Genomic DNA, 48,650 nt, shown 5'->3' with positions numbered 1-48,650 from the left:
ATCGACAGTGTACTTCTTTCGGCTCATTCCTAGAGATACGTGCCCAGAGGATATAACCTAGCTGTCCACGGTTGGGAGGGTACTAGGGGAGACAGGCGACTCGAATCACGTTCGGTTGCCTAAACCGACGTGCGCAGTATGATCAACACGTGACGCGTCACGTCACCGTCGCCAGCGTCGGGGACTCTCTCTCTACACGGCGATAAACGGAAGATTGGCGGGGAACCGGTCTCAGTCTGTGAGTCCACCATGATATCGGGACGACGACGCAATCGGGGCGCAGCCGAGTACACCGCTGGAACCGGGTGCCCGGGAGGTCACGGATCGGTGGCGACAGCGGTCGTCTGTGTGCAATCGTCGCTCAAACGACGTGGCCGCCTCGAGTGATGGTGTCCTTCCAAATAAATCAAATAATGCTATATCGATAATGTGTCTGTACTCTTCATTCGGCGGGAGTGATTCAGGGCTCGTTCCGAACGCGGTCGAAAGCGCACCCATTCGGGGCACCGGCTCTCGATACTGCCGAACAGAGATCGATCGGTAAGCGACCGTCCTCAGGTACACCGCCGTGACCGAACGCCTGAACGTCGAACTGGACGCCGAACGTCGAGACGGGACTTCGTAGAATCAATCGAGCGGAGAGAACAGAATCGATCAGTGCGTGGCCGTCCGAACGTCGTCTACGTGATACAGATCCTCCTTGAGTCCTTCGCCCTCGCAGTCTTCGTTCGGGCAGTCGTAGTGCCACCCGTCCTGGGTCGCATCCCGCTCGCGGAATCTGTCACCGCAGAGCTGACAGAATAGTTCTCCGTTCTTACAGGTGTCCCGGTGTAACTCGAGGGCCAGCTCGGTCTGAAACGACTGGTTGCAGTTACGACAGGTGTGCATATGTCGTCTGACGCCAGCATCCCCCAAAACTGCTTGGGTTTGTTTATTCCGCCGTGAACGTCGGTGATCTGGCCCTGCTACGGCGATTCGGGTATCGCCGAACGAGAATCTCCCAGCAGGTTCTCGGACTCGAGTCGACGGTTCGTTGCGTGTCAGGTTCGGTCGAACTGACCCCGCGGCGTATCCGGTGACACGCTATGGCAGAATACAAACAGTATGCTGACAGTCCCAGGCTACTCGTCGCGGCCGAGGATTCCGCGCTCGGTCATCTTCGCGGGGTCGAGCACCTCGTCGGCCTCCTCGGCGTCGAGATAATCCTTCTCGAGGGCGACTTCGCGGACCGTCTTGTCCTCTTTGATCGCGGTCTTCGCGACCTCACTGGCTTTGTCGTAGCCGATGTGGACGTTCAGCGAGGTGGCCATCGCCATCGACTGTTCGACGCGCTCTGTGCAGTACTCCTCGTTAGCCTCGAGCGGGTCGACGAAGCGGTCGGCGAAGACGGTACTCGCGTTCGAGATGAGTTCTGCGGACTCGAGGAAGTTGTGCGCGAGGACGGGCTTGTAGAGGTTGAGGTCGATCTGACCCTCGGCGGCACCAGCCGAAACCGCAGCGTCGTTGCCGACGACCTGCTTGTGGACCTGATTGACGGCTTCGGCGACGACGGGGTTGATCTTGCCGGGCATGATCGACGAACCCGGCTGGTTCTCGGGTTGTTCGATCTCGCCGAGGCCGTTTCGCGGACCGGACGCGAGCAGTCGGAGGTCGTTGGCGATCTTGTTCAGCGAGCCCGCAACCACCCGGAGGGCCCCGTGGGCTTCCGACATCGCGTCGTGGGCCGCCTGGGCCTCGAAGTGGTTGTCGGCCTCGCGAAACTGGACGCCAGTCTCTTTGGTGATGTACTCTGCGGCGCGGCCGGGGAACTCCTCGTGGGTGTTGAGTCCGGTGCCGGTCGCGGTGCCGCCGAGGGCGAGTTCTGCGAGGTGTTCGCGGACCTTGTCGACGCGGGCCAGCCCCTTCTCGACCTGCGTGCGGTAACCCGAGAACTCTTGACCGAGCGTGACCGGCGTCGCGTCCTGGAGGTGCGTGCGGCCGGTTTTGACGACGTCGTCGAACTCACCCTCTTTCTGCTCGAGCGACTCGCGGAGGGTATCCAGCGCGGGAATGACGTCCTTCTCGACGGCCTCGAGGGAGGCGACGTGCATCGCGGTCGGGATGACGTCGTTCGACGACTGGCCGTAGTTGACGTGGTCGTTCGGGTGGACGACGCGGTCGCCGATATCCGCGCCCATGATCTCGGCAGCGCGGTTGGCGATGACTTCGTTCGCGTTCATGTTCGAGGACGTCCCGGAGCCGGTCTGGAAGACGTCGACCGGGAACTGGTCGTCGTGTTCGCCGGCGATGACCTCGTCGGCCGCTTCGATGATCGCCTCGGCGACGTCGTCGTCGATCAGCCCGAGATCGCGGTTCGCCTGTGCCGCCGCCTTCTTTACGACGCCGAGTGCACGGACGAACCGTCGCCCGAAGGAGATTCCCGAGATGGGGAAGTTCTCGATGGCACGTTGCGTCTGTGCCCCCCAGTAGGCGTCCGTCGGAACGCGCATCTCGCCGAGACTGTCCGCTTCGATTCGATAATCGTCTTCGTCACTCATAGTCGGAGGCTCACGGTGGGTGGGGTAAAATCCACCGAAACGACCACGTCAGGTGTCGACGTTCACACGGGTTTGACGCGTCTCGTACGGACTACTGGACCGGTCGCCGGTGGGTCTGCAAAACGGGACGCGTGCCCACCGGCACCGACGGACGACAGACCGTCTCAGGTGAAATCGACGGAGAGTCCGACGTCGTCAGACTGCGCCCGTTCCCGAAGCGCCGACTGCAGACGCGTTCGACCGACCCCGTTAGCCTCTCGTGCGTCCTCGAGGTCGATATCGTAGATCGTCGGCGTCGCCCAGTAGAACGTGCGCGAACTGGCAGTGTCGATCACGAGCGAGGCGAGACCGAGGCGACGCTGAAAGATCGATCGGCGCGTCGAGACCGTCTGGATCCGGTAGTACGGGATCACGGTGGTCCGTCGTCGCCAGAACCCGCGTCGAACGACGAGGTGGTCCTCGCCGACGTAATACCCCAGGTTCACGTACCGCAAGTGAGCGGCAGGCGGAACGACGAGGAAGACGACCGCGGCGAGATACCACCGCTCGAGGGGTGTCGCCCAGGCGGTTCCGAACGCGACTGCGACGATGGCCGCCGCGATCAGCGAGTAGCGGACGAGATACCTGCGCCGAGCGATGGAGGGTGGGGTGTGGAATCTCGGTCGTTCGACGCCGGTGAGATTTTCGGTAAAGGCGTACACTCGTCTTCGATCGGCCAGCGGAACGGCCGACTGGCTCCCGGATCCGCTGTCGGGCCCGTATCCCGCGGTTTCGACCCAGAGACCCGCGTATTCGATGAGCCGCTGAACCGGGTTGGCGGTGACCGTCACGGACTGGACCTTCTCGACGGGGATCGATCCGCTGTAGCGCTGGAGGAGTCCCCGTTCGTAGACGAAGTCCTCGTCGATCCGTCCGAGTTGGAAGTCGTAGTACGTCGCGAACGTGTACGCGACACTCAACAGGTACGTGATCACGAGCCCGTTGACCATCGAGACGATCGTGAGCACGCCGTAGCTGCCCGTCGTCCCGTTTTCGAGATCCTCGGGGCCGCCGACGGGTTGGGCGATCGTAACGAGAACGTCGAGGATCGTGTCCGTCGCGAGAAAGAAGACGAACAGCACTGCGGCGACCGCTGCGGGTCGAAAAGACGTAAACGAGTACAGCAGCAGTTCCCTCGCCTCGAGGTCGAACAGCCGTCGACGGCGGGATTCGTACGTCCGCGAGTCGGATTCGGATATCTGGGGACCGGATTCGGCCGTCGCTGTCCCGTCGGCGCGTTCGAAGTCCGGATCCGAAGCCGACTCTTCGCCGGGCGTTCCGGCCACGGAATCGTCGGGAAGCGGTGACTCGCCGGATTCGACCGCATCGGAGTCGGTGTCGGCTCGCCGGCGACGGCGTTCCGTCGCCTCGGCGGTTCGTCGTCGGATCTGGTGTTGCAGGCGATTCGCTTCGCTTTCGCTGACGAACCGAAGAGTCGCCTCGGTGTTTCCGCCGCCTGCGGTTTCGATCGAGACGACGGCGAGTCCCAGCAACCGCTGGACGACGCCACGGGCGATGTCGACGTTCTGAATTCGACCGTAGGGAATCTCCCGGGACCGACGGGAGAAGACGCCCGAACGGACGTCGAACGTGTCGGGCGTGATCCCGTACTCGAAGCGGTAGTAGTACACGAGAGCGTAGGTGGTGCCCAGGAGCAATCCGAGCGGCACGAGCACGAACACCCAGGAGTACTCGACGACGTCGACGATTCCAGAGAGAAAGACGACGAGGAAGAACGGAATCGTCACCCACGTGATCGCCTGCTGGATCACCATCGTCACTGCACTGAGTGGGTGGAGTCGATTCATGTTAGACGGCGTCGTCGGCTTCGCTCTCGACGGCGAGTTCGCGGAGCGTATCCTGTAAATCCCGCGCACGATCCGGCGTGAGCCCAGGGATCCGAACGTCTGCGTTTCGGGAACCGGCAGTGTAGACGACCACACTCGAGAGACCGAGTAGACGCTCGATGGGGCCAAACTGCGTGTCGACGTGCTGGACGCGAACGAACGGCACCGCAGTCTCGACGAACGTGATCACGCCGCGCTCGAGGTAGAGTGCGTCGGACTGAAGTTCGAATCGCCAGGCCTGGTAGAGACGAATCGCGTAACCGGCCGCGATCGCGATTCCGGCGACGACGATCACCCCGAGAGCGACGGAGGGGACGTCGACGAATAGCCGGCTCACGACGGCGATGATCGCGCCGAGGACGACCACCGCGATCGCCCACTGTGCGATCCAGAGCAGCCGGATCCGCGGATGAAGCGATTCCATACGAGTATCGTATCAGGAGCGAAGAATAAACCTGCGGTTCCGTTCAGCCCGTGAGACGCCTCGAACTCCGGTTCGAACCGTCGTTTCGTATCGGGGAATCGAAACGTCTCGCGAACGAGCCACTGGCTACGTTCCCTCCTCGTACTCCTCGGGCGTGTACGTCGAAAGCTCGAGCGCGTGGATATCCGTCGTCATGTGGCCGTCGAGGGCGTCGTACACCGTCTGATGTTGTTGGACCAGCGGGAGTCCCTCGAACGCGGGCGAGACGACCGTCGCCGCGAGGTGGTCGTCGTCGTGCTCGTCGCGGGCGTGCGTGACTGTCGCATCGGCGTCCTCGAGTTCCGACTCGATGAGCGCTTCGACGTCGTCGAGGTTCATACCGGATCGAACGTGCGCTCGCGGCAAAAACGCCGCGGTCTGTCTGCGTCGACCACATCCGTGCGATATCACGCTTCGTCTCCCCTGCTCGAGAGACGGGCGTTGCGTTTATGATGTCGTAGCCCCCGCTGATGAGCATGTCACTGGCAGCAGCAACTCGACGCGCCGTCGACGAGCATCCGTTTCTCGTCGCGGCGCTTCGCGCCGACGTCGTCAACTACACCGCCGCTGCCCGGTTTCTCGCGGTCGACGGCGAGACGGACGCGGTCGCGACGGCCCTCCGACGATACGCATCGGAACTCCCGGCGTACGAGACGTCGCCACGAGAGGCTCGCGTTCGGATGGAAAGTGGCGTCGGGCCCGTCGATCCAGAAACCGACGACGCACTCGTCTCCGTCGGCGGTGTCTCCCTCGGGGCAGACGGCGGGGATCGGACGGCGATCGTCGCCACTGGCGAGGTCGACGCGGCGGCGCTCGGAGACGCGCTCAAGCGTCTCACACTCGAGGGGATCGATCCGGGAACGGCGGCCGTCGGTGACGGGACGATGATCGTCGTCGTCGAGCGTCTCGAGGGCGCAAACGCCGTTCGCGCGGTCGAACGAGCGCTCGAGAACTCGATTCGAGAGAGTCCACAGTGAGTTTATTTGCGTCGAAACCGATCGTTCATTCGAGATGTCATCGTCGACTCACGATCTCGAACCGCCGGAGGCGACTGTAGACGATTTTTTCGTTCTCGACGATCCGAACTTCCATCCCGAAACGGTCGCCGTCGTGACCGGGGCGGCCTCGGGGATCGGCCAGTCGCTGTCGACCGCGCTCGCGCTGAACGGGCTGACCGTCGTCGGTGCCGACGTCGACGAGGAGGGCCTCGAGGAAACCGCGGCCATCGTCGACTCGTTCGATCGCGATGGCCAGTATCGCTCCGTCCCGACGGACCTGACCGACGGCGACGACGTGGCAACACTCGTCACGGCCGCGGCCGAGGAGGGGGACCTCTCGTTCGTCGCCAACGTCGCCGGCATCCAACACATCGATCCACTCGAGTCGTATCCGATCGAACAGTACGATCTGCTGCAGTCGGTGATGGTCAGAGCACCGTTCTTGCTCGCCAAGCATGCAATATCACACATCCGGGAGTGTGGTGACGGAACTGGCGCGATCGCGAACATGTCCTCGGTTCACGGACACGACGCGACGACCGATAAGGCGGCGTACATCACGGCCAAACATGCGATCAACGGGTTGACGAAGTCGATCGCCGCGGAGGGCAACGGCGACGTCCGGAGCTTCAGCGTCAGCGTCGGCTACGTGCTGACGTCCCTGATGGCAGACCAGATTGCGGATACGGCCGAGAAACGCGGGATCTCCGAGCAGGCGGTGCTCGAGGACGTGATGCTCGGGCCGGCCCAGACGAAAGAGATGATGACGCCGGCGGAGGTGGCGAACCTGTTCGTCTTCGGCTTCTCCAGGCACGCAAACCATCTGAACGGGGGAGACCTCCTGTTCGATGGGGGCTACACGACGACCTACGAGTGAGAATCGATGACCGGACGACTGAACGAAGACGGGACGAACGAACGATGACGGGACGAACGGGCGAACGATGACAGAACAGGCGAACGAACGAAGACGGGACGAACGAGCAAACGATGACAGAACAGGCGAACGAAGACGAGACGAACGAGCAAACGATGACGGACGACGATCGGACGCAGGTGGCGATCGCGTGTCAGGGCGGTGGCAGTCACACGGCTTTCACCGCCGGCGTCCTCCGAACGCTGCTGTCGGAACTCGACTGGACCGAGGAGTTCGAACTGGTCGGCATTAGCGGCACCTCCGGCGGTGCGTTCAACGCCCTCGCCGTCTGGTACGGACTCGTCACCGACGACGAGGCCGCCGCAATCGACGCCCTCGATGGGGTCTGGGAGGACCTCGCCGCGCGAGGTTATCCCGACCGGATGATCAACCAGTGGGTGTCACTGTACTCGCGATTCCAGAGCGAAGGCCTGGCCGTTCCCCACGTCAGCCCCTACTGCTCGCCGGCCGCAGACTGGGGCCAAGAGCGCATCGTGGAGGTCCTCGAGCGACACGTTCGGTTCGACGAGATTCCGGAACTCTGTGCGTACGAGGAGCCGGAACTCGTCGTCGGTGCGGTCAACGTCAACGACGGCACCTTCGAGACGTTTACCAACGAGGACGTCACTCCCGACGCAGTGCTCGCCTCCGCGGCGATTCCGACGCTCTTTGAAGCGGTCGAGATCGACGGTCGGGGCTACTGGGATGGACTGTTCTCGCAGAACCCGCCGGTCAAGGATCTCATGTCGGTTCCCGGCGAACGGACGCCGGAGGAACTCTGGGTCGTACAGATCAACCCACAGCACAGAGAGCGAACGCCGACGAAACTGTCGGCGATCAGCGACAGACGAAACGAACTCGGCGGGAACATCTCGCTGAATCAGGAACTCCGGATGATCGAGCGGATCAACGAGTGGATCGAGGACGGCTACTTCGACCATCCCGAGTACACGACGACGAACGTGCGTCGAATCCAACTCGAGGGGTATCACTACGCGAGCAAGACGAATCGGGACGCCGACTTCATCGCGGAACTGATCGAACGGGGTCAGTCGGCGGCGGCGGCGTTTCTCGACGGCCGCGAACCTGACGCGATCGACGACGCCGGGTCGTGACCGATACGGCTGATTCGCGGTCGATGAGACTGGGCCGTGGTCGATACGACTGGGTCGTGGTCGATATGACTGGGCCGTGGTCGATATGACTGGGTCGTGATCGATCTGTCGCCGACTCGAGGAACCCCGGTTCGTTCGAGCAACGTGCCGTGTCTGATATTGATAGCGTTTAACTACAGTCCGGGGGTAAGATGGCGTAATGACCCTACACGTGACGAACACGTTGACGGGCGAGACGGAGCCGTTCGAGCCACAGGATCCCGATAACGTCCTCCTGTACTACTGTGGCCTGACGGTCTCCGATCCGCCCCACCTGGGCCACGCCCGCTCGTGGGTCCACGTCGACGTCATGCACCGGTGGCTCGAGTACACAGGCTACGACGTTCGTCACGTCGAGAATTTTACGGATATCAACGAGAAGATCGTCGCCCGCGTCGGCGAGGACGACCTCGGCGAGGACGAACGCGAAGTCGCACGGACGTACATCGAGCGCACACTCTCGGATATGCGCTCGCTGAACCTCCTGCGCGCGGAGGTCTATCCGCGCGTCTCCGAACACGTTCCCGAGATCGTCGATCTCGTCGAGACGCTCGTCGAGAAGGGCTACGCCTACGAATCCAACGGATCCGTCTACTTCGACGTGACGAGTTTCGACGACTACGGCAAGCTCTCGAATCAGGAACTCGAGGAGATCGAATCCCAGGGCGATCCGGACGAACGAACGGAGAAACGCAATCCGGCGGACTTCGCGCTCTGGAAGGCTGGCGGGGTCGACGAGAAGGCAGTCCTCGAGCACCGACACGACGGCGTCAATTTCGAGTGTGCCCACACGACGGCTCAGACGTGGGACTCGCCGTGGGGCGAGGGCCGACCGGGCTGGCACATCGAGTGCTCGGCGATGAGTATGACTCACCTCGGCGAGACGCTCGATCTCCACGTCGGCGGGCGGGACCTCGTCTTCCCCCACCACGAAAACGAGATTGCCCAGTCCGAGGCCGCGACCGGCGAGGTGTTCGCGAACTACTGGCTCCACTGCGAGTTATTCCAGATGGACGACGAGAAGATGTCCTCGAGTCTGGGGAACTTCGTCACGGTCGCGGATGCAGTCGAACAGTGGGGAACGAACGTCCTCCGGACGTTCCTGACAGCGGGGTCGTACAACAGCAAACAGCTCTACTCCGACGAAACGATCGCCGAAGCCGAGGAACGGTGGGAACGCCTCGAGCGGGCCTACGACTCGGCCGTCGAGAGACTGGACGCGCCGGCGGCGCGGACCAAACTCGAGGACGAGGAGCTTCGAACGGCGGTCGCGGACGCTCGCGAGACGTTCACGGCCGCGATGAACGACGACTTTAACACGCGCGAGGCACAGTCGGCGTTGCTCTCGATCGCGACGGCGATCAACCGCCACGTAGAGGAGCCAGCGGACGCTGCGGGAGACGACGGCAGGGCCGAGGGCGGCTACGACTACCGGGGGCTTCGGCGCGCGGTCGAGAGCCTCGAGGAACTCGGCGACGTGCTCGGACTCTCGTTCGTCGGCGAGACGACCGGGACGGCGGATCTGGCGGGAGACGTCGTCGAACTCGTCCTCGACGTCCGCGAACGCGAGCGCGGGGACGGCAACTACGAACGTGCCGACGAGTTGCGAGACGAACTCGAGGCGATGGGAATCGAGATCCAGGACACCGACGAGGGGCCGAGCTACCGGCTTCCCTCGGAGGAGTAACGAGTCGAAGAAAGGCGGTAAGCAGCCCGTATACTCACGGGAGCCGGTGATTACCATTCGTCGGCGGGTGAATGTGTGGTCGGTACTTATGCGCCGATCTGTGGTCGGCGGCGTATGGACCGGCGGCTGTTCGTTGCGACGATCGCGACGTGTTGTGTCGGCGCGACGGCGGGGTGTCTCGAGGAGACCCTCGAGGAGGTCACCACGTTTTCGGCCTCGCCAGCCGTCGTCTCTCAACAGTCGACGGCCGAAACCGGATACGAGTACCAGGGGACCCGAGAAGTCGTCCGCGAACACGACGTCGCCCGTGGGCTCGTCGAGACGAGAAACTACGCCAGCACCTATCGGCGAACGGTCGAGGTTCCGCTCGATATCTTCGACGAGGACGAGACGGAGGCGGGCGTCTTCGGCGTTCTCACGACGCCACAGGTTTCGATCGGCGACGAACAGTTCAACCCGATCGGTGAGCTGACTCCCGAGCAGATCGTCGGACGCGTCCAGAGCCAGTACGAGGAACTCGAGATCGACAGCGAGCCGACGGCGCGTCGGTCGGTCGAGATGCTGGGGGAGACGATCACGGTCGAGACGTTCGAGGGCGAGGCGACGTTCCAGGGAACCGACGACGTCGACGTGTTCGTCGATATCTCACAGCCCGACCGCGACGGGGACCACTTCGTGATCACCGCCGCGTTCCCGGACGTCCCGATACTCGACGCGGACGCCGAAATCGATCGAATCGATGCGATGATCGGAGCGATCGAACACGGCGACGACGTCGACGCGGAGATCATCGACGCATAAGGAGACCATCCGACCGACCAGGATCGCTTCCCCGGCGAGTTCGGCGGTTACAGCCCGAGCGCGGTGACCACCGAGAGGCCGCTCGCGGTCGCCCCGATCAGGTAGCCGCCGATTGCACCGCCGTTCAGAAGCGGCAATCCGGCGTGTGGACGTCCCTTGACGACCATGTACATGAGCACGAGCAGGCCCGCGAGCGTCCCGACCAGCGCGCCGAGTGCAGCCATGTTGAGCGCGATCCACGGCACCTCGAGGGTGCCGACGTCGATGAAGTACGCGGCGCTGACGACGAGGATCGACGGGATGACCGCGTCACCCAGCCCGATGTAGAACGCGTCGCGGTCGACGCCGTCGTCCGCATCCGACTCCGAGTCGGACTCGGCGTGGTGTGAGTCGGACCCGCTCGAGTCGGCGTCACCGGGTTCCGGGACCATCTCGTCGTCAGCTCCCCCCTCAGTGGGCGCTGTGGCAGAATCCTGGCTCTCTTCGGAGTCGCCCTCGACGACGTCGTCGGTCGTTCCCGCCGCGAGATAGGAGTACGAAAGCGACATCGGCACGATGAGGATAACCGGGATCTTGAGGTCCATCACCCCTTCGGCGAGGTCGAGCATGTGCTCGGTGCCGTAGACGCTGATGGCGTCGTAGACCGCGAGGACGGACAGAAGGAGGATCGCGGGGAGCAGTCCGAAGCTGATGCCGAACAGCGCGGCTGCACCGGCGCCCATCAACACCCCCGAGGCGTCGATGACGTACCACTCTGGGTAGACGAGCAGCGCGATCCCCACCCCGAGGGCCGCGAGGACGGCGAGGACGTTGGCCGGTCCGGCGGTGACGACCGGCGGGATCAACTCCGTGAAGACGAACCAGGCGAGCATCACGCTGACGCCGACGATCAGCGCGCGGATCATCCACTGAAGGTCGTACTTGAACGCTGCGAGCATCAGAACGGTCGCGACCAGAATAATTCCGAAGTAGAGAAAACTGTTCGTCGGATCCTCGGGGTTGTCGACGGCGTGGCGTTCGGACTCGTGGAACGGCTCGATCAACGCGAGCGCGCCGAGTTGGACGCCGAGAAAGAGCACCAGCGTCACCCCGATGGCCGCGAGAATCCGCGTCCGGTGGTTCATGGACCCGCGTTTGCACCCCGTTCCTATGGGTGTTTTCTTCTCGAGTTCCCGGGTCGGGAGAGGGAGGCCACCGACGCTTACCTCGCGTACAGCGTCGATCCGACCAGCGCGGGAAGGTGAACGTCGTCGTCGGGCGTCATCGCCAGGTACGGTCGGGAAACGGGGCCGAAGACGTCGACGACGCGGCCGACCTCCTCGAGCGAGTCGTCGAGGACCATCGTACCGATCGTGTCCCGATAGTCGCCGCCATCGTCGGCGTTCGTCGGGTCGTCCGTGTCGTCGACACGGAGAACGGCGAGTCCCTGGGCCGTCCGGACGACGGTGCCAACCCGGCGCATCACTCTCGCATCGCGACGACGTACGCCGCGACGGCCTGGACGAGGTCGTTCTTCGAGGAGTCGTCCGAACCCCGGACGACGACGCGACCGCGGTCGGCCCACGGCTCCCTCGAGTAGGCTTTGTCGCGTTCGATCGTGGCGTCGTATCCGATCTGTTGGACGGCCTTGGCGATCTCGTCGACCGTCGGTTCGTCGACCGCGAGATCCTCCGATACGCGTCGTCCCTCGGTCCGCGAGCGCTCCGCATCGAGATAGGCGGGCCAGATGACGTTCTCGACCATGTGTTCATCTCGACAGGCCGACGAGTAAACCCTTTTCAAAACGGGACGCTCGAGTTCCTCCCCTCCGCGGGGCCGAAATGGGTCGGTCACGAACCGTACAGCGATCGGTCACGAACCGGATGGTGGTCGATACCGGACCTGATAGTGGTCGATCGCCGTCGAGCGATCAGTCCGATCGGGTCCGCACGGCGACGAACGCGAGGAGTGCGATTACCGCGGCGGCGGCGCCGAATCCGGGGATCGCGAACGCCCCGTCGCCGTCGGTCTCGCCGTCGTCGTTCGAGTCGACTTCGTCGATCGACTCGAGATCACTCTCGATCTCGGCGTAGACGTCGGGGTGGACGGTCTCGACGAGGTGGACGATCACGTCGACGATCCCCGGGGCGGGCTGGCTCATCGCGTCGTCGTCGACGGCGACGACGTTCCCCTCCTGGTAAGCGGTCGTCTCCTCGATACTCTCTGCGATCGGCGGCTCGTCGGTCCAGTCGGGGTAGACGATCCACGCCGGATCCTCGTCGACGACGACCTCGGCGCTGATCTCCTGCCAGCCCTCGATGTCGGCCCGTTCGGCGACGTTCTCGAGTCCGGCGGTCGTCAGCACCTCGTGTTGGAACGTCTCCGTTCCGGGCGTCGTTCCCTGATCGTCGCTGACGTAGTAGGCGAGCGGTTCCTCCTCGTCTGCGAGCGCGTCTTCGATCACGGCGAGGCGGTCGTCCATCCGATCGAGGGCCTCCTCGGCACCGTCGCACTCGCCGGTCAGTTCGCCGGTCGTCTCGACGTTCTCGCGAACGTCGTCGATCGACGTGGCGGTGTCGAGAACGTACACCGGAATCCCGGCGTCTTCCAGCTGGTCGACCAGTTCCTCGTCCGCGAGGGCGACGTTCGCCGCGAGCACGACGTCCGGATCGAGTGCGACGATCTCTTCGGCGACGGGCGTCACCCCATCGTCGCCGGTGATGTCGGTCCGGTCGCCTCCCTCGAGGTCGTCGGTGTAGGGACCGATCGGCATCCCGACGACGCGGTCTTCGGCACCGATCTGGTAGGCGAGCTGTGCGTCGCCCGGGTAGAGGGCGACGACCGCCTCGGGCTCGTCAGCGAGTTCGATCGTCTCTCCGCGGGCGTCGGTTCGCTCGAGGGGGTACTCGCAATCGGCGTCGATCGCCTGCGTCGCGACGCCCGTCGATGCGGTCGGTTCGGTAGCGATCGCACCGACCTCGCCGGCCGCGGCCACACCACCCGTCGCGAACGCGATCGTTCCGACGACGAGCAGCGCGGTGAGCAGCGTTGTGCGTAGGTTGCCCATCACACGTACGACCACGTACTTCAACAAATATTTGGCTACTGCAACCGGGGTTGTGTGTATGCTCTCGCCGACCCGCACGATCACGTGGACGGTCGGCTTGCTCGTCGTCCTCCTCGGTATGATGGTCGTTAGCGCTGCACTCGGTCCGGTCAGAATCGAGCCGGTGACCGTCGTCAAGGCGATGCTCAACGCGCTCGTGATTCCGACCGACGTCATCACACAGAGTGCGACGACGGTCCCCGTCGTCGGCTGGCAGGTTCCGGTTCCGGGACTCGAGTACGTCCCCGTGTTTTCGTTCGACGTGCCCGACACCCACCAGACGATCGTTGCCAGCATCCGCCTGCCGCGGATCGTCCTCGCGGCGATCGTCGGCTGTGCACTCGCCGCCGCGGGAACGGTGATGCAGGGATTCTTCCGGAACCCGCTCGCGGATCCGTCGATCATCGGCGTCTCCTCCGGCGCGGCGGCGGGTGCGGTGGCCGCGATCGCGTTTCCGGCGCTCGTTCCGTTCGGGAGCCTCCACCTGTCGGCGTTCGTCGGCGCGCTCGCGACCGCGTTTCTCGTCTACGCGATCGCGACCGACGGCGGTCGAACGCCGGTCGCAACGCTCTTACTCGCCGGCGTCGCCGTCCAGGCCTTTCTCGGTGCGATGATCTCGTACATGTTGGTCCACAGCGGCGACGACCTCCGACAGGCCGTGATCTGGATGATGGGTCACCTCCACAACAGCACGTGGGGCGACGTCCAATTCGCTCTCCCGTTTACCATCGTCGGCGTCCTCATCTTGCTCTCGTACGCCCGTGATCTGAACGTCCTCTTACTCGGCGAGGAGGACGCCCACCACCTCGGCGTCGACGTCGAACGGACCAAGCTCCTCTTGCTTGCGCTCTCGAGTCTCGTCACCGCCGCGGGGGTCGCGGTCGCTGGCGTCATCGGCTTCGTCGGCCTCGTCGTCCCCCACATCATGCGCCTGATCGTCGGACCGGATCACCGCATCCTGCTCCCGACGAGTGCGCTCGCCGGCGCGTCGTTTCTGGTCGCGACCGACACGATCGCTCGCGCAGGACCCGCCGAGGTGCCGGTCGGGATCGTCACGGCCGCACTCGGCGCACCGTTCTTCCTCTTCTTGCTCGTCCGACGGGAGGTGCACGCGATATGACGTCGCCACCCAACAGCGGGCAGGATACTCGCCCCGGGCCCGAGCCGGCCGCGATCACCGTCCAGACCGTCTCGCTTTCCTTCGACGAGCTCCGGGTGCTCGAGGACGTCTCCCTCTCCGTCTCACCCGGCGAGTTCGTCGGCTTCGTCGGCCCGAACGGCGCGGGGAAGACGACGCTGTTGCGCGCGATTAGCGGTGCGCTCGAGCCGACAACGGGGACGATCGAGATCGGCGGAACGGACGTTCACGACGTCTCCTCACGGGAGTCGAGTCGGCTCGTCGCCGCGGTCCCCCAGGACACCTCGCTTTCGTTTTCGTTTCCCGTTCGCGACGTCGTCGAGATGGGCCGACACCCCCACCGCTCGCGGTTCTCGCCGCCGACGGCCGACGATCGCCTCGCGGTCGAAGACGCCCTCGAGCGAACCCGAACCGCGGAACTCGCGGATCGACCGATCGACGAGATCAGCGGCGGCCAGCGCCAGCGGGTCGTCCTCGCGCGTGCCGTCGCACAGGAGACGCCCGTCCTGTTGCTGGACGAGCCGACGGCGAGTCTGGACATCAACCACCAGATCGAAACCCTCGAGTTGGTCCGTGAACTCGTCGACGACGGCCGGACGGTCGTCGCGGCGATCCACGATCTGGACCTGGCGGCCCGATACTGTGATCGGCTCGTGATGTTGGCCGGCGGGACCCTCCATGCCGACGGCTCACCGTCCGACGTCCTGACGAGCGAGACTCTCGCGGCGGCGTTCCACGCGAACGCAACGGTCACACCGAATCCGATCACGGGGACGCCGACCGTTACCGCGCTACCCGATCGACAAGCCACGGACGTCGACGCTGGTAGCGGGCGAACCGACGGTGGCGACGGATCGACGACCCCCACGGTTCACGTAGTGGGCACGGGGACGACGGCCGCAGGCGTTCTCGCTCGCCTCGACGTCGACGATCTCTCCGTCTCGATCGGACCGGTTCCCGCGGACGGGATCACAGCCGAAGCCGCGCGGAATCTCGGAGTCGAGTCTCTCGAGGTCGATCCGTTCTCGCCGCCGCCCCCGGCGGTTCGCTCGCGACTCGAGGAGCGAGTCAGCGCCGCCGACGTGACCGTGGCCGCCGACGTCGTGATCGGATCCGACGCGGGACGCCGTCACGTACTCGAGACGATAGAAGACGCGGATCCGCTCGTCGTCGTACACCGACGAGCGGCTGACGACCGGATCGTCGGGGACGAGAGAAGCGACGCGTGGCGTCGGCGATACGAAACGTGTCGCGAACGCGGGCGGGAAGCGACGGTAGAGTCCACGCTCGAGGCGGTTCGTGCCGCACTCGAACGGCGCCAGGAGAGCGATGGACTCGACCGCCGTGTTGACCCCGACTCGGAGGCTGGGGAGTAACCGAAATCGACCTCGAGCGGTCGAAACCGGAGTGGACGTCACGACCGGACGGTTCCAGAACGCCCTCCAGACCGTAACCAACCGCTCACTCGACCGTACGCTCGTCCGAACACAGCCAACCGCTGAACATGGTCAACCGCTGAACATGGTCAACCGCTGAACATGGTCAACCGCTGAACATGGCCAACCGCTGAACACAGCCAACCGCTCGCCGCCCGACCGCAACTGGACGGTTTTTTACCCCTCCGCCCCCGAGTCCTCGCCAATGACCGAGACCGAGTACGACTACGATGCGCTCGGACTCGTCGCCGGACTCGAGATCCACCAGCAACTCGACACGGCGACGAAGCTGTTCTGTCAGTGTCCGACCGAACTCCGAGAACCCGAGGAGGCGACGCGGACGTTCACCCGATATCTCCACCCCACCCGGAGCGAACTGGGCGAACTCGACGCCGCCGCCGTCGAGGAGAGCAAAGTCGACCGGGAGTTCGAGTATCTCGGGTACGACTCCACCTGTCTCGTCGAGGAAGACGACGAACCGCCCCACGAACTCGACGAGGAGGCCCTCGAGACCACCCTCGAGATCGCCCAGCTCCTGGAGATGCGTCCCGTCGACCAGGCACAGGTTATGCGAAAGATCGTCGTCGACGGCTCGAACACGACCGGCTTCCAGCGCTCGAGTCTCATCGCGACGGACGGCGAAATCGAGACCAGCGACGGCGCAGTTGGCATCGAGGATCTCCTGCTCGAGGAGGAAAGCGCCCAGCGCGTCGCGGAGACGGAGTCGGGGGTGCGCTACAGCCTCGACCGACTCGGCATTCCGCTTGTCGAGATCGGCACGAGTCCGGACATACGCTCGCCAGAACAGGCCCTCGAAGCGGCCGAGCGAATTGGGATGCTACTGCGCTCGACGGGGAAGGTCAAACGCGGCCTGGGGACGATCCGCCAGGACGTCAACGTCTCGATCGAGGAGGGCGCACGCGTCGAGATCAAGGGCGTCCAGAGTCTCGACGACATCGACGATATCGTCCGTAACGAGGTCGCGAGACAGGTCGAGCTCGTCGCGATCCGCGACGAACTCGGTGAGCAGGAAGCCACAGTTGGCGAACCCGAGGACGTCACTGACGTCTTCGTGGACACCGACAGCGGCGTCATTCAAGGTGCCCTCAACTCGGGCGGCTCCGTGATGGCCGTCCCGCTGTACGGCTTCGACGGACAGGTTGGCCGGGAGATCGCACCCGACCGTCGCCTCGGAACCGAGTTCTCCGATCACGCGAAACGCCACGGCGCGGGTGGTATCTTCCACACCGACGAGTTGCCGGCCTACGGCGTCACCGACGAGGAGGTCGCGGACCTGCGGGAAGCCGTCGGTGCGGATCCCGAGGACGCCGTCGCCATCGTCGCCGACGAGACCCCCGTCGCGGAGGCCGCCATCGAAGCCGTCGTCGAGCGCGCCGAGACCGCACTCGAGGGCGTCCCCGAGGAAACCCGCGGTGCGAACGACGACGGGACGACCCGCTACCTGCGTCCACTCCCCGGCGCGGCGCGGATGTACCCCGAGACGGACGTGCCGCCGGTCGAACCCGATCCGAGCGAGGTACCCGAACCGGAACTGCTCACCGAGAAGGTCGAACGCTACCAAGACGAGTACGATCTCGGTGCGGGACTGGCCGAACAGGTCGCCTACGGCACGTACATGCCGCTGTTCGAAGAGTGCGTCGCCGACGGTATCGATCCGACCCTCGCGGCGTCGACCCTCGAGTCCACGCTGACGGAACTCCGTCGGGACGACGTTCCGGTCGCGAACCTGACCGACCGACACCTGAACGGGGTGCTCCGGATGGTCGAAGATGGCGACCTGCCCAACGAGGGCGTCGGCGATCTGCTCGCGGCACTCGCCGACGACCCCGATCGTACGCCAGCGGAGGCGGCCGACGAAGCGGGGCTCGGCGGGGCCGACGAGGATGCCGTGCGAGAGACGGTCGTCGAGGTCGTCGAGCGCAACGAGAGCCAGGTCCAAGCCGAGGGAATGCAGGCGTTCTCCGGTCTCATGGGTGAGTGTATGGGGGCACTTCGCGGGAAAGCCGACGGCGACCTCGTGAGTGAGTTGCTCCGCGAGGAGATCCAGAACCGAGCCTGATCGATCGGTTTCGCCGTCGTTTCTCTTCGGTTCCAACGTCGATTCTCCTCAGTTCCGACGTCCATTCTTTTCGGTTCCGACGACGGTCCGGCCGGTCTGGGAGCTGCAATCATTACGATCGGCAATATGTTTATTACAGTAGACGTTGGCCACCTGGACGGTGAAACGATGAGCGATAGGGAACGAAACCACGTGACCGCGGTGTGCCACGTTCGCGCGCCGCTGCTTCTCGAGCCGGTCGACAGACAGGTCGAGACCCTCCAGGCCTGCGAGTCGGAGAGGGCGATCGACGAGCTGTTGCTCCGTAGCTGGCCCAAGGAGGTGAAACGGTCGACCGAGAGCCCACACGCCGAGGTTCTCGAGACGTTCGACCGGTTCGAGCGGTGGGCCAAGCGCCGGGGCGTAAGCGTCCGGCCACCGTTTCGAGAACGAACCAGCACGTCACAGATTACCGGCGAGACGACGGAACTGCTCGTCACGCCGCTGCTCTGTCTCGAGGTCTACGTCGACGAGGAGCTCGTCGGGGTGTTCCCCCACTCGGACGGCGAGGAGACGTACACGACCGACGAGGCGATCGCGGCGTTGCGAACCGGCGAGCAGCCGACGCCGCTCGGGACGGAATCCGTGTATCGAGCACACGCAAGCGAGGACACGTGTCCCGACTGCGGTGGCGAATTGATCGACGGGCAGGGGCTGTTCGCGTGTTCGGACTGTGGATGGGTCGGCGCGACGACGCAATCGGGCGAGTACGTCGCCAGCCCAGTTCCGTCGGGCGGCTCCGGGGACGACGAGCGGGCCAGGAACGCCCTGATCGACCGTTCCCGGTAACTCGTATCGGCCAGGTAAACGACGACTCGGTCCACCGGCCAGGTAAACGACGACTCGGTCCACCGTCCACGTAAACGGCGACTCGACCCGTCGCCCGATCGAGCGACCATCCGGTTTGCTACGATTTCCTGCTCGGTTGATACGGATTCCTGTAACGATGTACCGGCGCAACCGCCGCCCGGGTCGCGGTTGCGCCGGAACTGACGTACAGTAAACCGTATGAGAGATCGTGATCGCTCCCGGCAGATCCGGTTACCGATGGTATCACAGACCACCCAGTAAATATTATAGCGAGACAGGCGTATCAGTTCCCCCCGATCCCGTTTCGTGGCTCTCTGCCGGCGTTGGAACCCAAACAGTTATGTAAACGAACACATGTCTTTCTGTGTGTACCCTTCACGAGATGTGGTGTGTACGACGGGACGAGGAGTGTTCGTCGTCGACCCATCGGGGTGGAGTCTCCGGCCTGCCGGCCGATGATCGATCGAATGTCAGAGGAAGATCCGACGTTTCTGTACGAACTCGCACGTAACTCGGAGGAGCTGAAGCTACTCGAGTATCTGACTGGCTCCGAGAAGCCGATCATCCGATATCGGGCAGCCGAAATTCTCGGCGGCCTGGCCTCGAGCACGAACGACGACGATCGCGATCGTGTCCTGCGCGCTCTCCTCCGGACGGCCAGACACGACGAGAACGATTCGGTGCGTGCCTCCGCCATCGACGCGATCTACCTCCGAGACGAGGACAGCCTCGAGCAACTCGTCGCGGATCTCGCGGGAGAGAGCATCGACGACACTCCCGAGTGGGCGGAGATCGATCGAACGACGGACTGGCTCGAGGCGGAGCATCCGGAGTTCCGAATGCTGGCAGCCGCAGCACTCGGCCGAATCGACGACGACAACGCGATACCCGATCTCCTCGAGGCCTGTACGGACTCGGACCTTCGGGTTCGAACGCGTGCGATCCGAGCGTGCGGAACGATCGGCGATCCGCGCTCCGTCGACGTACTCGCGGATCGACTCGCGGATCGGAGCGAACAGGTCAGGCGCGCGGCGGCCGCTGCGCTCGCCGAGATCGGAACTCGGGATGCCCTCGAGGCACTGATCCCGGCGACCCGCTCGTCCACTGAATCGGTTCGGGTGATCGCGGTCGGTGAACTCGGTCGGTTCGGAAACTTGGTGCCGGTGTCCGCCCTCGTGGACTCGTTCGAGGACCGAAGCGACCTCGTCAGGCGGACGGCCGCGCGGTCGTTACTGGAGTTGCTCGCGAACGCACCGTCGGACAGAAGCCACGAAATCCGGGAGGCTGTCTCCGACGAACTCACGACGGGCGATACAGCGTCGCTCGTCGAACAACTGGTTACGTTACTGAGCGGGAACCCACCGCAGTACGTTCGGCGAAACGGGACGTGGTTGCTGGGCCGCATCGCCGGCGACGAACACCGAGCGGACGTCCAGGAGTGTCTGCTCCGCGCGCTCGACGATTCCGACGAAATTACGGCGAAGTTCGCGATGACAGCTCTCGTCCAGCTTGGCGATCCGTCGCTCGAGTCGCGACTGCGCCGGTTGATCCGTGACGAACCGGACACGTCCGCGACGAAGCGGCGAGCCGAGTTCGTCCTCGAGCGGGTCAAGTCTAGCCCGTCTCGCGAGGCCGTCACGAACTCCGTCGAGTTCACGTACGTAACCGATCCGGCCGATTATACGCGGAAAAAGCGCGAGCAGTCCTCCGACAAACGGGACGAGTAGCCCACTGAACCGTGGATCTGGCGTCGAGACCGCACTGAGTTCGTCTACCTTCACCCCTGGATGGTCCGAGCTCGGTACGACGCATCGACCGACGTGTGACGCCCATAATATATATCGGCGTGAACGAACGAGTGGAACTCGAGTCGCATGGTGTACAACTGGCGGTGTCGACGCTGTGAGTTTGTCGTCTGGTCTCGAAACGGGAACGAGATCCGTTCTGCGATCCAGGATCATCTCGTCGATCATCATCGCCAGCGTCTCTCGAAGGATGGGTTCCAGGTGCACTGGAGGTGTCCGTACTGCGACGATAGTGGGCTCGACCACGACGAATCGGCGGCCGTCAGGGCGTTCAGGGATCATCTGTTTGGACACGCAAAGCAACTCCTACAGACTGGCGCCCACGTTACGGACGAAGTCGGTGGCACCGGTAACGTGTTGGTGCTCGCTCCGCCGGAAAGTGACGGTGCGAACAACGCCCGAGTCCATTTTACCGCACCCAACGACGTTGCGATACTGGTGACGATGAACGTCGCCGACCGTCTGGAGTTGCTCGGCCGTCGCCTCGAGGAGTGGCCCGCGAAGACGATCGTCGTGACGACGAAAACCGATCCGTTGGCCGGCGTTGAGGACGTAGATATCGCGTCCGTCCCGCTCGAGATCGTTCAACTGGACAAGGGTCTCGGAATCGCAGGGCTCGGTGAGACCATCTCGCGTGTGATCGCCGAACACGAGACGACGGACGGAGATATTGCCGTCCAGTTCGACGTCCTCTCGGAGATCATCGACACGTACGAACTCGAGAAGGTGTTTCGGTTCATTCACCTGCTCAACTCGCGGATCGAAAGCGTCGACGCGCTCTCACACTACTACTGTAACTCTCAGGCCCGTTCGAAGCCCACGATAAACCTCATCGGCGAGCTGTTCGACCTCAGGATATCCGCGACGGGCGAGCGATTCGTTCTCGAGCAGTGATCGATGCCGGCGACCGTCACTCGAGGTCGGGACGTTCGGTCGCTCGACGGAGGAGCCCGATGAACGTGTTCGCTTCCCGCTCGGTCAGGTCTGCCCGCCCGTAGACGCGACGTATCATCCGCATGGTCTTCTCGCGTTTCTCCTCGGGGTGGTTGAGTTCCTCGAGGAGTGACGACCACTGTTCGTAGAGTCGATCCTCGGTCGGCGGTGTGGCCCGTACGCGTTCCACGTCCGGCAGTTGTGTGTCCTCGTCGCCCAGTGTGAGCGTTCTGAGTTCGTACAGCGTTACTGTGGCCGCCTGGCCGAGATTGAGGACGGGGTAGGCCGCGTTCGCCGGGATCGCACAGATCTCGTCGAGACGAGCCAGTTCGTCGTTAGTGAGACCGACACGCTCTCGACCGAAGACGACGGCGGTTCGGGTTTCGACCGACGCGAGTCGATCGGCGAGGCCTGCCGGCGTCGAGAACGGAAACCGAACGTGACTGCGGTCGTCCTCGTTGGTAACTGCCGTACATCCGACGGTGTGATAGTTCTCGACGAGGGTGTCGAACGTGATCTCGGTCGCGTTCGGAAGGACGTCCTCTCGAGCGTGGCCCGCGAAGCCGTACGCTTCGCCGTCGGGATCGAGTTCTGGCGGGTCGACCAGCAGAAGGTCCTCGAAGCCGAAGTTCTTCATCGCTCGAGCGATCGTTCCGACGTTGCCTGGCGACTGGGCGTCGACGACCGCCACTGTAGGAGCCGTCGACCGAGTCGATGGGTCGTCGGCTGACGGCTGCTCGGTCATTCGGTTTACCCTCGGGACGGCCAGTCTGTTACCGTTTCGATTTGTCGGTCCGTAGCGGTTTGTGATCGGTTCGGTGTTCATTAGTTGTTGGTTACGTCTCGAGTTATTGTTTATAATTTATCTAATCTAGTTACTAATCTAGAACTAGTGATAACTAGACTAGAGGGTTGTGTCACTGTTGATCACGCCACTGTCGGCCTCCGAGTATCGATAGATAGTAGATGGAGACTGCGAGTAGATGGTCGATCGATGCCAGTACGGGACACACACCCCCGTCGCGTTTGTAACGCCGATTGCGTGTGAAGGTTTTCGTCGAGAACACACCACTGTCGCGGATGAAAAACGACCCGGAAATTTCGTGAACCGATCGATTTTGTCGAGTTTCTCGACCACCCACTGGCCGTTTCCGTTACATCCGCGACGGGGGTGTGGGTGTCGTGATCGCACGGCCCCGTTTCTGGCTCTCGAGACGATCGACGCTCGCAGGCGGATTCGTGCGAAACCGAACGCCACTGGGCTCGCCTCGTTGGCCTCGAGCGACGCTTGACATTCGAGTGTCGGTGGAGACGGGGTATCCGGCGACAGTTGGTGACCGACAGCCCCCCATCGGTAGCTATCGGATGGGAGACGAAATCGGTCCGTCAACCGGATGAGCGATGTGATCGAGTCGGTCTCCGCCGAATCCGCCGGTCTCTCCCCAGTTACATCCGCGACGGGGGTGTCGGTGTCGACCGCCCGTCGATCGATCCTCGAGACCGGCCGCCGTTAGAAGCGCGATGTGGGTCTTCTGGCCCTATTTCAATGAGTGGCCGAAATCAGCGTTTCCAGCCGTTACAGTGCACATTTTACATCCGCGATAGATCCCTATACATTTATATCAATCCGGGGGAAAGACACGGTTCACTGCAATGTCCGCTAACGACGATCGTGATCCGCTGTTTCGGTACGACGATCCGGTTTTTGCCGACGAGCGGTTGCTCGAGATCACGCACCTGCCCGGCCCGGACCGGATCGTCGGCCGCGACGAGCAGATGCAACGGGTTGCGGATGCCCTGAACCCGGCTATCTTCGGGAGCGAACCCAACCATCTGTTCATCTTCGGCAAGACTGGTACCGGTAAATCACTCATCTCTCGGTCGGTCACCAAACGAGTGATCTCGGAGGCCCGACGCGACGACGTCACGGTCAAGTACGCCTTCATCGACTGCGGGGAACAGAACACCGAGGCGTCGATCATCAAGACGATCGCCCAACTCGTCAACGAACCCGCCGAGAGCGGCGTCTCCGTTCCGGATCGGGGGCTCGGAACCGGCGACTACTACAAACGCCTCTGGCAGGCCGTCGACCGCTGTACCGACGTCACGATCGTGATCTTAGACGAGATCGATATGCTCGAAGACGACGAAGTGCTCCGAAAACTCTCGCGGGCGGGCGAGAACCGCCGTATCTCGAACTCGAGTATCGGTATCATCGGCATCTCGAACAAGATCGACTTCCCGGATCACCTCTCGGAGCGGGTCAAATCCAGCCTCTCTCGGGACGAACTCGTCTTCTCACCCTACGATGCGAACCAGTTGGTCGAAATCCTCGAGAAACGGCGGGACGCCTTCCACGACGGAGTCCTCGCGGACGACGTCATTCCGCTTACGGCTGCACTCGCTGCCCAGGAACACGGTGACGCCCGAAAGGCGATCGACATCCTTCGAAACGCGGGTCGAATCGCGAAAAAGCAGACGGATACCCGAGTCACGGCAGAACACGTTCGCGACGCGAAAGAGAAGACCGAAGCCGACCGATTCAACGAACTGATCGAAGGCTCCCCCCAGCAAGCGAAGGCGATCCTCTACTCGCTGACGATTTTGACCGAAAACAGCTCGCAAAAGGAGTTTCCGACGAAGATCATCTACAACCAGTACAAGGAGATCGCTCGCCGACTCGACTTCGACGTGCTCTCGGAACGCCGGGTCCAGGAGATTCTCCAGGAGCAAAACTTCCTCAACGTCATCCAGTCCGAACGCGAGGGTCGTGGGCGTGGTCGCGGTGCTCACGCCAAACACCGCCTGCTCGAGAACCCGTCGATCGTCAAGAAGGTGCTGTTACGCGACTCGCGTCTCGCCGTTCTCGAGAACGGAGACGACGACGAGTGATCGACAGCGGTCCTCGGTAGCGACCGTCCGGTTGCTGTTGGGACGCTCCTATAATCGATTATATTTCCTGGTAGAAAACCGACGATTAAGTTCTACTTAGTGAGAGGGCTTAACAAACACGACCGCTGATCGCAACCAGATGACGAACTTCGTACGATCGATTCGGGATACGGTAATGCGAAACCAGCGTGCCGTCGCCATCGGCGGTTCGGAGCCAATGACGTTCTCAGAGCTCTGGTCGGCGACTGACGCGTTCGCTGGTGGACTCCGTCGGCGGGATCTTTCTGCCGGTGACGCGGTCGGAATCCATCTCTCGTCGCCACGGACGTTCGCCATCGCGTTCTACGGTGTCCTTCGAAACGGCTGCGTTCCTGTGACCATTCCGTCGAATTTCGACGACGAGGACATTACTGCGGCGCTGACCGAGACGAACTGTACCGCGCTCGTCGTCGACAAGCGCCGAATAATGGGAATCTTGGCCGACGTAGACGAGTTGCGCGTCGCCATCACTGTCGACTCCGATGGCGGGCTTGGGATCGACTGGTCGGCGTTTCTCGATAACGAGGGGATGAACGGATCGGGGTCACGGACCGGGATCGACGTCGTCGGTCGCGGGAGCACGGAACTCGGCCTGATCGCGTACGAACGACGGGACGAACGGGGACCGGTCGGAATCGCTCACACCCACTCGAGTTTGCACGCTGGTGCGTCGGTCGGATCGTCGATAACGTTTTCCGGTGAGTCGCGAACCCATCTCGGATCCCTTCGTCCGACGGATCCGACCGAACTCGCGTACGGATTGAACGGGACGATTCGTTCGGGCGGGCAATACCTACCAGTAAACCGTCGGGACGCCGAGACTATCTCCACGGCGCTCGAGTCTTCTGACGTCGATCGGACGTTCGTGACGCCCTCCCAGTACGGCGATCTCATGTCACTCGGGGCCGTCGACGAGGGCGTCGTCCCGATCCGGTCACCACGGGCAACGACGGGGGATTCGGCGGAGTCTTCAACGGATGCAAACGAGGACGTCGTCCATCTCTACGCGTTACCCGAGACGGGAATCACACACGGGAGGACGACTGCCCACCGCAAGTCGGGACTGCTCGGAACGACCCTCCCCGACGTCGAGACACGGCTCCTCGAGTTCGGCGGGGATGGGGACGAAAGCGGGTTGGGTGGCGATGCTGCCATGGTCGGAGACACAGCGGGTGAACCCGACGGCGGTGTCGGGGAGGTTGCGTTCGCCGGACCGTCGACGATGAGCGGGTACGTCGAACGCCCGGAACTGACGGAACGGACCGTTGCCGTCGTCGACGACCGGTTCTGGATCCGAACGGGGCTCACCGGGTGCTACCGTGACGGGGCGATTTACGTTACTGGTACGGAGGAAATTCGATCCACACCCGGCGTGTCGGGATGAGCAGTCAGTTCGAAGCGGAGCGGTCGCCCTGAGACGATCGGTTCCGATGGCGGCGATGGCCGCAATCGAGGCCCCTTTCCGTCTGCTCTCCTCACTCGAGGTATGAACAGCGTCGATGCGGCCGGGCTCGGTATCGGAGACGAGTATCCGCCCCGGATCATGGGCGTGTTGAACGTCAGCGAGGAGTCGCCGTACGATCCGAGCGTCTACGACGATCCCGGTGAGGCGGCCCGATACGTCGACGAGGAGCTGATCGACGAAGGAGCTGACATCGTCGACGTCGGCCTCGAGTCGGCCAACAAACGGTTCGGCGTCCTCTCTGCCGAGGAGGAACTCGACCGCCTTCACGTAGCCCTCGAGACCATCGAGAGCGTCTCCGGCGACGCGGTGTTCTCGATCGAAACCCGCTATGCGGACGTGGCAGACGAGGCACTTTCACGGGGGTTCGACATGGTCAACGACATCTGCGGGTTCGCCGATCCCGAGATGCCGACGGTCTGTACCGAACACGACGCCGCCGTCGTGAAGATGGCCAGCCCACCCGACCTCGAGCGCCCAGGTGCTGTTCGGGAGACCGACTGGGCGGCGCGAAAATCCCCGGGGTGGGCCGACCGTGCGGACTACGTCGATCAGGTCTTCGAGGCATTGAAACAGAACGGGTTCACGGAGAAGACGATCGTCGACCCCGCGTTCGGGGGGTGGAGCGAGGCACAGACCCTGGCGGACGATCGGGAAACGTTTCGCCGTCTTGGAGAGTTTAGATCGCTCGAGCGGCCGATACTCGTCTCGATCAACCGAAAGAACTTCCTTGGCGACGTCGTCGACCGGGAAACGGACGAGCGCCTCCCCGCGAGTCTGGCGGCGACGCCGCTCGCCGTCGAACGCGGCGTCCACGTCATACGGACGCATGACGTCGCCGAGACACGCGATGCCGCGTTGATCGGATCGGCCTTCGGCGATCGCCCAACCAGGTGACCGCGGAGACGCCGTCTCGAGGGGAAATAGCCGTTTCGAAGGCTCCCACTCGACGAACTCGACAATGTACTGCAGTAAGAGAAAGCTTATGACGGAGGCTTCGAAATGGGGGAGTGGACGCCGGGCGGCCTCCCGGGTAGGGGTACTTTGGAGGCGATTCCCGGCCCACAACACGGAATTATTGTGGAGTTACGTCGATTAGTGGCTACGCCCCCCGACGGTTCCGATCAACCGCTCACTTTCGCTCGTGGTCCCGACCGTCGGCCTGGGCCGAACGTCCGTCATCCCAGGGGAGACTTGTCCCTTTCTCACCTCCGATGGAAACACACTCACCGCTCGAGCCCGAACGCTGACGCCATGGAGTTCGAGGAGTGGGAACCGATCTACGAGGCCATCGTCGACGATTTCGGGTACGATCGAGGGGCGGACGAGCGAGCACGCGATGTCCTCGCGTCGATGACCGACTCGTTCGACCTCGAGAAGCTCTCGGCGGCTCGAGGGGCAACCGTCGCCGTCGTCGGCGCGGCACCGTCGCTCGAGACGGCCGCGGAACTCGAGCGAGCACGCGAGGCTGACGTCGTCTTCGCGGCGTCGACCGCCGCCGACGTTCTCGACCGACGAGGAATCGAAGTCGACTGCATGGTCACGGATCTCGATAAAAACCCCCAATCGGTTCGTCGGTTCACCGAACGCAGGATCCCGGTCGCGGTTCACGCTCACGGCGACAACGTTCCGGCCGTTCGACGGGTCGTTCCGGACTGTGACGACGAGTACGTTCTTCCGACGACCCAGGCGAAACCGCGTGGCCCGGTCCGAAACGTCGGTGGGTTCACCGACGGCGACAGGGCGGCGTTTCTCGCCGACTATCTTGGTGCCGATCGACTCGTGTTCGCGGGATGGGAATTCGACGATCCCGACGTCGGACCGGTCAAGGCGCGCAAACTCGAGTGGGCTGGCCGGTTACTCTCTTGGCTCGAGCGACGACGCGACGACCGATTCGAGCTACTCGAGGGGACAGGCGACGAGTTCGTCACTGAATTCGGTACGTGACGATATCGTCACAGCCACAGACCGGGCAATCCGCCGTCGCGTTTTCGATCGTCTTTCCACACCGACGACACTCCTCGACCGTCGTTTCCCCGTCCGTTCGGAGAAGAACCGATTTGACTGCTCGACGCATCGCCGACTGCGTGGTTCGATTGGTTCGTCGTTTGCCGCTCATGACCCAACGCTTACCGATATCGTAGTTCGTTATTGTCGGGCTACCGTGATTGACATTACAGCTGAACAGTCTTTACAAACTGAATGTTCTCTCCATCGATGGAAAGCTCTCGTTTCTTGAGTGTCACTCGAGGGTGAACGTCGTCCCAACAGTACTGGCGGATATCGGTCCCGCTACTTGCGGTGGTCTCGGTGGGCAGCTATCGACGTTCTCGACCGTTCGAAGAAGGGGAAAATCGTTTTCGAGGAGGGTTACGGACTCGGCTGTCGACTGCGTCAACGGGAGCGATCGGAAAACCTTCGTCAGCGACGGGGGTGCCGAACCGACCGGTGGTGGTTCAAAACAGAGCGTCGAGCTCGCCGCCGGTATCGACTAGCGAGGTGAGGTCCTCTTCGGCTCTCGCCTGGACCATCTCGGTGGTGTCCTGTGCTTCGATCGCGACCTGCTGGAGTTGGTCGATTCGCGGGACGTCCGTCACGCCCGACAGGAGGACGATCGCTCCGACTTCGTCCTGGTTCGGCCGTGGGTAGTCGCCGCCGCGAATCTCCATGCTCCCGGTTTCGTCCTCGAGCCACTGACGTCCCCGCTCGACCCCCTTGCGATTTAGGTGCTCCGGCGGGCCGGTCGAGACGACCAGTCCCCGGTCGGCACTTGCGACGTCACACGGGAGGGTGAGTCGTCCGAGCGTCGCCTTTCGGACGAGACTCGTCATCCGGTTCGTCGCGGTTCCTTCGTCGAACGTCTCGGTCTCCCGAAACGTCGAGAGGAGTCCATCGTCCGCGTTGTCGACGGTTTCGCGTGCGTACCCGATCGTCGACACCCCTCCCTCGAGCGTGTTGATGATCTCGGAGGAGTCGACGACGCTCTCGGCGACGTGGTCGTCGTGGTGGACCTCTCCGGCCGCGAACAACAGCCCGAACCGCTCGACGATTTCCTTGTTGATCCGGTCGTATCCGCCGGCGACCGTCTCTCCGGCGTCGCGCCAGACCTCGTTATCGAAGACGAGCAGGTTGTCGACCTCGCGAACGAACGTCTGGAACGATCGTGCCGCGTTGAGGGTGTAGATCCCACCCTCGTCGGTTGCGGGCAAAACCCCGAGTCCGAACACCGGTTGCGTGTAGATCCGTTTGAGATGTGTCGCGAGGACCGGAGCACCGCCGGAGCCGGTTCCGCCACCCATCCCGGCGACGATGAGGAACGCGTCGATCTCGTGAATCGGGATGCGATCGATCGCGCCCTGTACTTCGCTGATGTCCTCCTCGGTAACTTCGGCGCCGAGTTCGTTGTCGGCGCCGACACCGTGGCCCTTGACGCGTGCCTGACCGATCAGGACTCTGTTCCGTTTCGGAATTCGCTCGAGTCCGTGGAGATCCGTCGTTGCCGAGTTGACCGCGATCGCCGTTTCGACGAATCCGCCATCGATCGCCTCGTCGTACGCGAGGAATTCGTCGACGATCTTCCCGCCTGCCTGACCGAAGCCGATTAGTGCGAGTTTCATGGTTGTCTCTCGTGGCCGTTTCCGGTGGCGACCACACCGAAGTGACCGCCAAACCGCGGAAACGGATGCCACGTCCCGGTGGATTCCACTGACTACCATTGTTATGGTCCGCATAGATCTGCCGGGTCGACAGCCATCTCGGAGGCCTATTCGCTCGGTTCTCGCGGACCGCCCCGAGCATCTCAGGCGGCTCAAACGACAGTTCCTGAGCCGTTCGAGCTGGTTACACGTCAGTATAGTCGTCGATTAACGACTCTCACTCGATGGCGACTGTCGACGAATCGAATCGGTAGACGACGAATACCGCGTCCGTACGTCCTCGACGCGGTCGGAGAATCTACCGAGATAATTCGGTGTTGAACTAAGGCTGACACAGTAAAAATCCGACCTGTGACCGAATCACTGCCGGAACAACCTCGAGAGTAAGCCCTATACACGCCGATGGCTTATTTCAGGCCGGATGACAGAGGGCACGTCGACCGGGCGGCGAGAACTGCTTGCAGGGGCAAGCGGGATCGCCGCGAGCGCCCTCGCGGGATGTTCCGAACGATTCTGGTCTCACGCGGAGAACACGGCTCCCGAGCAGATCGAGTTAACGATCAAGACGGTTCCGGCCGACGACGATGCGGTCGCCGCCAAGATCATGAGCCACCTTCGGGAGAACTTCCAGGCGGCGGGTATCGACGCGCTTCACGAACCGATCGCGGAGGCAGAGTTGTACCGTGACGTCCTCCTCGAGGGTGATTACGACGTGTTCGTCGTTCGCCATCCGGGGTTCGACGACACCGATGCGCTGTACGGAATGCTTCACTCGCAGTTCGTAAGCGACGTTGGCTGGCAGAACCCGTTTCACCTCTCGGACGTAACCGTCGACGATCTCCTCGAGAGTCAGCGAACGATGACAGACGGCCGCGACGAGGTGATCGTCGATCTCCTCGAGTATCTCGAGGAGACTGCCCCGTATACGGTCGTCGCCTTTCCACACAGCCTCGGTGCCATCAGACGGGAGCTACCGGCGTCGATTATCCCCCAACGCTCGTTCGAGTACGTCCAGGTCATGTCGTTGGAACCGTCGGACGGCCCGCGGGAGACGCCCCTCGAGGTCGGTGTCTACGGTGAAGGACTGACGGATCGATTGAACCCGTTGATCGTCGACCGAAGCCGAATCGAGGGGTTGACTGAACTGGTGTACGATCCGTTGTTCCGTCGACTGGACGACGAGTACGTTCCGTGGCTGGCGACCGACATTAGTTGGGAAGAATCCGCTCGGACGGAAGCGACGATCACCCTGCGCGACGGAGTGACCTGGCACGATGGCACCGAATTCGACGCCGACGACGTTGTTTTCACTCACCGGTTTCTCGCGGACACGTCACTCGGCGAGATCGAAGGTGGGTTGCCAGCGCCACGATATCGGGGCCGACAGGCCATCGTCGAAACCGTCGACCGCATCGACGCGCGCACGGTCAGATTTTCGTTCGGTAACACCGCTCGTCGAGCGGCTGCCCGTTCGCTGACGATCCCGCTGTTTCCCGAACACATCTGGGAACCGAGATCGGAAGTCGTCGCCGACCGTCAGACCGAGGCGCTCGTGGTCGAAGACGAGGACCTCGTTGGCTCCGGACTGTTCGAGTTCGTCGAGGTCTCGCCCGGATCGATCTCCCTCGATCCGTACGACGCTCACGTCTTTCGTACCGACGACGGGAGTCGACCAACGGTTCTCGAGGGGTTCTCCCAGTTTTCCGGGATTCGGTTCACCGTTGACCCGAACCCCGGTGCGATGATCGAATCGCTCCAGGAGGATACGACCGATATCACGGCGACGACCATCCCACCGAGCGTAGTCGAGACGGTCCAGGAGTCCGAGTCGGTTCGACTGGTGAGCTCCGCGACGGATTCGTTTTACATGATCGGGTACAACATCCACCATCCGGAACTCGGCAACCCACACTTCCGGCGAATCCTCTCCCGGTTGATCGACCGGGAGTATACAGTTACCGAACTGATCGACGGCTACGCCGAACCAGCGGAATCGTTCAGTTCGCTGGTCGGCATCCGCGACGACGAGTGGGACCATCGTTCCGAGCCAGTTATCCCTCGATTTCCCGGTACGGACGGCGAGATAGACGTCGACCGGGTTCGATCGCTCTTCGAGGATGCCGGCTACCAGTACGAAAACGGTGTTCTCCTCGAGTGATACGGTCTGGGACGACTGATACGGTCTGGGACGACTGATACGGTCTGGGACGACTGATACGGTCTGGGACGACTGATACGGTCTGGGACGACTGATACGGTCTGGGACGACTGGTTGCCGGTCGATCCCTCACCGACCTGCGATCGACCGGAACAGCTCATAGCGGTTCGTACAAACTGACTCGGTGAACGACGCGAGGGAGGTGATCGGTTTCGCAGCCACCCTTGTTGTGGTCGTGTCCTCGACCCGTGGTGCGTGACCGATCGCTATTAATGTCCCGAGGACCGTAGTTGGGATCGGATCCAATGTCGCTTCTCGGCGTGGTGATCGAACTCGCTTTCGTTGTTGTCGCGATGCTTGCGACTGCAACACTCGTCTTCGTCGGCCCGAGACGGCTATCTGCTGCGATTCGTGACTTTCGGTGGCGGTTCAGGGTGTGTTTGCTTTCCGTCGTCGCGCTCGTTACGGTGTTGGCGATTCGGTGGTCGACCGTCGACGTCGTTATGCGTCTAGAGCGGCGCGTTCTTGGAACGAACATCACTCCGATCCTCTTCGAGATCGAGCAGGCGGTCTTTCCGGAGAACCCCGTTATCGTGCTCCAGTCGTTTCAGTCACCGGAGCTGACTAGTTTCTTCGTCTTCGTCTACATCTACGGATACGCCTTTCTGTTGTTGTTCCCGTTCATCGCTTACTTCGCCCTGGAGGATGCCGAGGAGCTCCGGACGTTGATCCTCGCGTTCACGGCGAACTATGCGATCGGATTGGTTTGTTACGTTTTCTTTATCGCCTACGGGCCGCGAAACTTCGATCCACTCCTGTTCGAGGGGCTGTTGTACGATGCGTTTCCGCAATCGCGGATGCTCACGAATCAGGTCAATCAGAGCACGAACGTCTTTCCCTCGTTGCACACGTCGCTTTCGATGACCGTCTTCTTCCTCGCGGTGTTGACCCGTCGAAAGTATCCGGTATGGGTTCCGATTTCGGGCGTTCTCGCGATTAGCGTCGTCGTCTCAACGATGTATCTCGGGATCCACTGGTTTTCGGACGTGGTTGCTGGAACGATTCTCGCAGTCGTCAGCGTGTACGTCGGTCGCAACTACACCGTACAGGAGATCGCCGGATCGGTACGACAGTATCTCGGTACCGGGTTCAACCGGACCGGACGAGCAGACGGCGATTGAGACGGGCTCCTATCACTGTTTACGGAAACACTTACAGATTACACTCGGAGTGGCTTCCGTGAGCGCTCTACTCTCGTACGCCGGTGGTTCGTCCGTGGGACCGCCCTCACGAGCGCCGTAGCCGGCTCGTAGACGACGCGATCCGTCGGCGCTTTTTCCGCGACGATCTTCCAGAAACCGGGGGAGCGAACCGTGATCTCACACCGTCCGCGAGCGTTCGTCCGAACCCGTCTGGTTCCGAGGTCGACGATCGCCCCCTCGACCGGTCTGTTGGCCCGGTCCCGGACGCAAACGGTGATCGGTGTGTCGACCGGCACTTCACGGGGAACGCCTTCGAGTACCAGTGATCGTTCGATCCGCATACCAATCGCTACGGGTCCGGGATGCAAAAAACGCCACACCCGTCAGTGTCACTGCATTTCGACCGTCGATCACTCCTCGAGCGAGATCGTTCGGCCGGCCCCGCTCGATCGGTACACCGCGTCGATGATCTCCTGGACGGCAAGAGCCTGTGCGATGCTGTCGTCGTCGCTGCGTCCCTCGACGATCTCGTCGAAAAACGCCCGCAGTTCGTCGGTGTGCGTATCGTTCTGGTGGGTCTCGACGACCGTATCTTCGAGGTGATCCGGCCCGATCGAACTCGCCGAGTGGAAACTGAGCGTTCCCTCGAGTAGATCGAACGTGGCTGCGGCGTCCGTGCCACGAACGACGAACTCGTGGTTCGCCGGCCGATTCGTCGCCCAGGCGACCTCGAGGCTAATGGTCTCGTCGCCCGCACACCGAACGAACGCGCTCGCCGAGTCATCGACGTCGAATCCTCCGGGCCCGGAGTCGTCGGCCCACATCTCGAGGTAGGCGTACTCTTCGCGCGATCCGAACTCGCTTCGTGTGACGCCGTTTACCTCCTTGGTGTCCGGATAGTCGAGCAGATACATCGCGAGGTCGACCGCGTGGACACCGAGATCGATGAGTGCACCACCGCCCGCGATCTGTCGTCTGGTAAACCACGATCCCCGGCCGGGGATTCCTCGTCGCCGGACGTAGTTTGCTTCGATGTGCGTCACCTTGCCGAGGTCCCCACGATCGATCCGATTTTTCACGATCTGTACCGTGTTCGCAAATCGGTTGTTGAAGCCGACTGCACAGTGGGTATCGGACGATGACGCCGCATCGGCGATTCGCCGTGCGCTGTCGATCGAGTGTGCGAGTGGCTTCTCGAGGAGGACGTGGAGATCGCGCTCGAAGGCGTCGACTGCGTACTCTTCGTGGAATCTGTTTGGGGTCGTGATGATGACGGCGTCGATGGTGTCGTACAGTTTCTGGTGGTCGTCGTAGACGTCGACGTCGTAGCGACGCGCGAAGCGGTTTCTCGCCTCGGCGGCAACGTCCATTCCGCCGACGAGCTCGACGCCGAGCTCTCTGAGACGTTCGGCGTGGAACTGTCCGATGTTGCCGAGGCCGACGATTCCGGTTCGAGTGTCGTATTTATTCGGTGTCATCGGAGGAGTACTCCGTCCGTGTTCCCACACGTATAGCCAATATCGCTATGTAGAACGTATGTACTCACCCCTCTTCTCTCCGTCGCCAAACGGAGAATCGGTCGAGCGGTGGCGAGCATCAACTGTCGGCCTCTCCCGTCGCCGGCCCGGATTCTCGCTCGGAACGGTCGGTGATGCCGTGGGCCAGCGCGGTACCGGTCTCCGTCTCGAAGAGGTGGACCTTCGACCGATCGAGGACGACGTCGACGGACTGGTTCTCTCGGATCTCCGTATCGGGTGTAACGCTCATCAGCAACTGGTCGGACGACGATGTGGGGTCTTCCTCCATCGAGTGATCCGCGCTGTCGGTGAGCATGAGGTAGACGAACACTTCGTCTCCCATCGGCTCGAGAACGTCGGTCCGTACGTCGATCGGCTCCGACGGCTCGTCCAGGACGTCTGCGTTCTCCGCGACGTGGACGTCTTCCGGTCTGATACCGACTGTTATCTCGTCGCCGACGGCGGTCTCCGGGACGGCGGCGCGAGCAAGCGAGACGTCGAAATGCGCGGTTTCGATGTGCCCGTTCGTGACCGTTCCCTCGGCGAAGTTCATCGACGGCGAGCCAATAAAGCCCGCGACGAACCGATTTGCGGGCTCGTTGTAACAGACCAGCGGCGGCGCGATCTGCTGAAGTCGGCCTTCGTTCAGGACCGCGATCCGGTCCGACATCGTCATCGCCTCGGCTTGATCGTGGGTGACGTAGATGATCGTCGTCCCGAGTTCGCGGTGGAGTCGCTGGAGTTCGGTTCGCATGTGGACCCGAAGCTTCGCGTCCAGGTTCGCGAGCGGCTCGTCCATCAGGAAGACGTCGGGATTGCGAACGATCGCGCGGGCGATCGCGACGCGTTGACGCTGCCCGCCCGATAACTCGTCGGGCATCCGCTCGAGCATCCCCTCGAGTTGGACGATCTCCGCGGCACTCTCGACCCGTCGTCTGATCTCGTCGTCGTCGTACGTCCGGAGTCGGAGGCCGAAGGAGACGTTCTCGAAGACGTCCATGTGGGGAAAGAGGGCGATGTTCTGGAACACCATCGCCACGCCGCGGTCTTTCGGCGCGAGATTTGTCACCTCGTCGTCGCCGATGAAGACCCGTCCTTCGGTCGGTTTGGTCAGTCCGGCAACTGTCTCCATCGTCGTCGACTTGCCACAGCCCGAGGGGCCGACGAAGGTGACGAACTCACCGTCTTCGACCTCGAGGCTGACGTCGTCGACCGCGGTGACGTCTTCGAAGCGTTTCGTGACGTTTTCGAGTCGTACTCGTGCCATGGGTTACTCTTTGAGTGCGCCCGCAGTCAGTCCGCTGACGATCTTCTCCTGGGCGACGATCACGAGGATCGCCACCGGAATCACGCCGACGATGCTCGCCGCCGCCATCAGGTTGTACAACACCTCGTACTGGCCCTGGTATCCGAGGATCCCCTCGAGAATCGGCGCCCAGTTTTCGGGCTGGCCGTCGGTCATCAGAAACGAGAAGAAGAACTCGTTGTAGACGGCGATGAACGTCAACACACCGGCGGTCGCGACGCCCGGCGCCGAAAGCGGGATAATGACTCGGAACAGGGCACCGAGTCTAGTCGTCCCCTCGACGCGGGCCGCGTCCTCGAGTCCGTCCGGAATCTGTGAGTAAAACGTCGTGAGGATAAATATTGCCAGCGGCATGAAGATCGCAGACAGCGGCAACACCATCGCACCGGGCGTGTTGTAGAGGCTTCCGTCACCCGTGATCGGCTCGAGGGCGACGAACTGCGTGTTGAACAGGTCGTTCAGGGGGATGAAGAAGGCTGCCGGCGGGAAAAACGAGATCACCAGCACCAACAGCATGAGTGGCACTTTCCCGGGAAACTCGAGGCGACCGAAGGCGTAGCCCGCGAGGCTGGCGATCACCAACACGATGATCGTCGAGGCGGTCGCGATGACGAAGCTGTTGAACATGTACCAGTGGAAGGGGAGAACCTGGAAGACCTCGACGAACGCGCCGGGGTTGAAGCCGTTCGGCGTGAGGATGATGTCTTGCTGGCGCCCTTCCGGCGTGAGTGCGACCATGAGCAGCCAGTAGAACGGAAACAGCGTCGTCACGAGAAAGAAGATCGTCGCGACGTAGAACATCGACCGGTACACCCGTCGGGGGTTCGAGATCGCGTTCGCGACCCACCGCTGGAAGGGGCCCCGGTCGAGTTCGACCTCCCGATCGTCCTCGAATATCGTTCCTCGATCCGCCGGTTCGCCCTCGACTCGCCCGCCGTCGGGGAGTCGATCGGCCCGGGAATCGCGTCTCGAGACGTTCTCGGTGCCACGGGAAACGTGGCTCCCGGAACGGTCATCCGGGCGGCTTCGCCCGCGTTCGTCCGGGCCAGTTCGGTCGTCTCCGTCCGGGTTTATTCGCCCGGGTCCGTCTCCGCCCGGATCGGTTCGGTCACGCCCGGGTCCGCTCGAGTCGACTCGGTCCCGATCGCGTCGTTCGCCGGTCATCAGTAGAGCCCTCCTTCTGTATCGCGGAAGAAGAAGACGTAGACGGAGATGATCAGGCCGATCACGAGCGCGGTCGCGAACGCGACGGCGGCGGCCGTTCCGTAGATGCGAGTCCCGCCGAACATCGCTTCGACGACGAGACAGGTCAGCGACGGCACGGTCGTACAGCCGGCGGTCGACTCGATCAGCCCGTAGACGCGCATCGCGTCCATCGTCCGGAACAACATCGCGACGAGCAACGCCGGCATCACCAGCGGGAGCGTGATCATCTTGAACCGCTGCCAGGGCGACGCGCCCGCGACGCGCGCGACATCGTACAGGCTTCGATCGACGCTCTGGAGGCCTGCGAGAATCAGCAGGGCCATGAACGCCGCCGACTTCCAGACGTCCGCGATGAGGATGATGACGAACGCGTCCTGGCTGTCGGCGAGCGGGTCCGGACCGAACAGGCCCAGCCACTGCATCAGATCGCTCCCGAAGCCGACCGTGGGCTGGAACAGGAGGAAGAAGACCATCCCCTGGATGACGATCGGCACCGCCCACGGGAGGATGATCGCGACCCGAACCCATCGACGGCCTCGGAAATCCTGATCGAGCACGTACGCCTGCGCGAACCCGATCACCGTCTCGAGGAGCACGCTGATGACGGCGAACGCGAGCGTGACGAACAGCGCCTGCTGGAGAAACGGGACCCCGAACTCGACGAACGGAAACGACGCCGACACCGTAACATCCATAAACTGCCTGGCGAGCCGGGCGTTGCCAGTGAGGATGTCGACGTAGTTTTCAGCGCCGACGAACCCGCCTAACGGCTCGAGTCCCCGCGTTCGGTCCTCACGCAGGGACATGACGAACGTCATCACGAGCGGATAGAAGGCGATCAGTGCCAACAGCGCGAACGCCGGAAACAAGAGGAGGTACGCGTACGCTCGCTCGCTCAAATTCTCCATCCAGTTGACGACGGCGTTCCCCGTCCGATCGCGATCACGCGTTCGGTCTCCGCTGGTGAGTACGTCGATGGGAGTCTCCGAGCGCGCGTCGGCGTCGGACTCAGTCGCCATTCTGTCCCTCCACGTCCCGCTCGCTTCGCTCGAGTCGTCCGCTCAGGTCGTCCATCGCGGCTTCGGGGCTCTTGGCACCGCGGTAGGCGGCGTGGACTTCCTGGAAGATGAGCGCCGACTGCTCCGGCCAGACGTCGGTCACCGGTCGCGGAACCGCGTTCTCGCCGGCGATCCGTATCTGGTCGACGTAGCGTGCGACCGGGCCGATCTCGTCGGGATCGGCCTCCTCGACGAGATCGAGAATCGGCGGGAGAAAGCCCTGAAGTTCGAAGATCGTAAGCATCACGTCGTCGTGGGTAAACGCCTCGAGTACCTCGAGTGCCCGCTCGTCCCGTTCGGTGTTCGGGTTGAGCGTCAGGTGCCAGCCGCCGAGTGCGGCGGCGGTGCCGCCGACGCCCTCGTACGCCGATTCGTCCTCGGGGACGGCGTACGGCATCGGCATGACGCCGAGATCCTCGCCGAAGACGTCCTCGCCACCGGTTTCGGCGATCGCGAACGGCCAGTTGCGGTGGGAAACGGCGTTCCCGTCGGCGAAGGGGTCGAGCGACTCCTGTTCGGACCACTGGACGATCGCCGACGGACAGATCTGTGGGTAGCCCTCGAGTGCGTGATCGTCCTCGCTTCCGTGGATGAACGCCCGCATCATCCGGATCGCGTCGAGAACCGGCCCCTCGTCGACGGTAATCGGGCGGTCGCCGGCGGTAAACAGGTTCTCCGTGCCGCCGTAGTATGCACCAGCCCAGGTCGACATCACCTCGACGAACGAACAGCAGGCGAGTCCCTCGTAGGCGGCCGCCTGCGTGGTGAATCCGTACTGGGTGCCGGCGACACTCTGCGCTTCGCTCGTCGCCTCGGCGAACTCCTGCCAGGTTGGCGGGTCGGTTCCCCAGCCGTCCGTCTCGTAGCCGGCGTCCTCGATCAGGTCCCGCCGGTACAGCATCGTTCCGAAGTCGGGAAACAGCGGGATCGCGTGGAGATCTCCCGTCTCCGGATCACGCGCCGTCTCGAGAGCCGCCTCGAGGTACTCGTCTTCGACCCGATCGCGGACGTCCGTCGGTAACACCTCCGTCAGATTCGTCGTCTGCTCGCGCAGGATAAACGGGATCGTCCACCCGCTGTCCATCATGAAGATATCGGGTGGCGACCGGCCAGCCTGGAGCGCCGACTGGTACTGTTGCATCCGCTGAGCGGAGTCGTCGACGCTCGCCTGGACCTCGACGGTGACGTCCTCGTCGAGACCGGCATCCCACAGCGCCTCCTGGACCGACGGCTCGCCGTCGTCGGTGTGCATGATGTCCTGAAAATCGGTATCGCCGGTCATCACGATCGTCCGCTCGTCTCGCGTCTGACCGAGACAGCCGGCGACGCCGATGCCAGCGACGACGGCCGCCGTCGATGCGGTCGTCACGAACGCTCGGCGCGTCGACCGTCCGTTTCGATCCGCCGGTTGCCCGCCCATCGGATCTACTAGCAGGCGCTCGCACCGTTTAATCGTGTGCCTGGACAAATGCAATTAACGACGACTGTCGGGATCGAATACTGGTCTAACGAATCGTTGCCAGTCCGCGCCGGCGCGGTCGATTACGAACGTCTGCGGCCCAGCGGGCCCAAACTGGATCCGCAGGTTCACTCGTACGGTTTCCTATCCGTTAGCTCCGCGCACCCTCGACCCCCTGGACGGGTGCGCCGCGAGTCGGGACAGCAGTCCCTATTACTCTTCGATGGTCGGGGGCTCGTGGCGGCCGATGTGGATCTCGTGGGCCTCGACGTCCTCGAGGGCGGCGACGCGACCGCCGACGGTGATCTCCTCGCCATCCTCGCTCTCGAGGGTGAGGTTCGCGACCTCCTCGCTGACCTCGAAGGAGACCTCGCGGACCTTTCCGCGGACGACTCGCGAACCACCGATCTCGACATCCCGGCCGTCGATCGTGGCGTAAAACTCCCCACCTTCGTCGAGTAAATCTTTCACACACCGTCGAATCGAGGCGTATCGGCGGGGATACGATCGCGCCGACTCGTCCTCGCCGAGGGTTTCCTCTGCGGTCGTCCAGAGGACGGTTCCGAAAAAGCCGGAGACGAGAAAGCCAAGGGCCGACCGGTTGAAGATGACGCCGTAGCGGTCCTGATCGTCACGAAGGGCGTCCTGGGTCGCATAGATCGAATAGTTTCCGTCGGCGACGGCGATGACCGGCGTCGTGATCCCGCGGCGGGCTCGCGCCGAGGTCGCGACCGCCAAATAGTCGAACTCGGCGGGTGCGGGCGCGTCGGTTGCGGGCGTAACGACCAGATCGACGCTCACGCCGTCGTCGACCGCTGCCTGTAACTCCTCCTCGAACCGCATCAACAGGTCGGGCGTCAACGAGAGCGACAGCTCGTACTCCGCGGCGTCGATGATCTCCTCTAGGTACCGGAGGATCGTCGATCGCGACTTGACCAGGGAGACTGCTTCGGTGTCTCGGGCGGGTGCCGTATACCGGGCCTCGAGTTCGTCGATCATCTGTTCGAGGGAATCCTGGACGTCGTCGAACGCGTCGCCGGGATCGATCGCGACGACTTTCATCGGTCTCGACTCGCGAAGCTCGACCAGTCCTCGGTCGCTCAGGCTCCGAACGGTGTCGTAGACCCGCGGCTGTGGAATGTCCGTTCGATCCGAGATTTCACTCGCCGTGAGCTGGCCCTGACCCAGGACCGTCAGATACGCGTCGATCTCGTACTCGCCGAGGTTGAACCGATCCCCGACGTGCTCGACGGTCGAGCGAAGTTCGTCTGATGCCATACGCGTCTCCACGGACCCGATAGATAAAGAATTTATTATATTCCGAGTAGCATCTAGTTCCGAAATTAAGTTGCTCGATGAGTCGACGATCCACGTCCGACACCCGAGTCGGAAATCGCACGCCCCAATGGGGACAGAACCCTTAACCTCCGCGGGCATGACAGTGGTGGCATGCGCGAGGTATTGCAGTCTACCGACGCTGTCGGCGACGAAGTAAACGGGATTCTCCCGTCTTCGCTTCCAACGGTCACGGAGCTCGCCCTCGCGCTCGTCGTTCTGCTCGTCGGCTGGTTTTTCTCGAAACTCGTCGTCAGACTCGTTGGACGGACCGTCGCACGGCGTATCGAGCGTCCAAGCGTCACTCGAACCGTATTACGGGGCGTTCGAGTCGCTGTTCTCTTCGTTACCGTCCTCGTCGTCGGTGCAATTCTCGGCCTCAGCGGTGGCCAGATTTTCCTCTCGGTTACGGTCGTGTCGGCCGTGATCGCAGTCGTCCTCGCACCGCTCGTCAGCAGTTTCATCAACGGTTTTTTCGTCCTCGCAGACCGGCCATACGAGATCGGTGACATGATCGAAGTCACCGACGAGGGCCATCGCGGGTTCGTCGAGGACATCACGATGCGATACACGAAGATCTTCACCCTCCAGAACACCTTTATCGTCATTTCGAACTCCGAGATTCAACAGCGCGACGTCATCAACTACTCCGCCGAGGACGAACGAACCCGGATCTCCGTCGCGTTCGAGATTACCTACGAGAGCGATCTCGAGGCCGCTCGCCGTCACGCCGAACGTTCCGCTCGCGGCGTCGACAACGTCATCTCCGGCGGCCCAGACATTCGGATCGGAAGCGCCCGATACGCGGCCGCACCGGTCTGTACCGTCCAGGAGTACGCCGACAACGGGGTTCTCCTCGAGTTGTTCTTCTGGATCGAGCACCCATACAAACAACAGATCGCCCGATCGGCAGTCCACACGGCCGTTCGAGAACGGTTTCTCGATAACGGCATCGAGTTCGCCTACCCCCACCGCCACCACGTTTTCGACGACACCAGCGGGGTCGGACGGCTGGCAGTCGACTCGCGGGGCGACCCTGACTCCGGCGACGAGACTCGAGAGCGGCCATCGACTGTCGGGGGAGCCGACAGTGACACGACCGGAACGAGCGACGAGTGACGACGGTGTCGATCACTGCGTGTGGGATCACGACTCGATTCGACGGATCTTTTATCCCGTTCCCGTCCGAACTCGAGATCGATCCACGATGTACGACGACGTCCTCGTTCCTACCGACGGGAGCGATACGATAGCCGAGACGCTCACCCACGGTCTCCCGATCGCCGTAGCTAACGATGCAACGGTCCACGCGCTGTACGTGGTCGACAGCCGAATCACCGCCGCAGGGGGCGAGGAGAACAGTCCCTCGATCGAACGATCGCTTGAGGCCGATGGTCGCGACGCAGTCACAGCCGTCGACGAACGTGCGTCGGCGGCGGGACTCGAGACCGTCACCGAGGTCCGCAAGGGGACGCCCGCCAAGACGATTCTCGAGTACGCCGACGAACAGGACATCGACCTCGTCGTCATCGGAACGAAAGGCAAGAGCCCGCGCGAGAAGGTGACGTCGCTCGGGAGCGTCTCGGAACGGGTCGTCGACAACGCGTCGATCCCAGTATTCGTCGTTCGTGATCCCGACAAAACGACCGCTAACTGAGACGGTTTTCTGTCGGTCATCACTGCCGCTTCCGGAGAACGAGCCCTGGGCGCAGCGGTACACAGGGACAGCAATCCGTATGCGAGGGATTATCGTAGAACTTCATAGATCATCTGTCCGTCGATCGAAACACGGTGTCGACAGACAATCGGCGACACGTTCGGTTAGCCAGGACAACTCCCCTGATCTCTACTCGGCTTCCGGCGGTTAGGCCGTCGCTTCGACCGTGATGACTTCGCAGTCGAGGTGGGTTCGCAGATATCGATCGATGTTCGGGTTGTCGGTGAACCGTCGGAAGATCCGGCGCAGGCGGCTGGCCTGCTGGCCGCCGATCACGACTGCATCAGCGCCCTCGGCGGCGACCTCGTCGAGGATGCTCTCCTCGACGAGAAACCCCGTCCGAACCACGTACCGGACGTTCTCGAGCGGTCCGAACGTCCGTTCGACTGCATTTTTCAGGTCAATCCGTGTTACTTTCCGCCCGCTCTGGTAGAGGTCGACGTGAACCACTGTCAACGCCGCATCACGCTCTCGAGCGACTTCGATCGCTCGCTCGAGCGTTCGTCTCGAGTGTTTTGTCAACGGATACCGAACGGGAACCACGACGAGCGCCATTACACACTCGAACGATTCCCGTGCGGGTAAACTTTTCAGTCTCGATACCCCATCGTGCGTAATCGTCGCATACCGGCTCCCCTCCACGTCCGGTTTGATCCACCGTTGGACGATCGGCCGACACCGACTGTCAACGGGCACCACTGTACATCGTTATATTGATTCACCGACATATAAGCATAAATGCTCGTATTAGAATGCACAGTATCCCATCGTGGACTCACTCAACCACACTCGAACCGCGGGACTGGACTCTAAACAGGGAACAGTCATAAACCGAACGCGTGGATAGTTCGGGTATGCAACCGACTGTAACCGAAGGCGGGAAGACAGTCTACGTATCGAACACCGACGGTGACCGTGGGTCGAAGGGACCGTTTCTCGTTGCATACGAGTCTCAGGACGGGGTGAGTCGCTACGGTTGGTTCTGCTCTAACTGTGAAAGTTTTGATAACGCGATGGATGCCATGGGTCGAATCAAATGCAACTCGTGTGGTAACTTTCGGAAACCCACGGAGTGGGACGCCGCCCACGAGTAATGGAGCCGAGTTCGCCATCCGACGTAATTGGCTATTACTAATCGTTTTTCGCCGGTCAGAGGGTACATTTGTCTCTCTCTGTCGGTTCCTTCCGAACGAATTTCATCCCATCTTACAGATAGTTTTCATATACGAACATTTATGCTGGATGGCCGTGTATATCCGTACCGAATGGGTCCTGTTAACATGCGACTCGTCGAGCAGGCCAGGTCGATCTTCGCAGAGCTTGGATACACCGTCGAGGGAGACGGCCCCGAATTTCGAGCCGAACGCGCGTGGAAAGTGGTCCACGTAAACACCGTCCTCGAGAACGAAACGCTGCCGACGGCGTCGTCCGGTCAGTTCCACTGTTTCGTCGCACAGCCGGAGGACGCAGACACCCTCGAGACACGACTCACCAGCGTGGATCCGAGCTACGAATGGGCGATTATCGTCGTCGACGGGGAGGAGTATCAGGTCGAACGAGCGCCGCCGGGGCCTCGAGTCTCGGCCTGACGAACGGTCGGGATTCTATCCTTCGAGTGCACGCCGCGTCGCCGTTACGCCGCGACCCGGATCGACGTCGGCACCCATATCTTCCAGAACGTCACCCAGCGCAGTCACCACGTAGACGACGTTCTTCGGACGCGCGGAGTAGCCCATACAACCGATGCGGAAAATCTCGCCGTCTAAGTCGCCCAGACCGCTTGCGACCTCGAGGTCGTACCGTTCGAGCAACTCGGCACAGACTTCGCCGTCGTCGATCCCGTCCGGGACGCGGACGGCGTTTAAGCTCGGAAGCCAGTACTCGTCCGGTGCGTTCATCTCGAGGCCCATCGCCTCGACGCCAGCTTTCAGTGCACCCGCCAGTCGCTCGTGGCGTGCCCACCGGTTCTCGATGCCTTCCTCGGCGACGAGTCGCAGCGCCTCTCTGATCGCGTACACGTTCGTGATCGGTGCGGTGTGGTGATACGATCGGTCGTCGCCCCAGTACCCCTCGAGCAAGGAGAGATCGAGGTACCACGAACGGGGTTCCTCCTCGCGTGAGAGGACTTTCTCCATCGCCTCGTCCGACAGCGTGAGCGGACTCGCTCCCGGCGGACAGGAGAGACATTTCTGTGGGCCCGCGTAGGCGACGTCGATCCCCCACTCGTCGACGCGGAGTTCGACGCCACCGATCGAGGTGACGGTGTCGGCGATCACCAGCGCGTCGTGATCGTGGGCCGCGGCGGTGAGCTCCGAGACGTCGGGCTGGAGAACGCCCGTACTCGTCTCGGCGTGGACGAAACCGAAGACGTCCGGATCGTATTCGGCCAGCGCGTCGGCGACGTCGTCCGGATCGAGTGGCTCCCCCCACGGGGCGTCGACTTCGACGACCTCGCCGCCGGCACGACGCGCCATCGAGGCCATTCGTCCGCCGAAGTAGCCGTTTGTCGGGACGAGCATCGTCTCGCCGGGCTCGACGACGTTCCCGATCGCCGCCTCCATCGCCGCGGAGCCGGTTCCAGAGACCGGGATCGTCCACTGGTTGTCCGTCCGGAACGTGTATCGCAACAGTTCCTGAACTTCGTCCATGATCTCGACGAACGACGGGTCGAGGTGACCGACAAGTGGCGTACTCATCGCGCGCAACACGCGTGGGTGAACGTCGCTCGGACCTGGTCCCATCAGGGTCCGGTTCGGCGGCACCAACTCGTCGATATCTGACATTTCTCTCGAATCTTCACCGGTTTGCATGAACTAAAACTGTGGTCCTATCCCCAAAAACGTTCATAAAACTCCCGAAACGTGAACGGCCTTCCAGCGAGTGGACCACCGCCTATATTTAAGTTCCGATGACACGTAGTTGCCGAGGCGATGGTTTTCAAGAAGATCACCCTCATCGGCACGAGCACAGAGAGTTTCGACGACGCCGCGGACGACGCGATCGATCGGGCCGAAGAGACACTGCAAAACGTCCAGTGGATCGAAGTCGACGAACTCGGAGTCGAGATCGCAACCGCCGACAATCGTGAGTACCAAGCCGAGGTCACCGTCGCGTTCGAACTCGAAGAGTAGAACCGCATCTCGCAACTCGTTTCTACCACCTCGCAACTCGTCCGTGGCGACACCGATATCTCGGACAACAGTTACCCAGCCACTACGCCGCCAGGGACAGCGACGGAGATCAGGTCCGGAATGATTCGCCACAGCCACACTCGCTGACGACGTTCGGGTTCTCGACGTGGAACCCTTCCGCTTGCAACCCGCTCTCGTAGTTGAGGACGCTTCCCTCGATGTACTTCAGACTCGCCGGATCGACGAACACCCGAAGGTCGTGATGTTCGTAGATCGTGTCGTCCTCGTCGGGCATGTCGTCGAATCGCATCCCGTAAGACAGACCTGCACACCCACCCTGTTGGACGAAAAGCCGGAGTCCGGCCTCTCCGCAGTCGAGTCCCTCTCCCTCGAGCAACGAGAGAGCCTGCTCGGCCGCCTCCTCGGTCACCTCGATCTCGGGGCGGGTCGCCGATTCCCCACCATCCAGACTGTCCGTACTCATACATCCCCTTTCCCGCGCAACGATGTTAACCTTGACGCCATTCCGTACGTTCGCACCTAGCCAGAACCGGTTTCGAGCGAGCCACTCTCACCAACCCCGTTTTCCCGGCGCTTGACCGACCGATAATACTCGCCGAACTGGCGCTCGTCGTTGCTCGAGAGTCCGATTCCCCGTTTCGCGAGCAACTCGACCATCCGTTTGGTCTCACACTCGTACCACATCGAGAGTAGCCAGACGTTTCGTTGGGCGTAATCGTAGTTGCGCTCGAGGATGCGTCCGTCGGTTGGATCGACCTCACACGGTTGCATCAGAAAGCGACTCCACTCTCCAGTGACGTAAAACTGCCAGCCAAATCCTTGAGACTGTCTGCGATGACTGATTGCCGATCGATCACCGACCGTTGTGTAATCGACCGGGACCGGTGTATCGCAGTCCGTATTGGGTGTGAACGTGTCGTTTACGAACTCCCGTCTTCGATCCGCTCGAGTCGGACGCGAACGCTCTCCGCGTGAGCTTCGAGTCCCTCGGCGTCGGCAAGCGTCGTGATCGTCTCGCCGACGTCGGCAAGTCCGTCACCCGAGAGGCGCTGGACGGTCGTCGACCGCAGGAACGTTTCGACCGAGAGACCGCCCGTGACCCGAGCCCCACCGTTCGTCGGCAGGACGTGGTTCGTGCCGCTGGCGTAGTCGCCCGCGGCAACCGGCGTGTTCGGCCCCAGAAAGACGCTTCCAGCGCTATCGATCCGTGACAGGATCGACTCGTCGTCGTCGGCGACGATCGAGAGGTGTTCGGGTGCGTACTCCTCGGTGAAGAGGATCGCCTCGCTCATCGACCGTGCGAGCAAGACGCCGCTGGCGTCGTTCTCGAGTGCTTCTCGAATCACGTCTTTCCGCTCGCGCGCGCGAACCAATTCGGTGACCGCGGTCGTGATCGCGTCCGCGGTCGCCTCGTCATCGGTGACGGCGACGACCGAGGTGTTCGGATCGTGTTCGGCCTGGGCGAGTAACTCGGCCGCGACGAGTTCAGGATCAGCCGTCTCGTCCGCGACGACGACCACCTCGCTCGGGCCAGCGAGGAAATCGATCTCGACGTCACCTCGGACCACCGCCTTCGCGGCGGTCACCCACTTGTTCCCGGGACCAACGATTTTTTCGACCCGATCGATCGTCTCCGTCCCGTAGGCGAGACTCGCGACCGCCTGTGCACCCCCCACCTGGTAGACCACGTCGGCACCAGCGGCGTAGATTGCCGCGAGCGTCGCCGGACTGATCTCCTCGGCCGGCGGAGTGACGACCGCGACGTGGTCGACGCCCGCGACGACCGCTGGGACGACACCCATGATCGCACTCGAGGGATAGGCCGCCGAGCCACCGGGGACGTAGACGCCGACCCGATCGATCGGCCGGAATCGTCGTCCGAGTTCGCGCCCATCCGCGAACTCACGTCGCCAGTCTTCGGGCAACTGGGCCTCGTGAAACTCCTTGACGTTCGCCGCTGCGGCGTCGATCGCCTCCCGAAGCTCCGGGTCGAGATCGTCGTACGCGCGCTCACACTCGTCGGTAATCTCGAGGTTTCCGACGTCGACACCGTCGAACTCACTCGAGAACTCGCGAACGGCGACGTCTCCCTCCTCGCGGACTCGCTCGACGATCTCCCGAACGTCTCCTGTGACCGACTCGATGCCGGCGTCGCGGTCGAAAAACGCCGCGCGTTCGTCCGGTCCGAGTTCGGCCGTCTCCCGCACCTCGATACTCATACGCCCGCGTTCGGGCGGCGGGCGAAAAACCGTTTCCTTCCGCTACCCGTCCGAATCTTCGACTGTCCAGACGCCAACCGCGTCGAGGGTCGCTCTGACGAAGAGGTAGACGAGTATTCCAAATCCGGCGAACACGATCGGTGACTGGAGAACTTCGGCGATTCCTCGGCCGAGAAGGAGCTGACCGAACCCCCGGACGAAGAAACTCGCGATCACGAGGGCGAACCCGAGTATCGCGAGTGTGACGAACCCCTGTCTGTCCATACGCGCGGGTAGCATTTCCGGTCGCTAAGTCCTACTGGACCGTCCTCTCATCGCGGCCCTGTGAACAGTCACCTCGAGACTACCCAACGTGGCTCAGTCGGGCCTCGAGACGACGGCCTTATGTATGGACCCGGACCTCGTCATGAATACGAACGACGCGGCGCGGTCGCCGCGTTCTCCGGCCGTATTCCGGCACGGAGAGCATACGCATCCACTACGCCTCGGACGGTGACGGCGGCT

Annotated in this window: 47 protein-coding genes and 1 pseudogene; 23 read left to right on the top strand and 25 right to left on the bottom strand. The window is 62.7% G+C overall.

Features of this window, described 5'->3' with window-relative positions:
- Nucleotides 1-654: 654 nt before the first annotated feature.
- The 5 genes from FYC77_RS16535 to FYC77_RS16515 form a co-directional block, all read right to left on the bottom strand.
- Complete coding sequence (locus tag FYC77_RS16535; protein ID WP_149082599.1) at nucleotides 655-888, bottom strand: transcriptional regulator; 234 nt, start codon at nucleotides 886-888, stop codon at nucleotides 655-657.
- A gap of 233 nt (nucleotides 889-1,121) precedes the next feature.
- Complete coding sequence (locus tag FYC77_RS16530; RefSeq protein ID WP_149082598.1) at nucleotides 1,122-2,537, bottom strand: class II fumarate hydratase; 1,416 nt, start codon at nucleotides 2,535-2,537, stop codon at nucleotides 1,122-1,124.
- Between the two features lie 164 nt (nucleotides 2,538-2,701).
- A complete protein-coding gene (locus tag FYC77_RS16525; protein ID WP_149082597.1) occupies nucleotides 2,702-4,384 on the bottom strand; it encodes a PH domain-containing protein in 1,683 nt (560 codons plus the stop codon).
- 1 nt (nucleotide 4,385) lies between these two features.
- Nucleotides 4,386-4,847, bottom strand: a complete 462-nt coding sequence (locus FYC77_RS16520; protein ID WP_149082596.1) for a PH domain-containing protein — start codon at nucleotides 4,845-4,847, stop codon at nucleotides 4,386-4,388.
- 126 nt (nucleotides 4,848-4,973) lie between these two features.
- Nucleotides 4,974-5,225, bottom strand: a complete 252-nt coding sequence (locus tag FYC77_RS16515) for a BolA family protein (protein ID WP_149082595.1) — start codon at nucleotides 5,223-5,225, stop codon at nucleotides 4,974-4,976.
- Nucleotides 5,226-5,362: 137 nt separating this feature from the next.
- Here FYC77_RS16515 and FYC77_RS16510 point away from each other — a divergent pair, with 137 nt between their 5' ends.
- The 5 genes from FYC77_RS16510 to FYC77_RS16490 all read left to right on the top strand — a co-directional run bounded on the left by FYC77_RS16510 (nucleotide 5,363) and on the right by FYC77_RS16490 (nucleotide 10,442).
- Nucleotides 5,363-5,863 carry a DUF7523 family protein gene (locus tag FYC77_RS16510; RefSeq protein ID WP_149082594.1) on the top strand — a complete coding sequence of 167 codons (501 nt, stop codon included), beginning with the start codon at nucleotides 5,363-5,365 and terminating at the stop codon, nucleotides 5,861-5,863.
- Between the two features lie 34 nt (nucleotides 5,864-5,897).
- Nucleotides 5,898-6,761, top strand: coding sequence for an SDR family oxidoreductase (locus FYC77_RS16505; protein ID WP_149082593.1), 864 nt, complete (start codon nucleotides 5,898-5,900; stop codon nucleotides 6,759-6,761).
- A 113-nt stretch (nucleotides 6,762-6,874) separates the two neighbouring features.
- A complete protein-coding gene (locus tag FYC77_RS16500) occupies nucleotides 6,875-7,915 on the top strand; it encodes a patatin-like phospholipase family protein (RefSeq protein ID WP_338016498.1) in 1,041 nt (346 codons plus the stop codon).
- A 199-nt stretch (nucleotides 7,916-8,114) separates the two neighbouring features.
- Nucleotides 8,115-9,641, top strand: a complete 1,527-nt coding sequence (cysS, locus tag FYC77_RS16495) for a cysteine--tRNA ligase (protein ID WP_149082592.1) — start codon at nucleotides 8,115-8,117, stop codon at nucleotides 9,639-9,641.
- Between the two features lie 114 nt (nucleotides 9,642-9,755).
- Entirely contained in the window at nucleotides 9,756-10,442 is a 687-nt protein-coding gene (locus FYC77_RS16490) for a DUF6517 family protein (RefSeq protein ID WP_149082591.1), read from the top strand.
- 47 nt (nucleotides 10,443-10,489) lie between these two features.
- Here the strand turns inward: FYC77_RS16490 and FYC77_RS16485 are convergent, their stop codons facing one another.
- The 4 genes from FYC77_RS16485 to FYC77_RS16470 all read right to left on the bottom strand — a co-directional run bounded on the left by FYC77_RS16485 (nucleotide 10,490) and on the right by FYC77_RS16470 (nucleotide 13,488).
- The gene (locus FYC77_RS16485; RefSeq protein WP_149082590.1) at nucleotides 10,490-11,566 is read right to left on the bottom strand and encodes a presenilin family intramembrane aspartyl protease PSH; all 1,077 of its coding nucleotides are present in this window, start codon (nucleotides 11,564-11,566) and stop codon (nucleotides 10,490-10,492) included.
- A gap of 77 nt (nucleotides 11,567-11,643) precedes the next feature.
- Nucleotides 11,644-11,904: an H/ACA ribonucleoprotein complex subunit GAR1 gene (locus FYC77_RS16480; protein WP_149082589.1), complete on the bottom strand. Its 261-nt coding sequence runs from the start codon at nucleotides 11,902-11,904 to the stop codon at nucleotides 11,644-11,646.
- Nucleotides 11,904-12,185 carry a signal recognition particle subunit SRP19 gene (gene srp19, locus FYC77_RS16475; protein WP_149082588.1) on the bottom strand — a complete coding sequence of 94 codons (282 nt, stop codon included), beginning with the start codon at nucleotides 12,183-12,185 and terminating at the stop codon, nucleotides 11,904-11,906. The genes FYC77_RS16480 and srp19 overlap by 1 nt, the downstream gene beginning before the upstream one ends.
- 166 nt (nucleotides 12,186-12,351) lie before the next feature.
- Nucleotides 12,352-13,488, bottom strand: a complete 1,137-nt coding sequence (locus FYC77_RS16470; RefSeq protein WP_149082587.1) for a PGF-CTERM-anchored ABC transporter substrate-binding protein — start codon at nucleotides 13,486-13,488, stop codon at nucleotides 12,352-12,354.
- A gap of 58 nt (nucleotides 13,489-13,546) precedes the next feature.
- Between FYC77_RS16470 and btuC the strand changes: the two genes are divergently transcribed.
- The 6 genes from btuC (at nucleotide 13,547) to FYC77_RS16440 (ending at nucleotide 21,729) form a co-directional block, all read left to right on the top strand.
- Nucleotides 13,547-14,647, top strand: a complete 1,101-nt coding sequence (gene btuC / locus FYC77_RS16465; protein ID WP_149082586.1) for a vitamin B12 ABC transporter permease BtuC — start codon at nucleotides 13,547-13,549, stop codon at nucleotides 14,645-14,647.
- Complete coding sequence (locus FYC77_RS16460; RefSeq protein ID WP_149082585.1) at nucleotides 14,644-16,041, top strand: heme ABC transporter ATP-binding protein; 1,398 nt, start codon at nucleotides 14,644-14,646, stop codon at nucleotides 16,039-16,041. Before btuC ends, FYC77_RS16460 begins: the two co-directional genes overlap by 4 nt.
- A 265-nt stretch (nucleotides 16,042-16,306) precedes the next feature.
- Complete coding sequence (gene gatE, locus FYC77_RS16455; protein WP_149082584.1) at nucleotides 16,307-18,181, top strand: Glu-tRNA(Gln) amidotransferase subunit GatE; 1,875 nt, start codon at nucleotides 16,307-16,309, stop codon at nucleotides 18,179-18,181.
- 168 nt (nucleotides 18,182-18,349) lie between these two features.
- Nucleotides 18,350-19,009 (top strand): HTH domain-containing protein, encoded by a 660-nt coding sequence (locus FYC77_RS16450; RefSeq protein WP_238387012.1) that lies wholly within the window; start codon nucleotides 18,350-18,352, stop codon nucleotides 19,007-19,009.
- Between the two features lie 488 nt (nucleotides 19,010-19,497).
- A complete protein-coding gene (locus tag FYC77_RS16445; protein ID WP_149082583.1) occupies nucleotides 19,498-20,757 on the top strand; it encodes a HEAT repeat domain-containing protein in 1,260 nt (419 codons plus the stop codon).
- Nucleotides 20,758-20,904: 147 nt separating this feature from the next.
- On the top strand, nucleotides 20,905-21,729 hold the full coding sequence (locus FYC77_RS16440) for a DUF7504 family protein (protein WP_149082582.1): 825 nt from the start codon (nucleotides 20,905-20,907) through the stop codon (nucleotides 21,727-21,729).
- Between the two features lie 16 nt (nucleotides 21,730-21,745).
- On the opposite strand, the gene FYC77_RS16435 is transcribed toward FYC77_RS16440, so the two are convergent.
- Nucleotides 21,746-22,513 carry an RNA methyltransferase gene (locus FYC77_RS16435; RefSeq protein WP_149082581.1) on the bottom strand — a complete coding sequence of 256 codons (768 nt, stop codon included), beginning with the start codon at nucleotides 22,511-22,513 and terminating at the stop codon, nucleotides 21,746-21,748.
- 908 nt (nucleotides 22,514-23,421) lie between these two features.
- On the opposite strand from FYC77_RS16435, the gene FYC77_RS16430 reads away from it, so the two are divergent.
- The 4 genes and pseudogenes from FYC77_RS16430 (at nucleotide 23,422) to FYC77_RS16415 (ending at nucleotide 28,108) form a co-directional block, all read left to right on the top strand.
- The gene (locus FYC77_RS16430; protein WP_149082580.1) at nucleotides 23,422-24,660 is read left to right on the top strand and encodes a Cdc6/Cdc18 family protein; all 1,239 of its coding nucleotides are present in this window, start codon (nucleotides 23,422-23,424) and stop codon (nucleotides 24,658-24,660) included.
- Between the two features lie 139 nt (nucleotides 24,661-24,799).
- Complete coding sequence (locus FYC77_RS16425; RefSeq protein WP_149082579.1) at nucleotides 24,800-26,083, top strand: AMP-binding protein; 1,284 nt, start codon at nucleotides 24,800-24,802, stop codon at nucleotides 26,081-26,083.
- A gap of 102 nt (nucleotides 26,084-26,185) precedes the next feature.
- Nucleotides 26,186-27,046 (top strand): annotated as a pseudogene (gene folP / locus FYC77_RS16420) (dihydropteroate synthase); the annotation flags it as partial.
- A 369-nt stretch (nucleotides 27,047-27,415) separates the two neighbouring features.
- Nucleotides 27,416-28,108: a 6-hydroxymethylpterin diphosphokinase MptE-like protein gene (locus FYC77_RS16415; RefSeq protein WP_149082578.1), complete on the top strand. Its 693-nt coding sequence runs from the start codon at nucleotides 27,416-27,418 to the stop codon at nucleotides 28,106-28,108.
- Here the strand turns inward: FYC77_RS16415 and FYC77_RS16410 are convergent.
- Entirely contained in the window at nucleotides 28,089-28,280 is a 192-nt protein-coding gene (locus tag FYC77_RS16410) for a hypothetical protein (RefSeq protein ID WP_149082577.1), read from the bottom strand. The genes FYC77_RS16415 and FYC77_RS16410 overlap by 20 nt on opposite strands.
- A 49-nt stretch (nucleotides 28,281-28,329) precedes the next feature.
- Here FYC77_RS16410 and FYC77_RS16405 point away from each other — a divergent pair, with 49 nt between their 5' ends.
- Nucleotides 28,330-28,656: a hypothetical protein gene (locus tag FYC77_RS16405; RefSeq protein WP_149082576.1), complete on the top strand. Its 327-nt coding sequence runs from the start codon at nucleotides 28,330-28,332 to the stop codon at nucleotides 28,654-28,656.
- Here FYC77_RS16405 and FYC77_RS16400 read toward each other — a convergent pair.
- Nucleotides 28,618-29,778, bottom strand: coding sequence for a tubulin/FtsZ family protein (locus tag FYC77_RS16400; protein WP_149082575.1), 1,161 nt, complete (start codon nucleotides 29,776-29,778; stop codon nucleotides 28,618-28,620). The two genes, FYC77_RS16405 and FYC77_RS16400, sit on opposite strands and share 39 nt — an antisense overlap.
- Nucleotides 29,779-30,238: 460 nt before the next feature.
- Between FYC77_RS16400 and FYC77_RS16395 the strand changes: the two genes are divergently transcribed.
- Entirely contained in the window at nucleotides 30,239-31,975 is a 1,737-nt protein-coding gene (locus FYC77_RS16395; RefSeq protein ID WP_149082574.1) for an ABC transporter substrate-binding protein, read from the top strand.
- Between the two features lie 305 nt (nucleotides 31,976-32,280).
- Nucleotides 32,281-33,156 (top strand): phosphatase PAP2 family protein, encoded by an 876-nt coding sequence (locus FYC77_RS16390; RefSeq protein WP_149082602.1) that lies wholly within the window; start codon nucleotides 32,281-32,283, stop codon nucleotides 33,154-33,156.
- A gap of 38 nt (nucleotides 33,157-33,194) precedes the next feature.
- Here the strand turns inward: FYC77_RS16390 and FYC77_RS16385 are convergent, their stop codons facing one another.
- From FYC77_RS16385 to trmB, 7 genes are all read right to left on the bottom strand, one after another.
- Nucleotides 33,195-33,518, bottom strand: a complete 324-nt coding sequence (locus tag FYC77_RS16385) for a carboxypeptidase regulatory-like domain-containing protein (RefSeq protein WP_149082573.1) — start codon at nucleotides 33,516-33,518, stop codon at nucleotides 33,195-33,197.
- 69 nt (nucleotides 33,519-33,587) lie between these two features.
- Nucleotides 33,588-34,655, bottom strand: a complete 1,068-nt coding sequence (locus tag FYC77_RS16380) for a Gfo/Idh/MocA family protein (protein WP_149082572.1) — start codon at nucleotides 34,653-34,655, stop codon at nucleotides 33,588-33,590.
- 118 nt (nucleotides 34,656-34,773) lie between these two features.
- Complete coding sequence (locus FYC77_RS16375) at nucleotides 34,774-35,961, bottom strand: ABC transporter ATP-binding protein (RefSeq protein WP_149082571.1); 1,188 nt, start codon at nucleotides 35,959-35,961, stop codon at nucleotides 34,774-34,776.
- Nucleotides 35,962-35,964: 3 nt separating this feature from the next.
- Entirely contained in the window at nucleotides 35,965-37,164 is a 1,200-nt protein-coding gene (locus tag FYC77_RS16370) for a carbohydrate ABC transporter permease (protein WP_238387010.1), read from the bottom strand.
- A complete protein-coding gene (locus FYC77_RS16365) occupies nucleotides 37,164-38,114 on the bottom strand; it encodes a carbohydrate ABC transporter permease (RefSeq protein WP_394349029.1) in 951 nt (316 codons plus the stop codon). Before FYC77_RS16365 ends, FYC77_RS16370 begins: the two co-directional genes overlap by 1 nt.
- A gap of 100 nt (nucleotides 38,115-38,214) precedes the next feature.
- Nucleotides 38,215-39,684 (bottom strand): extracellular solute-binding protein, encoded by a 1,470-nt coding sequence (locus FYC77_RS16360; RefSeq protein WP_149082569.1) that lies wholly within the window; start codon nucleotides 39,682-39,684, stop codon nucleotides 38,215-38,217.
- A gap of 252 nt (nucleotides 39,685-39,936) precedes the next feature.
- Entirely contained in the window at nucleotides 39,937-41,001 is a 1,065-nt protein-coding gene (trmB, locus tag FYC77_RS16355; RefSeq protein WP_149082568.1) for an HTH-type sugar sensing transcriptional regulator TrmB, read from the bottom strand.
- 171 nt (nucleotides 41,002-41,172) lie between these two features.
- On the opposite strand from trmB, the gene FYC77_RS16350 reads away from it, so the two are divergent.
- Together FYC77_RS16350 and FYC77_RS16345 are read left to right on the top strand one after the other, a co-directional pair.
- Nucleotides 41,173-42,177 carry a mechanosensitive ion channel family protein gene (locus tag FYC77_RS16350; RefSeq protein ID WP_149082567.1) on the top strand — a complete coding sequence of 335 codons (1,005 nt, stop codon included), beginning with the start codon at nucleotides 41,173-41,175 and terminating at the stop codon, nucleotides 42,175-42,177.
- An 88-nt stretch (nucleotides 42,178-42,265) separates the two neighbouring features.
- A complete protein-coding gene (locus FYC77_RS16345) occupies nucleotides 42,266-42,715 on the top strand; it encodes a universal stress protein (protein ID WP_149082566.1) in 450 nt (149 codons plus the stop codon).
- Between the two features lie 207 nt (nucleotides 42,716-42,922).
- Here the strand turns inward: FYC77_RS16345 and FYC77_RS16340 are convergent, their stop codons facing one another.
- The gene (locus tag FYC77_RS16340) at nucleotides 42,923-43,330 is read right to left on the bottom strand and encodes a universal stress protein (RefSeq protein ID WP_149082565.1); all 408 of its coding nucleotides are present in this window, start codon (nucleotides 43,328-43,330) and stop codon (nucleotides 42,923-42,925) included.
- 299 nt (nucleotides 43,331-43,629) lie between these two features.
- On the opposite strand from FYC77_RS16340, the gene FYC77_RS16335 reads away from it, so the two are divergent.
- Nucleotides 43,630-43,869 (top strand): DUF5816 domain-containing protein, encoded by a 240-nt coding sequence (locus FYC77_RS16335; RefSeq protein ID WP_149082564.1) that lies wholly within the window; start codon nucleotides 43,630-43,632, stop codon nucleotides 43,867-43,869.
- 186 nt (nucleotides 43,870-44,055) lie between these two features.
- The gene (locus tag FYC77_RS16330; protein WP_149082600.1) at nucleotides 44,056-44,364 is read left to right on the top strand and encodes a DUF7116 family protein; all 309 of its coding nucleotides are present in this window, start codon (nucleotides 44,056-44,058) and stop codon (nucleotides 44,362-44,364) included.
- A 15-nt stretch (nucleotides 44,365-44,379) separates the two neighbouring features.
- Here the strand turns inward: FYC77_RS16330 and FYC77_RS16325 are convergent, their stop codons facing one another.
- A complete protein-coding gene (locus tag FYC77_RS16325; RefSeq protein ID WP_149082563.1) occupies nucleotides 44,380-45,585 on the bottom strand; it encodes a pyridoxal-phosphate-dependent aminotransferase family protein in 1,206 nt (401 codons plus the stop codon).
- Between the two features lie 120 nt (nucleotides 45,586-45,705).
- Here FYC77_RS16325 and FYC77_RS16320 point away from each other — a divergent pair, with 120 nt between their 5' ends.
- Nucleotides 45,706-45,906 (top strand): dodecin, encoded by a 201-nt coding sequence (locus tag FYC77_RS16320; protein WP_149082562.1) that lies wholly within the window; start codon nucleotides 45,706-45,708, stop codon nucleotides 45,904-45,906.
- A gap of 109 nt (nucleotides 45,907-46,015) precedes the next feature.
- Here the strand turns inward: FYC77_RS16320 and FYC77_RS16315 are convergent, their stop codons facing one another.
- The 4 genes from FYC77_RS16315 to FYC77_RS16300 all read right to left on the bottom strand — a co-directional run bounded on the left by FYC77_RS16315 (nucleotide 46,016) and on the right by FYC77_RS16300 (nucleotide 48,410).
- Nucleotides 46,016-46,390, bottom strand: coding sequence for a HesB/IscA family protein (locus tag FYC77_RS16315; RefSeq protein ID WP_149082561.1), 375 nt, complete (start codon nucleotides 46,388-46,390; stop codon nucleotides 46,016-46,018).
- Between the two features lie 56 nt (nucleotides 46,391-46,446).
- A complete protein-coding gene (locus FYC77_RS16310) occupies nucleotides 46,447-46,698 on the bottom strand; it encodes a hypothetical protein (protein ID WP_149082560.1) in 252 nt (83 codons plus the stop codon).
- Nucleotides 46,699-46,847: 149 nt separating this feature from the next.
- The gene (gene hisD, locus FYC77_RS16305; protein WP_149082559.1) at nucleotides 46,848-48,146 is read right to left on the bottom strand and encodes a histidinol dehydrogenase; all 1,299 of its coding nucleotides are present in this window, start codon (nucleotides 48,144-48,146) and stop codon (nucleotides 46,848-46,850) included.
- Nucleotides 48,147-48,188: 42 nt separating this feature from the next.
- Entirely contained in the window at nucleotides 48,189-48,410 is a 222-nt protein-coding gene (locus tag FYC77_RS16300) for a hypothetical protein (RefSeq protein ID WP_149082558.1), read from the bottom strand.
- Between the last annotated feature and the right edge of the window lie 240 nt (nucleotides 48,411-48,650).

The organism is Natrialba swarupiae (assembly GCF_008245225.1).
Taxonomy (GTDB): domain Archaea; phylum Halobacteriota; class Halobacteria; order Halobacteriales; family Natrialbaceae; genus Natrarchaeobius; species Natrarchaeobius swarupiae.
Note: the sequence above shows the minus strand (reverse complement) of the source record. Positions and strands in the feature narration are given on the sequence as shown.

What these genes read in the sequence shown, in the direction of transcription:
- FYC77_RS16535 (WP_149082599.1), bottom strand. Translation starts at nt 888, where the DNA reads ATGCACACCTGTCGTAACTGCAACCAGTCGTTTCAGACCGAGCTGGCC.
- FYC77_RS16530 (WP_149082598.1), bottom strand. Translation starts at nt 2,537, where the DNA reads ATGAGTGACGAAGACGATTATCGAATCGAAGCGGACAGTCTCGGCGAG.
- FYC77_RS16525 (WP_149082597.1), bottom strand. Translation starts at nt 4,384, where the DNA reads ATGAATCGACTCCACCCACTCAGTGCAGTGACGATGGTGATCCAGCAG.
- FYC77_RS16520 (WP_149082596.1), bottom strand. Translation starts at nt 4,847, where the DNA reads ATGGAATCGCTTCATCCGCGGATCCGGCTGCTCTGGATCGCACAGTGG.
- FYC77_RS16515 (WP_149082595.1), bottom strand. Translation starts at nt 5,225, where the DNA reads ATGAACCTCGACGACGTCGAAGCGCTCATCGAGTCGGAACTCGAGGAC.
- FYC77_RS16510 (WP_149082594.1), top strand. Translation starts at nt 5,363, where the DNA reads ATGTCACTGGCAGCAGCAACTCGACGCGCCGTCGACGAGCATCCGTTT.
- FYC77_RS16505 (WP_149082593.1), top strand. Translation starts at nt 5,898, where the DNA reads ATGTCATCGTCGACTCACGATCTCGAACCGCCGGAGGCGACTGTAGAC.
- FYC77_RS16500 (WP_338016498.1), top strand. Translation starts at nt 6,875, where the DNA reads ATGACAGAACAGGCGAACGAAGACGAGACGAACGAGCAAACGATGACG.
- cysS (WP_149082592.1), top strand. Translation starts at nt 8,115, where the DNA reads ATGACCCTACACGTGACGAACACGTTGACGGGCGAGACGGAGCCGTTC.
- FYC77_RS16490 (WP_149082591.1), top strand. Translation starts at nt 9,756, where the DNA reads ATGGACCGGCGGCTGTTCGTTGCGACGATCGCGACGTGTTGTGTCGGC.
- FYC77_RS16485 (WP_149082590.1), bottom strand. Translation starts at nt 11,566, where the DNA reads ATGAACCACCGGACGCGGATTCTCGCGGCCATCGGGGTGACGCTGGTG.
- FYC77_RS16480 (WP_149082589.1), bottom strand. Translation starts at nt 11,904, where the DNA reads ATGCGCCGGGTTGGCACCGTCGTCCGGACGGCCCAGGGACTCGCCGTT.
- srp19 (WP_149082588.1), bottom strand. Translation starts at nt 12,185, where the DNA reads ATGGTCGAGAACGTCATCTGGCCCGCCTATCTCGATGCGGAGCGCTCG.
- FYC77_RS16470 (WP_149082587.1), bottom strand. Translation starts at nt 13,488, where the DNA reads ATGGGCAACCTACGCACAACGCTGCTCACCGCGCTGCTCGTCGTCGGA.
- btuC (WP_149082586.1), top strand. Translation starts at nt 13,547, where the DNA reads ATGCTCTCGCCGACCCGCACGATCACGTGGACGGTCGGCTTGCTCGTC.
- FYC77_RS16460 (WP_149082585.1), top strand. Translation starts at nt 14,644, where the DNA reads ATGACGTCGCCACCCAACAGCGGGCAGGATACTCGCCCCGGGCCCGAG.
- gatE (WP_149082584.1), top strand. Translation starts at nt 16,307, where the DNA reads ATGACCGAGACCGAGTACGACTACGATGCGCTCGGACTCGTCGCCGGA.
- FYC77_RS16450 (WP_238387012.1), top strand. Translation starts at nt 18,350, where the DNA reads ATGAGCGATAGGGAACGAAACCACGTGACCGCGGTGTGCCACGTTCGC.
- FYC77_RS16445 (WP_149082583.1), top strand. Translation starts at nt 19,498, where the DNA reads ATGTCAGAGGAAGATCCGACGTTTCTGTACGAACTCGCACGTAACTCG.
- FYC77_RS16440 (WP_149082582.1), top strand. Translation starts at nt 20,905, where the DNA reads ATGGTGTACAACTGGCGGTGTCGACGCTGTGAGTTTGTCGTCTGGTCT.
- FYC77_RS16435 (WP_149082581.1), bottom strand. Translation starts at nt 22,513, where the DNA reads ATGACCGAGCAGCCGTCAGCCGACGACCCATCGACTCGGTCGACGGCT.
- FYC77_RS16430 (WP_149082580.1), top strand. Translation starts at nt 23,422, where the DNA reads ATGTCCGCTAACGACGATCGTGATCCGCTGTTTCGGTACGACGATCCG.
- FYC77_RS16425 (WP_149082579.1), top strand. Translation starts at nt 24,800, where the DNA reads ATGACGAACTTCGTACGATCGATTCGGGATACGGTAATGCGAAACCAG.
- FYC77_RS16415 (WP_149082578.1), top strand. Translation starts at nt 27,416, where the DNA reads ATGGAGTTCGAGGAGTGGGAACCGATCTACGAGGCCATCGTCGACGAT.
- FYC77_RS16410 (WP_149082577.1), bottom strand. Translation starts at nt 28,280, where the DNA reads ATGAGCGGCAAACGACGAACCAATCGAACCACGCAGTCGGCGATGCGT.
- FYC77_RS16400 (WP_149082575.1), bottom strand. Translation starts at nt 29,778, where the DNA reads ATGAAACTCGCACTAATCGGCTTCGGTCAGGCAGGCGGGAAGATCGTC.
- FYC77_RS16395 (WP_149082574.1), top strand. Translation starts at nt 30,239, where the DNA reads ATGACAGAGGGCACGTCGACCGGGCGGCGAGAACTGCTTGCAGGGGCA.
- FYC77_RS16390 (WP_149082602.1), top strand. Translation starts at nt 32,281, where the DNA reads ATGTCGCTTCTCGGCGTGGTGATCGAACTCGCTTTCGTTGTTGTCGCG.
- FYC77_RS16385 (WP_149082573.1), bottom strand. Translation starts at nt 33,518, where the DNA reads ATGCGGATCGAACGATCACTGGTACTCGAAGGCGTTCCCCGTGAAGTG.
- FYC77_RS16380 (WP_149082572.1), bottom strand. Translation starts at nt 34,655, where the DNA reads ATGACACCGAATAAATACGACACTCGAACCGGAATCGTCGGCCTCGGC.
- FYC77_RS16375 (WP_149082571.1), bottom strand. Translation starts at nt 35,961, where the DNA reads ATGGCACGAGTACGACTCGAAAACGTCACGAAACGCTTCGAAGACGTC.
- FYC77_RS16370 (WP_238387010.1), bottom strand. Translation starts at nt 37,164, where the DNA reads ATGACCGGCGAACGACGCGATCGGGACCGAGTCGACTCGAGCGGACCC.
- FYC77_RS16365 (WP_394349029.1), bottom strand. Translation starts at nt 38,114, where the DNA reads ATGGAGAATTTGAGCGAGCGAGCGTACGCGTACCTCCTCTTGTTTCCG.
- FYC77_RS16360 (WP_149082569.1), bottom strand. Translation starts at nt 39,684, where the DNA reads ATGGGCGGGCAACCGGCGGATCGAAACGGACGGTCGACGCGCCGAGCG.
- trmB (WP_149082568.1), bottom strand. Translation starts at nt 41,001, where the DNA reads ATGGCATCAGACGAACTTCGCTCGACCGTCGAGCACGTCGGGGATCGG.
- FYC77_RS16350 (WP_149082567.1), top strand. Translation starts at nt 41,173, where the DNA reads ATGCGCGAGGTATTGCAGTCTACCGACGCTGTCGGCGACGAAGTAAAC.
- FYC77_RS16345 (WP_149082566.1), top strand. Translation starts at nt 42,266, where the DNA reads ATGTACGACGACGTCCTCGTTCCTACCGACGGGAGCGATACGATAGCC.
- FYC77_RS16340 (WP_149082565.1), bottom strand. Translation starts at nt 43,330, where the DNA reads ATGGCGCTCGTCGTGGTTCCCGTTCGGTATCCGTTGACAAAACACTCG.
- FYC77_RS16335 (WP_149082564.1), top strand. Translation starts at nt 43,630, where the DNA reads ATGCAACCGACTGTAACCGAAGGCGGGAAGACAGTCTACGTATCGAAC.
- FYC77_RS16330 (WP_149082600.1), top strand. Translation starts at nt 44,056, where the DNA reads ATGCGACTCGTCGAGCAGGCCAGGTCGATCTTCGCAGAGCTTGGATAC.
- FYC77_RS16325 (WP_149082563.1), bottom strand. Translation starts at nt 45,585, where the DNA reads ATGCAAACCGGTGAAGATTCGAGAGAAATGTCAGATATCGACGAGTTG.
- FYC77_RS16320 (WP_149082562.1), top strand. Translation starts at nt 45,706, where the DNA reads ATGGTTTTCAAGAAGATCACCCTCATCGGCACGAGCACAGAGAGTTTC.
- FYC77_RS16315 (WP_149082561.1), bottom strand. Translation starts at nt 46,390, where the DNA reads ATGAGTACGGACAGTCTGGATGGTGGGGAATCGGCGACCCGCCCCGAG.
- FYC77_RS16310 (WP_149082560.1), bottom strand. Translation starts at nt 46,698, where the DNA reads ATGCAACCGTGTGAGGTCGATCCAACCGACGGACGCATCCTCGAGCGC.
- hisD (WP_149082559.1), bottom strand. Translation starts at nt 48,146, where the DNA reads ATGAGTATCGAGGTGCGGGAGACGGCCGAACTCGGACCGGACGAACGC.
- FYC77_RS16300 (WP_149082558.1), bottom strand. Translation starts at nt 48,410, where the DNA reads ATGGACAGACAGGGGTTCGTCACACTCGCGATACTCGGGTTCGCCCTC.